The sequence below is a fragment of the Nostoc sp. genome (assembly GCF_036919575.1).
GTDB lineage: Bacteria > Cyanobacteriota > Cyanobacteriia > Cyanobacteriales > Nostocaceae > Nostoc.
This window is the reverse complement of sequence record NZ_JBALBY010000001.1, coordinates 56,554-114,224: the sequence shown is the minus strand read 5'-3', so window position 1 is coordinate 114,224 and position 57,671 is coordinate 56,554. Positions and strand designations below refer to the sequence as shown.

Here is a 57,671-nt window from a genome sequence, read left to right as displayed (position 1 = left end):
AGATGCCAAATATGATGGCTTAAAAGTTGAATCGCTGTTCTTAACGAATACAGACGATGACAACTTTGGACTGGTAATCACCGAACCTGGACAAACCAGCGAAGGACGCACTAATATTTATGGTGTTCGCCTCAAGAGTCAACCCACAGGAGAAGTGCGGGTAACATTAACCCCCAGTGACGATCAAATCCAATTCAATCAAAAAAGTGCGGGTAAGCCAATCACCCTCACCTTTAATGCGAAAACCTGGAATCTAGAACAATCGGTGCAAGTGTTGGCGGTTGATGATGCGGTGGTTGAATATTTCCACAGCAGTCAGATTAAAATCACAACAGAAAGTGGCAAGGTTCTTTATGGAGAACTCGACGATGCTACCAATGGCATTTCCAGTCAAGCGACAGATTTAGGAACTCTCAAGGAAACCCTAACCTTACGCGATTTAGCGATCGGCACATCAAAGGATCAAGATTGGTATCAATTCACTCTTCCCGACACAGGAACTGTTGCTGATTATGTCCAGATAAACTTTAATAATGCCGTGGGCGATCTTGATATGAAGCTCTACAAAGCTTCCGATCTCACCAACTATATTAGCAAATCATCTTCCGATACAAACAATAGCGAGAAACTTGATTTTAATGGTTTAGCCCCAGGTAAATATTACATCCAAGTTTATGGATTTAATGGGACAACTAATCCCAATTACACGCTCACATTGACCAATGAAGACTCGAAATACAACAATTTCACTGGTCTGACCAAAGATGTTTATATCGTAGATAACGACTTACCAACAGCTAAAATTATTGCCGGCCCCTCAGCTTCTGAACTATTCGGACAACCCAGTTACTTTAGCGTTTCTCTAAGTAATCCTGCCCCGCGCAATTCCCTCAGTCAAAATGGGATTGCAGTTAACTATCGTTTGGTGGGGGGAACTGCTAGTAATGGCAATGATTATCAACTGATTTCACCCACTGGCACTGTACTGATTGCCCCCGGAAATATTCAAAATAACCTGCTGATTGTTCCTATTGATGACAAGTTAGCGGAAGGACTTAATCTCAAAGTTACGGGCAGAACTGTAGGCGCAGCCAGCAATAACCAAACTCAGATGACTTTGACGGTTGAGACAACCCTAGCAGCATCGGCAATTCTCAATCAAGGCGCGAAATTAAAGTTCGCTAAAGGTGTAATTGGGGAAGTTATCAGTTCCGTTACGCTAAATCCGATCAGCACAGGTAGCAATATTTACCGCACTACTGTCTTGGTTAATCTCAATACCTTTGATGTCAATTCAGTGCAGGTTAACTCTCTGGCTAAAGTTGCAGAAGAAACCGTAACGGTGGAATTGCTGGCAGGCGATGGCTATACTCTTGATAACAATAACAAAATTGCGAACATAGCGATCGCAGATGATGATGTTCCTGGTGTACGAGTAGTAGAAGTAGGATATACTACCGTTGCTGGAGAAAGTGAAGCCGCACAATTTGAAGTTTCCCTGCTAAGTGAACCCACCCAAGATGTCAAAATCCGCTTAACTCCGGGTGCAGAAGTTGAGTTTGTTAATCCTGTTAACCCAACTACAGTTAAGGTTAAAAAGGAAGTTTACACACTCAATAGTTTCAGCAGTGACTTTCTTGATGTCAAACTCAATGGTTTAGTCCCCACTAACAAAGGCGATGCACTTACCTTCGATGTGCAGCTAAAAAAACAACCCTTTGAAATCGTCACTGTCACCCTAACTGATGGTTTTGAAACCGCCAGCCAAGCTACCACTCCCGTTACACTAACTTTTACCCCAGATAACTGGAATCAACCACAACAAAGCGTGGTGGTGTCCTATTTAGATCGCAACAGCATTGGTAACTATCAAATTAATGCCCAACTGAAGTTCGATCCTAAACAAACCGTCAAATTCGACATCAGTGATAATAGTGGCGATAAATATGCGATCGCCTCCAGTGAAGTTCTAGATATTAAGCTTCTGACTGCGACTCCTACAGAACAAGGTAACAATAATTTTGCCGTTAAACTCAACAACAAACCATTAGATAACGTCACTGTTACTTTGGCGGATGGTTTTGAAACCACAGGGAAACCCACCACCACAAAAAGCCTTACCTTTACGACTACAGATTGGAATACTGCCCAAAATGTCACTCTGGCTAACCTCGATAAAAACAGCAGTGATGACTATCAAATTAAAGTGGATGTCACAGGGAATGTTGTCACCAATACCCCCCTCAATTTGGGCATCACTCATAGCCAGATTGAAATTAACAAACAAACCACTGAACTAACCTTTAAACCTGAAGATTGGTACAAACTCCAACCCATTGCCGTTAAAGGTAGTGACGATAACTTCTCAGAACCAAATCTCTATCATGTCAGTAATATTGACTATCAAGTTACTAGCGTCGATAGCGGTTATAACAACTTCTTTGTTCCCCAACAAACTGTTTTTGTTGTTGATCGGATTCTCTCGCCTCAAGAAACCTCTTCTACCCTCAAAGAAGGCTTAGGCTTGCTGCAAGAGAGTCTTGGTAGTCTCACAGTGCCGATTTTAGGCGGATTAGATGATATTGCCCCCGATTTGATAGGTGAATTCTCTGGAAAACTTACCAGTGCGATCGCTAAAGAAGAAAACCTCACGGCAATTAGACTTAAAGAGATTATCGAAGGCATTCTCGGCACACTTGGGGCAAAATCTTTTGATGTGGAGGTAGAGGTAAATGAGGATGAAGTCACAGTCGATCTGGACTTAAGTAAAACTTACGATCTCTTCAAACTCTCTCTGGATGGCAATAATTTAGGACTTCCGGCTTTAGGTATTAGTCTGACCACCAAAGGGGAATTAGTTTCGACTTTTGACTATAACTTATCGCTCGGTTTTGGTTTAAGCAAAGACTTCGGCTTCTTTATTGATACCAAAAAAACAGGTTTTCATGCCGGGATTGATGTTGGCTTATCTCAAGACTTCACTGGACAAGGAAACCTCAGTTTTCTCCGTCTAGACTTTAACAACGATCCAAACAATCTTTCTAAACTCTCTTTCACAGTTGATGCCAAACTCAAAGATTTAGATAATCATCCAGGAATTCGATTCTTTGATGTTAATGGCAATGGCATACTTGATACTGCCCCCTTCTCCTTTGATTTGAATAAGAATGGCACGATTGAAACCACCGAACAAAATCTCAAAGAACCTTTTACCCAGATTAGTGCTGCGGGAACTTATACCGAACTGAAACCCCTTGCTAACGATCCACTTGATGTCAATAAAGATGGTAAGTTCAATCAAGCCAAATACCAGAAACAAGAAGGAATCTATCGTACTGCCACCAATGCAACAACTGGGGCAAATACCTATTACTTTGATGTCAACCGCAATGGCAAATTAGATAAAGATGCTACAGGCAAGGCTCTCGAACCATCTACTATAAATGCGAGTCTTTTTAATACCGAGTTTTTGTTGAAAAAGACTGCGCCAATGGCTGCGATCGGCACAGTGGCAGTTCCCGAATCTTACATCGACTTTAACAATAACAACATCCTAGATGTCGGGGAAAAAGTCAATAAGGCATGGGATAAAAACAATGACCTGAAACTGAATGCAGACATCAATGAAATTGGAGAAGGGAAATTTATTAATGATGTCAGTATTGCCTTCAGAGACACTAACAATAATAAGCAATACGATAGCGCCGAAAAGTATATCTATTCTGAGTTTAATCCCTTAGAAATAGATGATGAAGCCAAGAGTGAAGATGGCACTTATATCGATGTCGATCAAGATGGCATTTATGCCCCGGACACTTGGGATGTCAAAATCCTCACTGCTCAAAATAATGGTCAGCAAACTTATTTTCTAGATATCAATCGCAATGGAATTCTGGATAAATATGAACCTCAGTCCACCTCTAGTTTTGACACCTTAGAGATTCCTGGTAGTGATGAAACTGTTACCATTGTCGATCCGCTAAAACCTGAAGATAGGAAAAATGCACTCATCACCTTAAAGATTCTCGGTACTGGTGTGGATCGTTACATCGATCAAAATAATGATGGGGTTTATGTAGAAGCAAATGACACCTTAATCAATACGAAGGTTGATTTACCCGATGAAATCGCCAAGCGAGCCGGAATTAAGGCGAGCGATCCTTTAGTAAAGATTACCTTAAAAGATATTTTCCGCATTTCCGACATCGACACTAGCATTACTTTCTTGGATGTAGATGGGGATAAAAAGCTCGATATTGGCATTGCAGGAAACCCAGACATTTATAAATTTGAGCCTAAATTGTGGGTACAAGATAGCAAACGCTTTGTTGATCTAGATTTTAATGGGGAATTAACCCTGAATCAACAAAATTTTAATGGGCAATTGACTCTAAATAAACAGGATTTTAATGGGCAATTCATCCTGAATAAACAGGGCGCTCCCATCGAACCCTTTGCAGATGTTAGTAATGAATTCTTAGTAGAGGCACTTGAACCCGCAACTGGGTCAATTGTCAAGTTGCGTGATGATGGCGATCGCCTGACGATTGCAGAACTGAAAAACTTCAAAAATGACCCCAGTCTCAGCTTCAATGACCTGATTAAATACGAATTTGCGGGGAATGCCAATTTAGGACTCAACACTAAAACCAGTATCGAGGGTAATCCTGCATTCCCCTCTATTGCCTTTGATCTATCACTCAATCTGCCACTATACAACTATGGCAATCAAGAACAAGCGCAGAAACAGGGGCTATCTGTTGACTTCAACAATGTAGAACTAGACTTTGGTAGTTTCCTAACTAATTTTATCAGACCGATTATGGCGGCAACAGATAAAATTCTCGATCCAATTAAACCGATAGTTGAACTGTTGAATGCCGATACAAAATTACTCTCTTACCTCAAACTGGATAGTGTTTTCAATGCCGATGGGAAACCTGGAATTTCCCTGCTTGATATTGCCAAGACTTTAGCTCCTCTGAGTTCTGATCCTAAAACTAAGGAGAAAATTGACAAGGCAATTAAATTTGCCGATACCCTCACCCAAATCATCGAGATTGTTGATTCATTAAACAAATTACCAACAAATGAATCTATTATCCTAGATATGGGTAGCCACTCTCTCAGCGATTTCAAGGCAGCGAGTAGCCAACAAAAAGATGCTACAGCAGCCATCAAAGTTCCTGATACTGGCGCTGCAACTGTCACTGGCACGGGGACTACAGTCACTACAAAACAACCTACCACAAATCCAACGGCTCAAGCAGGTAAAACCACCCAATCTAGTATCCTTTCCAAGCTTCAAAAACTAGAAGGGTTGCAGTTTCCGATTCTGAGTAATCCTGTAACAATTCTGCGGTTGCTTTTGGGTGAAAAAGATGTGGATTTAGTCAAGTACGACATCCCTGATTTTGAGTTTGCCTTCGACATCAAATCAACAACTCTCATTGCCCCGCCCCTGCCTCTACTCGCAGTGGTGGAGGGAAATTTTACTGCCAAAACCGATCTTTCCGTTGGCTACGATACTCATGGATTGGAAGCTTGGGAAGATGAGGACTTTGCCCTAGACGAAATTTACAAAGTTTTCGATGGGTTTTATGTAGACGATTTAGGTGCAGACGGTAAAGAAAAGCCTGAATTGCTTGTAAACGGAAATATCAAAGCTGGACTAGCTGCTACTGCTTTGATTATTACAGCGACTGTGGAAGGAGGAATTGGCGGAAAAATCAGCCTCGATCTGGTGGATGAAGGCGAACTAAACGGCACCAGTGATGGCAAGATTCGCGGCTCAGAAATTATTTCTCGTCTCGATACGCCTTTAGAACTGTTTAATCTCAATGGGTTAATTGAAGCTTTCTTAGGGGCAAAAGTTGAGGTGGGGATAGGAGCTTTATCATCGACCGTATGGGAGACAAATTTTGCTAAATTTAAACTAGCTGAGTTTAATGTTGGGGCATCGGGTAATAGTTTCAGTAGCGATTTAAGTGGCAAAGCAGTAGATGGCTTTATTGCTGGCGGAACGGTCTTCCTAGATGCCAACCTCAACGGTGTTGCCGATGATGGAGAACCTGTCACTGTCACGAACCGTAACGGGCAGTTTAAGTTAGTCATTCCCAATGCTACGTTCGCACAATTCGACACCAACCAAGATGGCATAATCAACCTCAATGAGGGACGATTAGCAATGATTGGGGGGATTGATTCGGGTTCAGAATTGCCCTTTGAAGGGATTCTAACTGCTCCTGTGGGTTCATCAACCATTACTCCTTTTACCAGCTTAGTGGAACGCATTGGTCGTCAACTCGCTGCCAACTCCAATGGTAACGATCCCGCCCAAGCCGCGAAGGATTTGATCCTGCACAAATGGCATATCTCAGGGTTATCTTTATATCCAAAACTCCAAGCTTATGGTACTGAAACAGTTTTCATCATTAACCCTGATGGAAGTCAGTATGCCTATGAGGGTGATCGAGAAGAGCTTGACCCTACCACTACTTTGATCACAGATGATCGTGCTGAATTTGAATTGAGTTTATCTGCCCTACTTCATCCACCTGCTCTTGATATTAATCCTGATACAGGTGAGTATGAACAATTTGAATATCCCCAAAATCTTGATGAAGCATCGAAAACCTACCTGATTGGGGCGCAGGTACAACTTATCAGTGAGCAGCTTGCAGCTTTTACGGGTAAACCGATCAATCAAATTATTGATAAGATTGCCGATCACTTTATCCAAAATCAAGACGTTGATTTAACCAGCATTGGCTATATTGTCAACGATCTCGCGCCAGAATTATCAGATAATCTCAAATTTGCTGCCAAATTAGCAGTTGATGGTGCAGTTACTGCTCTTACCGAAACAGCCGTTGACTATGGTTTTCCTAGCAAAACTTACAACATTTACGACCAGATATTCCGCATTAATGGCAAGTTTGGAGCAGTTGCTCAAGGGTTACAGGATCTGCTCGGTCAAATTCGTCGCAATGAGTTACAGATCACCGTTGACGAATTTAACAACACTTTTACCACAAGAGCGTTGACAACGCAATTTAATAACAGTCCCTACAAAGCTGAAAATGTCTTTCCACCCTATACAGCCGACTTCAGCCGCACCATTACCGAAGATACGAACTATACCTTCGCTGTTGCTGACTTCCCCTTTACCAAAGGCGATACCGATGACACTCTAAAATCGATAATTATTGAAACTGAACCACTACTAGGGTTACTGAAACTCGGTAATCAGGAAATTACGGGAAATACTGAAGTTTCAGTAGAAGACATTGCCGCAGGTTTGCTCACTTATACGCCCTATGAGAATTTATTTGGTACGCCTTTCGATCGCTTTAGCTTCCGCGTCACCGATGGCAAATTCTTCTCAGACGAAATTCACAACGTTACCTTTGAAGTCACAGGGATAAATGATGCGCCAGTAGTCAGCAAAAATACAGGATTCGTCCTAGAAGTTGGCACTACTAAAACTATTAGCCGCGATATCCTCCGTGCTACCGACTCTGAAAGCCCCGATGGAAACCTGAAGTTTACGCTCAAGGCGTTACCCCAGTCTGGGCTGGTCAAATTGAATGGCGTAGATATTAACGTTGGGGATACATTCACTCAAGATGATATAGACAATGAAAAAGTGATCTATGTCCAAAATGGGACTCGCCTTGCTGCTGATAGCTTATCTTTAGAAGTTAGCGATCCAGAAGGGGCTAAGGTTGATACGCTCACGGTTGCGCTTACAGTACAAAATCCACCGACAATTACTGCCATCGACCCACAGATTACAAATGAAGATACTGCAACAGCGATCGCCTTTACTATCGGGGATGTTGAAACTGCGATCGCTAATCTGACAATTACCGTAACTTCTTCAAATCAGACTTTGTTACCTGATAATAATTTAATATTAAGTGGCATAGGTAGCGATCGCACTTTACTCGCCACACCCGCTGCGAATCTATCAGGAACTGCCATAATTACGTTGATAGTGAATGATGGCACAGATGCGAGTCAAACTCAATTTGAGATTACAGTCAATCCTATCAACGATGTACCTACTCTACAAAATCCGATCGCTGCTCAAATAGCAAAACAAGATACAGCTTTCAGCTTTACTTTTGATGCCAACACCTTCATTGATGTAGATCCAGGAGATAATCTTACTTACTCAGCCACGTTAAAAGATGGCAGTAATCTACCTAACTGGCTGAAATTTAATCCAGATACTCGCACATTTAGCGGTACACCAACTAATGCTGATGTCAGTATTCTCAATATAAAACTGATAGCAACCGATACATCAGCAAAAACAGTCAATGCTAATTTTGCCTTAAAGGTAGAAAACGTAAATGATGCCCCGACTCTACAAAATGCGATCGCCGATCAAATAGCCAAAGAAGACACAGTTTTCAGCTTTACTTTTGATACCAATACCTTCATTGATGTAGATGCAGGTGACAATCTTACTTACTCAGCTACCCTAAAAGATGGTAGTAATCTACCTAGTTGGCTGAAATTTAATGCAGTTACGCGCACCTTCAGAGGTACACCAACTAACGCAGATTTCGGAAATTTAACAATTGAGTTACGAGCTAAAGATAATAATGGTGTAAGTGCCACTGATACCTTTGCCTTAGCTGTCGAACACAATAACGGCACGCCGAGCTTCAAGCTTTCAAAAATTGCGGATGATATCTTCAAAATCTCTAATAACAGTGGCAAATCAAAACTTAAAGTCACGCTCACAGAAAGCAGTTCTAATCTTGTTAATGAACTGGGAGTGTTTACCGTTGACGATGCTCAAGGTAACATCAATGGTATTGCACCAGGAGCAGCAGGTTACACCCAAGCAGCTTTAGAGCGCAGTCAGGTAATTTTATCTGCGATCGCCAATCCTCCCAATGGGTTTAATGCCAACAATCTGTCACATCTGCTGGAATTAAACTCTAGTGATAACTTGAGGTTTTACTTGGTCAAAAATAGCTCAATTGATGCTGTACGCGCTGGAGTAACTCCACTCACAGAGATCCTATTTTCTGATCCTTTAACACAAAAGATTACAGATTTGGGTGCTGATCAGTTCTCCCTCGCTTGGAAGGATAGCTCTGGTAATAGCACTGCTGACTTCAAGGATATGGTGGTAAAGATTCAGCCCACAAATGACCCACTACCTCTGGGTACAAGTCTGCAAGGAAAACCCCAAGGAGAAGTGATTGATTTGCGCGGTGTGACAAGTCAGGTAAAAGCTAATTTTGTGGTCAACAGAGAAGCGGCTTTCAATAATTTCATCGGCTTCTATCAAGTGACTGATGAAAATGGTGGGATTGATACTAACGGAGATGGTAAAGCCGATATTCTCACCGGACAGGCAGGTTATACTGAAGCCGCAATTCGTGGGCGTGTTGCCGGAATTGATCTGACAGTTAACAACCAAGGTACGGCAACTTATACAGGAACTTTCCAACCTGGTTCCATCTTTGCACCATTTATTATTGCTAATGGTAGCCCTGATGCTTTACTTGATAGCAATCCCAATAACAATCCAGCAGTTTACTTCCCATTCTTAGGAGCTAATACTGATAAAGTCGATCACATTCGCTTGTTAGGGAATAACGTCTTTGGCTTTGAGGATTTAGCAAATGGTGGGGACGAAGATTTCAACGATGTGATTGTAGGAGTTACATTACAGTAGATTGCAGGTAAATGAGGTACAGTATAACAAGTATATCAAGAGTTTTTCCCCCTGCTCCCTGCTAAGAGCTCCCCTGCTTTGGACGGTGGATTGAGTTGATCCCGTAAGCGCAGCGCCACTCGGGAATGATACCGCTTAATTAAATAACGTTTTGCTACTTTGTCCCAGATGGGGTTAGCGACATCAAAGTAGGTAACGCGGTTGGGGGTTTTAGGGGGTGATTCCCGGTTTAGCTAGCACTCCCCTAATGTCGCTAACTGCTTGGGGCAGCATTTCCAGTTGTTCGGCTCGATATGCGATCGCAATTGGTGTCGGTTCGTTTCCCAGAATTAGCGCTGCTGCCTCCAATGCCTGGGTATTGTTCATGGCACTGGCTAAGTTTTTCAAAGCCATGCCCATTAAACGTAAGCATTCCTGGGCATTTTCTTTTGGCGGTTCCTGGGCCAGCGATCGCTACAGCTTGTTTTAGTTTCTCTGGTTCCTTGACTAAGCGAAGTAACGGACGAGCCTGACGCTCGTTTTTAATGTGTCCCCCCAATTCGCCAACCGTATCAATGACTGTCTTCGCCCCTAGCAGTTGGTTGATTCGTCGGTATCCACCCCAAGGGTATAATTCACGCTGGCAGTATTCTTCAAAGTTTTTATATCCAGCTTGTAGGTAAAGCTGCTGTTCTCGCATCAGGAGGATTTCATCTACCGCCTGCCACTCGAACCTATCGATGGCAGTGAAGGTTTCCTGGATGCTGGTATTAACAACACTGTAATCAAGCGCTATTGCTTGTTCTCTTTCTAGTGTCAGCATATCTCTTGCCCACTATGTATGGTAAATGCTTGAAAGTTGGGGTGTTGCAGTTTAACCAAAGTGAACCGAGGAGATACTGAAGGGTGTTTGCCCAAAAATGTGTCAGCATTGTAATAAGCTCACTTTAAGAGATACGTTCCACAAGCTTGCTTATTTGGTTGCAGTGTAAGGAAACGGGTGGGCAGGACAGACCCACCTGTGTGGCAAGGAGCAAACTTAAATTTTATCCAAATAAAACAACGAAAATTCATCGAATATACCAATGTCACCCATAGAGATACTACAAGAATTCAACTCGTGCTACCTGAAGATTCAGGCGATCGCCCAAAATGAAAACTGGCAGAAATTGATTGCAGACAAAAAGATTGACCCAGAAGCTGCAACACACTTGGGCGATACATTTACCTCTGGTGTCGGCAATCTAAATTTTTCAAGTATTCTTTCTCTTGCAGCTTTGAGTGCTTTCAAGTGACACCAAATTCATAATTTCACCATGCCGCTTTTTGTGACATTCCTTTAATAACAAGGGTTCTAGAGTTTGACTTCATCTTGCCGCTTTCTGTGACATCTTACACAGTAAGGCTTTTAGATGTCACGGCAGACCTTGCTGCTTTTTTGTGCCGCTTTGTGATCCGATGCGACTGTAAAATATAGATGACGTTTTAACCAAAAAAATACCTCAGTTGCGATCACCTCCGGTGGGCGGTTACGCCATCGCTAAACTCCTGGTAATTCCCCATTGTGTCTCTATTTAGATATGGTATTAATTAATGCTCATCTGTGCTGATACCCAAATTCCTTTTCCACGCTCCCTGGTTTATGCAACCTATCGGGATAAACTAGTTGAGCTAGTTCCCTATATGCCAAACGTGCGCCACATCACACTTTTATCCCGCAGTGAAGCTTTGGGTAATATTTCTAGTGTCAATGAATGGCACGGTGGCAGTGAAATTCCAGCAGCAGCAAGAGTTTTGCTCAGTGAAGAGATGCTCTCTTGGACAGAATATAATACTTGGAATCAGGCTGATTTTACACTTGAATGGCGTATTGAAACTCACGCTTTCACAGAAGCAGTCAAGTGTTCTGGCAAAAATCGCTTTCTGGAAGATGGCAATAATACAGTAATTGAAAGCCGTGGTGAACTAGTGATTGACCCAAAAAAAATTAAGGGAGTACCATTCTTTCTCACAAGTACAATTGCTCATGTAGTCGAAGATTTTTTAGCGAAAAATATACAACCAAACCTCCTAGCAATGAGCGCGGGAGTGCGCCAGTATCTAGAGCAAGCCTGATTCGATTGAAAAACAGCATATCAATCGAATGGCACACTCGTTCAATTGAAAGACCAGCGCTAGGCGGGGAGTAAACGTATTCAAAAAGCTAACTTCCGCATCACGCACCACCTGCTCTAATTCTTTGTCCAAGAACTCAGGCTGTCGTGTCCAATCTATTTCCCGATATGCTTGAGGAAAGAAAAACAGCATGAAGTCTTTAAAATACAGTTGTAGTATCTGTTGACACGGCGAATCATATTCGGTTTGGGGTCAGATTATCTAAATGTTCGCAGCTCATAAGGATTTGAATTACACGTTAATCAAAGTATAGATTAGTGCAGGGAAACACAGCTAATTTTGTCAGTTAAGCATTAAAGTTCATATCTAAATGGCACACTTGATCAGGTCAAATCCATTATTTTTAAGGCTTTTGGGTGCGAGGTGTAGTAAATGTTTAATGCGGAAAAGAATTGTGCTTTCTTATATTGTGACAACAGAGCTAGCAATATGAAGCCATTGTGGAGAACTGCCATAATTTTAACTGCGATCGCTGGAGCTATCATCAGCGCAGAATTGGTGCGGCAATGAGCAGGGTGTAGAGAAGGGGTGCTTAATAAAACAAGCTGTGTCTTAAGGGGGCTGCGATCGCTATGCATCCTCGCTTGAATGATAAGCGATGTCTACTTTTTGAGGCTGTGACGCTCTCCTCGCTTCCAGCCAAGATCATTGTCTAGCAAAAGCTAAGTCACTTTCAATTAATTTAGCACCTGTTAGGTTAGCCCCACTCAAATTGCATTCGTGGAAATTTGCCCCTCTTAGGTCTGCTAGTGCTAGATTGGCGCCTCTTAAATCTGCATCACTGAGGTTAACTTCACTTAAACATGCACTACTTAGGTTAGCCCCATGAAGTGAAGCTTGTTGCAGGTCTGCCCCCTTTAGGTTTGCCCTCATGAGGTATGCTTTACTCAGATCCGCTCCACTTAAATTAGCTTGACTTAGGTCTGCTGCTGTTAAATCAGCAAAACTTAGATTGGCTTGACTTAGGTCTGCCCAACTCAGCGAGGCATAACTTAGGTTAATTTCACTCAGTTTCACTGATGCAAGTACTGCACACCTCAAGTTAGCATTAACAAAATTTCTTTCTCCGATTGCATAACGGCGTAAAATTTCATCAGTTGTTACTCTGTCTAAAACAGCTTTTGAAGCGCCTTGATAACACCATGTAGCGCTCATAAGTTTGGCAGCAGTGTTAACAGCTATCTCATCACCGTCAGCGATGATCACACCATTGCAGCCATCCCACTGACCGTTAAGCATAAAAGCAATCTCACTAGCGGCAGCAATTGAGTCAAATAGTAAAACAGAGTCTTTGTGCCGTTTTAACCAGCTATTCCAAACAATCGATATAATATTTTTCATTTCTATAAGTTTTGGCACTTTAATACGATTACGGCTCTAACTTCCAGATATTAATCAACTCTACTTACTTTACCTCTGTCTTGAGTTAAATATTGAGGGTTAGTTTCACCAGTCACCAGCACAAAGAACTGGGCTGACTTTTTCAAGACTGCCTCTTTTGTATGCTACGAAAGTGACAGAGCGCTGCACAAAGACCTACAACACGCTTTGCAGCACCTTTAAAGCGCCCAGTCACATTCATAGTTACAATCGACTTAAGTAAAAATGTCTGCAAGAACTAAGTTCTAAGCAGCTGAGTCTGAGCGTTCTATTTGCTGCCGAATGGTATCAATAGAAGCACTAATACCAGCCAGTTTGGACTCTAAATCATCTCGCATCCAAATCAAGAATTTTAATTTCCGCTCTAAGCTAGCTTTGTGCGAAATGGGTTCGCTTCCATAACAGGCATTACCCCAAAAAGGAAACATATTTTACCTCTGTATTTAGCTTTTGTAACAGTGCAATATATTGCACTACTATATTCTGACTAAGAATAATCAGACTGGTGTGGGTAACAACCGACCATTATTGAACGGGTTTAACGAACGCTTGCTAAAAGTTGTCTCTTGAATTGGCAGAGGTATTTGACCATTACGATAAGAAGACTTGATTTTGGATGATTTTCCATGATAATCTACGTATGCCTCCTAAAATACTGTTTCTCGATAGCCTTATCGCATTTTAAATAGCATATTGTATTTTTTATAAAGTCATAGTTGGCAGAAGTAATTCCAAAACTGTCTTGAGAGAAAACTTATGGTCATTACACAAAGACGTTTTCTTGGACGTTCAGAACTAGAAGTATCGCCACTATCTTTTGGTGGCAACGTGTTTGGCTGGACTATTGATGAAAATAGTTCATTTGAGATTTTAGATCACTTTATTGAAGCTGGAGGTAATTTTATTGACACTGCTGATGTTTATTCCAAATGGGTTACTGGGAATCAGGGTGGAGAGTCGGAGATCATCTTAGGAAAGTGGCTCAAGCAGCGTGGCAACCGCGATCGAGTTGTGATTGCAACGAAGGTTGGCAACGATATGGGTGTTAAAGGCAAAGGGCTTTCTCGCAAATACATCCAACAAGCTGTTGAAGACTCGTTGCAGAGGTTACAAACTGATTATATCGATCTATATCAATCGCATATCGACGATGAAAACACTCCACTTGAAGAAACCCTTGAAACCTACGCAGAATTGATTCGTCAGGGAAAAGTACGTGCGATTGGTGCTTCAAACTATAGTGCAGAGCGTTTATTACAGGCATTAGAAATTAGCCGTCAGCATGGCTATCCTCGCTACGAAAGCCTTCAGCCCCGTTATAACTTGTATGACCGAGATGGTTATGAGCAGGATTTACAACAAATTTCCCAAGAACAGGAAATTGGTGTGATTAGCTATTCCTCTCTGTGCAGTGGCTTTCTCTCTGGTAAATATCGCTCAGAAGAAGATTTGTCTATTAGTCTCCGTGGTAATTCTGTAAAAAGATATTTAAACCCTCGTGGTTTGCGAATTCTAAAGGCAATTGATCAGGTGGCAAAGACTTATAATTCTACTCCCACCCAAGTTTCTCTGGCGTGGCTGATTGCTAATCCTACCATTACCTCCCCTATAGTTAGTGCAACAAAGGTTGAGCAACTCAACGATATCATCAAAGCTGTCGATCTTCATCTCGACCAAGATGCTATTGACCTTCTTAATCAAGCCAGTTCCTCAAACAGCTAGTACCGCTACCTTGTCAGTCAATAGTCAACAGTTATTCCCCCCATCCCCCCATATAAAGAGCTTTCCTTTTTGAAAAAGGGCGGCACATTCCGATGGTTGGCTTGGGCGAAGGGCTGGGGGGTGAGGGGGCGATGCCTGCCCCGTCTTGCTACGCATCCTTAACTTTTCCTCGCTTGAATGAGGGGCGATGCCTACGGCGGAACGAAAAGTGACTATCGCACATCAAATTACTTTGGTCGCCACTTTTCAAGCGTGCTGTCTCTAAACGGTTGGTGAATTCTGAGCAGCGTAGGCTAGCAAAAACCGCAGGTATCGCACTTTTCCTCTACAGGGTGGGGTGCGATGGCGTACCCGCCCACCGCAGGCATCGCATCGGTGGTTTTTGGAGTTTTCGTGAAAGCAGTAAAGTGGGTACAACAGCACCCCCACTGTCTGCTAAACTCTGCTTCTAGGAAACCTAGATATCCAAATATTGATAATGTCGTTAATTCCAAATACATTAGCAACCTTTGTGGCTCTTTTCCCAATTGCCAATCCAATAGGTGCAGTTCCGGTTTTTTACAGCTTAACAGCGATGGAAACATCATCTGGGCGTCATCGGCAGGCGATACAAACTGCCATAAATGTAGTCTTAGTTTTAGCTGTGTTTTTACTAGCTGGCAGGTGGATTCTAGAATTTTTTGGAATCTCATTAAATGTGCTACGGCTGGCAGGGGGATTACTTGTTGCTCATACAGCGTGGGAAATGGTTACAGCCCGTCAACGACTAACTCCATCAGAAAATGATGAGGCTATAGATAAAGAAGATATTTCTTTTACACCAATGGCAGTGCCATTAATTAGCGGGCCTGGAGCAATTGGGGTAGTAACGAGTTTATCGATTAGCTTTAAGCATTGGGTAGACTATCTTGAGTCTTTAGTGGGAATTGCTTTAATAGGTATAAGCCTTTATCTGTGCCTGGCCTTAGGAGAACCACTTATTAAGAAGTTAGGAAAAAATGGTGTGGGAGCCTTAAATCGAGTTTTTGGTTTTTTCATCCTAGCAATTGGTGTGCGTTTTATTGCCGATGGCTCTATTTCCTTGTTGAAAGAGGCGTTCCATATTCAAGTTAAATAATTTTTAACTTATAAAAAGTTCAGAATTTATCTAGTTGAATAAATGTGATGAAAAAAACGTAGGCTTCTTGAACCGTAGGCATCGCTCATCAGAACCCATATATATATAAAGTTTCCTCTCTACGAGACGCTACTCGCGTTCGTTAATCATTTGTCCGACTTTAAGTAAGTTGGTGGGAATAAACCAAATTATGTTACGGAACGTAAATAGGCTTAAAACCCTTACCAATGACAAAGAACAAAGGACAAATGACAGCCCACGTCAGTTAACTTTAATTGCGCCCACCTACTTATATCTACTTGACCTTCAAGAGTGAAATGTCGTTTGTTTAGTAAGTCCTTGGGTCTGCAATTGCTGTCTTTTTACAACTTGGAAAACAATATATTTAACCCTTCGCTCATCGTGGGATGAGTCAAAATACCATCGCGCAGAACGGTGTAGGGCATCTGAGCTTGCATCACCATCTGCACTGTTGAAATCACTTCACCTGCTTCATGACACAACAGGGAACACCCTAGAATACGACCTGTATCTGTATCTACGATCGCCTTTAGCAGTCCATCGGTTTGACCAAGTGTTTTCGCTCTAGGAACGGCTGACGCATCGATCTTCGCCACGCGGATAGCATACCCTTGTTGCTGTGCTTCAGTTTCAGTCAAACCCACATGAGCCAGTTCTGGATCGATGAACAAACAGGATGGCACTAAGCGATCGCCTGTACTGCGATCGCCCCCATCAATTAAATTAGCTTTGATAATGCGATAATCGTCGAGGGATATATGGGTGTATTGCGGCCCGCCGTTGATGTCACCTAACGCCCAAATTCCGGGTACATTTGTCTCCAAGCGATCGTTGACTTGAATAAATCCGCGTGTATCGGTTGCCACACCAGCAGCAGCTAAATTTAAGCTATCGGTGGTTGGCGCACGACCAACGGCGACGAGCAAATGCGACCCCTGGAGGCTGAGGGAGCGATCGGCAACTTGGATTTGCAGGATGGTTTCAGTACCAGTGCGATTCTCCAAAGGAGACGCTGCGCGAACGACCCTTAACACCTTCGCATTTAGCAAGAATTCAATCCCATCTTGTTCTAAAAGTCTTTGAACGGCGATCGCTATATCTGGATCTTGCTGTGACAGGATTTGCTCACTTTGCCCAATGACAGTAACGCGAGAGCCAAAGCGCCGAAACATCTGGGCAAACTCTAAACCAATATAGCCACTACCGAGAACGATCAGGTGTTCAGGCAAGTATTCTAGCTCCATAATCGACTCACTCGTTAAAAACTCAACTTCTGTGAGTCCGGGAATGGATGGAATTAACGGTCGTGTACCTGTATTAATAAATAACCGTTCGGCGGTAAGTAAGCGATTTTTCCCCTCAGTCGTCGTTACTGCGATCGTTTTGGGAGCAACAAACCTTGCTTCGCCAATGATCAAGTTGTTATCCAGAGCCGTTTCTAAATTGTGCAAATTCATTTCACGCGCAGATTGCACAACTGATCGCTTTCGTTGAATCACCTCTGCTAAATCAACGGTAGGTTCATTGGTCTTCACGCCATAAGCCGCGCTGTTCCGCACTGTATAGGCAACCTCTGCACTTGCTACCATTGTTTTGGTAGGAATGCAAGCAATGTTGATGCACCCGCCCCCAATCATGGTTAAGCTACGTTCTACCAGAGCGGTTTTTCGTCCCTTCGCAGCTAATGCAGGTGCCAGTGTTTTACCCGCTTTGCCACCACCGATAATAATGTCGTCGTAGTATTCAATGTTCACTTACATCTCCGAATGGCACTAAGTTATGATACAGCCCTTACCCTGACTGGTTAAGAGCCTCTAGGCTCTTAACCCACTCTGGGAGGCTCCGCCTCCTGTTTCTTGACCAGAGGCAGCAGCCCTCTGGGAATACATTCCCAGTCTTGAGACTCTTAACGAGGTTACACAAGCCTTTGGGCTTTACAAGCGTGCCATTCCTTACATCTCCTTTGATTGATCTGCTTGATGACGCTGCTTAAGACCTGCAACGAGTTCGGTCACTTGACGTTGAGCCTCTGCGCTCAGTGAGTCAAAGTCGTCTAAGAAGAATTGACGTTCTAGCGTTAACTTCCGGGTATTGAGTAACCCTTCGATCTGCCAACCTTCGTCGCGTTTCGTTACAACGTATAGCGGCAGCGAATCTCGTGACGGTGAAGTTTCGGTTTGTCCGGGCAGTATTACCCTGATAACTACGAGCATGAGCGCGAGTTGCGAGTTCACGAAGCGGACAAAATCCACCTCACCCTCCAGGCGTGTTCCTTTGACAACTGTGTCGAACAATTGCTGATGAAATGCAGCGATTTCTTTTCGACCCTTGAGATGCGTGCCCTCGAACGTGATGAAATCGGCGGTTTCGCTGAACGGGGCAGCGAAGCCTTCGCTGCTACCTCGATTCCAAGCATCAATCATCTGGCGATGGAAAGCACGGATTGCCGACTCGTCAGCAGTAGTGGTGGTTTGAGCTGTTTGTAAATTCATAGTTTTGAGTTTTCCTTTTAAGTGATAGACCAGTTTTCAAGCGGCATAGAGGGTGTTATCAAGCGAGCAGGCGCAACGATTCATTCCAGAGCCGATCGGCATTGTCTGGGTTCAGGGCGTAGGGGGCAACTCCGCTCATATAGCCGTTCCCGTTGGTGACGAGAGTGGCTTCATTGCAGTCCTCGAAATAGCGACCGCCAACGCCCTTTAGTAGCAAAGAGGTTGCCAACAAAACGGAAGTTGCCGCACCCTGCGCTATTGTCTTCTGCCGCTCAGGTGGGGTTCTAAGACCGCCCGTATGACGCTGGAGGTTGGTTGCGATCGCCCCGGGCATCAGGGCATTAGCGGTAATGCCATCCTTGAACCAGCGCGCAGTAGCACCCACAGCAAAGAGGATGCTTGCGGTCTTGGACTGTCCATACGCCAACCACGGATCATAAGGACGGAACATGAAGTGAATATCATCGAACACAATGGGCGACATCAGGTGCCCGCTAGAACTAACCGACACGATACGGGCGACACCCTCTGCGGCGAGAGCGTCGTGTAGTCCGAGCGCTAGCGCAAAGTGTCCGAGATAGTTAGTGGCAAATTGCATCTCCCAGTCTTCGGGTGTGCGCTGTTCGGGCAGTGCCATTACCCCTGCATTATTAACGAGGATGTGCAGCGGCTCACACCAGGCAGCAATGAACTTGGCAATTGAGTTGCGATCGCTTAAATCAAGCAAAGCAACATGAATATTCCGGTTCCCAGTAGTAGCCATAATGTCAGCCGCGACTTGCGCTCCAGCATCGGTATTACGCACAGCCAGTGTGACGATCGCTCCAGTTTGAGCCAGTGCCCGCGCCGTTTCTACGCCGATGCCCGATGCGGCTCCCGTAACGATCGCCCGCTTGCCGGAAAGATCAATTCCTTCTACGACCTCGGCGGCGGTGGAATGTCGTCCGAATGGTGTTGTAATCAGTGCCATTGTGTATTCCTTTACAGACGTCGAGTGTTCTGTTATCTACAATGGATAAATGGAGTCAAGAATGAATTCATTTAAAGAGCGATTGCTGAAATACTGTTAGTTATTTGATTTACAACACCCGATCTGCTGAATTTAACTGCGTACCAATGGTGTATCCACCAAATGTTCTGCCAGAAACCAAACTTGCGTCTCATTGGTTCGCAGGACTTAGCTTACTAACAAATCGTTAAATTGGGATTACTTCACAGCAGTGCTTGCTGCTTCAATCACTTTGGCAACCTCTTTTGGATGAGAGATAAAAGGAACATGACTGGAGTTAACTTCGGTTGTCTTAGCACCAATCCGTTTAGCCATAAATCGTTGAAGTTCAGGGTTGATGGCGCGATCGCTTTGAGTCACGAGAAACCAGGAAGGAATCGTTTTCCAGGCGATTTCATTCACTGATTGCTCAAAGGCTGCGCTGGCGATCGGCTTTTGGGTTGCTGCCATCACTCGCGCCTCAGCCTCCGATACGTCCTGGGCAAAAAATTCGTGAAACTTCCCGCGATCGATATAGAGAAAGTTTGCAGCATCAGATACAATCGCCGTACTAATCGGAGGTGCTGCGTACCTTTTATTCAAATCACTCGTCTTTTCACCGACATCTGGTGCGAAAGCATTAACATAAACCAGAGCTTTCACCTGTGGATTGCTAGCCGCCGCACCCGTAATCACATTTCCACCATAGGAATGTCCGACTACAACAACGGAACCTTTTTGATTGTCAATCACCCGCTTCGTCGTTGCCACATCATCAGCAAGCGAGGTGAGCGGAATCTGCACAGCAGTCACTCTGTAGCCATCCTGCTCCAACAATGGAATAACGTGTTGCCATGATGTACCGTCAGCATAAGCCCCATGAACGAGAACGATCGCAGGTTTAGAGTTGGACGCTTGAGGTAATTCCCTGGAGGTGGCTGATGTTGGATGCATTGATATTCCAACGACAACACTTAATGCAAATAACCATAGCAACAATTTTTGAACTTTTTTCCATGTAAAAACTATCATTGCGATCGCCTTTGTATTCTTGCTAAATTGCTCAAATCTCTGGTTCTTGTCATCCGTATAGAAATTATGAAATACTCCCCGCTGAAATACTTGTTGGGATAAGAATCAAAAACCTTAATCATTTGCAGCAACAATGGCTGCCATTATCTGCTCAACAGTCCAGCGATGCCTGGGTTGGGCTACGCCTACGCTATACCGAATTCCATTAATAAACAGTGCTGGAGTAGCCGTTACTCCACTGTATAATCCACTTTGAATATCTTCATTGATGCGATCGATGTAGACTTTTTTAGATATATCTTGCAGAAATTGGGAAATATCAAGTCCTAGATTATTGGCAGACTCCACCAAATAGCCATTTCCCAACTCTTGTTGATGGCTGAACAGCATTTCATGCATTGGCCAAAATTGACCTTGGACAGCAGCTGCTTCAGCCGCACGTTGATCATGAGAATGAATCTGTATCTGTGGAAAATGACGGAAGAGGAAGCACAAATAATTCTCCCCCAAAGAAACATTAAGCTGTCGCCCTATGACTTTAATCAGCCTGTAAACGTCCGCACTCTCTTGACATTGATAGTCCCCATACATCACAAGCACTACGATCGCATTCAGCACACCTTTTATGTGATCTTGTGTTGAAGGTGGGACGAATAACAAACTGCGGTCACAGTCAAAACTCACTGATACCTCCGACGGTTGTATGTTCAGCGCCAGCCTTGAGCATACAAGCTTATTTCTACTTTCTTTGTGTAAAGCAAACATTGATTGCAACTAAGTTGCAATCAATGTTTGCCTGAACTAAATATATGCAATTAACTCTAACTTGTCGTCCCCTAAAAGTTGAAACTTTTGCTCAATAGAGTGATTGATAAATCAGTCCATCTCAAAATCTAAGGTTGGCTCCAACTAAAGTTGGAATCCACATTTTAACTAAAGTACAACTTACTCATAACTTCTACCAAAGGCATTTGCAACACACGTTGCAGTTTAATTAGAGAAATCTCATCTTTGACCTGTGTGAGATATTTAGCGATCGCACCCTGCCATTTTTCCACATCTTCATCACCCGCCAGCTTGTTGCTACTACAGAATCGCCCGACTCAGTAAGATGTGAAAATTGGTGTGGGCCATGTGGTTTAAAGGTTTGTGGTGTTTCCGGTTCAATCAAATCATCTAATTTTATAAAGAGCATTTGGCACAACCGATACATCAAGATGCAGATTTATTATCACCAGGACATTCTTTATTCGCTGCCATTCTCGAACGGTTAGATTCCCAATTATGGGAAAAAGTATCCCAGCGAACGAGAGGCTCCGCCAACGGCACGCCGTTAGGCGATCGCTCCGGTGGGTTGAAAGGTAAGGCAGAGGTCTGCCATTATTAAAACGTGACACTTAATCTGTTAACAGTGACATTAATTTAGTGAAAAATGACATTAATCTGTTAACAGTGACAAATAATTAGTTAATGTACATTATTTGAAGGCGGCACCCGGATTCGAACCGGGGATGGAGGTTTTGCAGACCTCTGCCTTACCACTTGGCTATGCCGCCACTCCGGGATTCCCTAAACTACTTTAATGTTTCTAATGTATCTTAGTAGCGATAGGGCGCTAGTTAAACCATGATAGCATAGGATTCTGAGGTTGTGATAGTGGGTTAACTGGATGTTTCTGGTAGTCTTTAGGCGATCGCTAGAAAATTCTAATCACAAGTTGACTATATGCTACAAACAACTCTTAGCAGATTAAAGAGAGTTATGAGTTTTAATTCCTAACTCCTAACTCCTCACTTGTTACACCTTCACTTCATCGGCAAAATTGCCCCATCGGACAAAGTGAAATGGCCCAGCGATAGAACCCCACAGCCGTTCATCAGTGTCTAAATCCCTTCCCCGGTCGAGGCTGGAAAATTCTTTAGCGTCAATCTCAAATTCGTTATCTAAATAAGTATTTTTGCCGTCACGAACCACAATGCAGCCTTTACCAGGTTCAACCCTGCCTTTGAAGCTATTACCTGTCCACTCTACAACCATGTTGCAACCTGGCATTTTTTCTAATTGGTCAATGGATAAAACTTTTAAACGTTCGGGGTCACGAGATGCGCCGTAAAATTTTTGTTCTTCTTTAAGGGTGTAGTGTTCAATAAGAATGTGGTTTTCTGCCGGAATCAACTTCATTACCCGCATCCGGTAGGGTTGATTGAGCATAAAATCATAGGCTTGTTCGAGAAATAAACTTACCCCTGAGAATAATTCCAAAGGAAGGGGACGGATACACACGCGAATGTGAGCATAAAAAGGCGGATTTTCAAAAGCTTGTTCTTGATTGCTAAAGTCAGCTGCCATCCACCGGGCTAAGGTGGCAATATCAGTAGAATGAGTCACGTCACTTTGCTCCGAATTCAAAATTCAAAATTAACAATCCCCATAAATAAATTTAGTTGCTCTGTATGCTTTCGGTTTGGGGATTTCCAAGAAATAAATTACCCAAATAAACGAACCACTCCAGACACAGAGAAATGAGGAAGAGAGTTTTTTGGCCAGTTTTTTATTTAAAAGTCCCTTTGGCCATTACAAGATGATTAACCAGTTTTAACCGAGTACCGTGGGTTTAAATCCCCGGTTCAAAATCACGCAAGTTTTGGGTCGGGGTCTGTCTTGAGAAATCGCTCCACTTCGGGCTTTGCCCCAAGACCGCGTTTCTCGCTAAATCCCGGTCACAAAACTTAATTACGAATTACGAATTACGAATTACGAATTATTTAAAATCCCATTGCCTCGGCTACTGCGCCCAATTCTGCTGCAATACCCTGTTGAAATTGACTGTGATTGTGTTTAATGGCTGTATCTGGGTCTTTTAAACCATTGCCTGTGAGGACACAAACCACTGTCGCCCCTGTCGGAATTTGGTCTTTCACCTGCAACATTCCGGCTACAGAAGCGGCGCTAGCAGGTTCGCAGAAGATACCTTCTGATGCTGCCAAAAGTCGATAAGCGTCGAGAATTTCGGCATCGGTAACGGCGTGGAAATTTCCCTGACTCGCGGTTTGCGCTGCAACAGCTAACTCCCAACTAGCAGGATTACCAATGCGAATTGCTGTCGCTAGGGTTTCGGGATGCGCTACTCGCTGACCGTGTACTAAGGGGGCTGCACCTGCGGCTTGAAATCCCATCATTCGGGGTAAGCGATCGCACTTTTTTGCTTGATGATATTGACAAAAGCCCATCCAATATGCTGTGATATTCCCCGCATTGCCCACGGGGATACACAGCCAGTCTGGGGCATCACCCAGGACATCAACTATTTCAAAGGCTGCTGTTTTTTGCCCTTGTAATCGGTAGGGATTCACCGAATTCACCAAAGTTATGGGATAGCTTTCGGCCATCTCGCGGACAATTTCTAGCGCTTGGTCAAAATTACCTTTAATTGACAATACTTCTGCACCGTAGAGTAATGCTTGGGCTAATTTGCCCAGCGCCACATAACCTTCGGGAATCAGTACAAAGGCATTCATTCCCCCACGCCTAGCATAAGCGGCGGCTGAGGCTGAGGTGTTGCCCGTACTGGCACAAATTACTGCTTTTGCCCCTGCTTCCTTGGCTTTGGAAATTGCCATAGTCATCCCCCGGTCTTTGAAGCTGCCGGTGGGATTGAGTCCGTCGTATTTTACAAAAACCCGCACTTGTCTGCCAATGCGTTCGGCGATCGCTGGCACTGGTATTAGGGGTGTGTTACCCTCCAACAGAGTGACAATCGGTGTTTTTTCGCTGACGGGCAAGTATTCGCGGTATCCTTCTATCAGTCCAGGCCAGGGTTGGCGATGAGATTTAGCAGTAGACAGGCTCAAAGTCACGGGATTTAAAATTTCTTAATGTAAGGATTGGATATTTAGAAAGGGTGGATAGGGAAGCGCCGAATCAGGAAGAGGAAGAAATTGACATCCTCACCGGCGTAAACGCACGGTGATTCCATAGAGTTGCCTCTACGATTTACTGGATCACAGAGTGCGCTTACTACCAGCTAGCCCTTCGGCAATCCCTAAAACCAAACATTCGTACTATTAATACAAAATGTTGAGCAATAGCTTAGTTGATATCAGAGACGCTTCTCTCCTCAGTCTTTCACCCAATTTCTTGAGCCTGTTTCCATGTGCCCCACGGTACAGTTTAAACCTAAATAATTGGTTCTCTAAATACATGGTGTTTGAAGCTTTTACCTGTAGAAACATTTCTCTACAGAACCCCATAACTTCAGTTTTCATGGTGCAGTTGCATCAGTTAGATGCTGGGTTTTTTAAGTGGTTGAATACCCTCGCCACTATAATTAAGATACGATTTAATCAGGTATGCGTCAATGTCCAAACCATAGATATATATTACATTTCGCGTTACTCAAGTAGGAGAAAGATTTACTTATTGAGTATTGCGAACAGCAATCGCCAAACCAAACCGAGGTATAAAGACAACTTATTCGTGGACAACGCAAGAAAAGTTAGAAGTACTAGTCCTTCAAAATAAAACTAAAGCCGTCGCTCGTTGAACGAGGCTTTAAACCCACTTTCTCGGTAAATTTTTCTTTGCCAGTTCCCAGTTAAGAGTCCCTTAATTCCAAACGTATATAAAACTCGTATTTGATTTTTGAAAAAAATCAGTACACCCCGAAAAGGGTTCTTCCCCACTCCCCACTCCCTGTCTACGCAAATAATTTCAAAAATCAAAGCAGACTGCTATATATGTAATTTATTGCGTAAATTCCCCAAAAACGGCGATAATAATTCATACAACCATAATTGAGAGGCTATCAATCAAGGATTGCTAAGTACCGTCGAGTGGAACGAAGCTTTGCACACTTGGGGCGATGTATTCTCTGGAACACAGTCAGAATGATCACCGTCTCTTATGATTAAACCTGGAATCCATTAGAGTAATTGATTGAAAATATCCAATATTATCATAAAGCTTAAAAGAGCATTATTATAATATTTCTAATGGTGTGAGTTAAATTGTGGATTTAATTAGCGATGCCTACTTGTATATCTAGTGTTTCCGATCGCGACTCCCAGACTAGCTGGGCCAGTAAGTTAACCAAGTCTTATTATCAAGACGACCAGCAAGCTAAATTTATGCATTTACAAGCAGAGGTAGACTCCCTGTTGCAGCAGTTGGAAAACCTGAAGCACCAACGTCTAGCCGACGCTAACCAAAAAGATTGAAGAAGAATGCAGAATCCAGAATTCAGAATTCAGCAATCTTTCAACAGAATACCCGACTGAATTCTGACGACTGGCGCCAATATTGCTGTTCGAGAAGTCAGTCTTGGAGAAAGCGATGTCTACGACGGGCTACGCCTACGCTTTTCCCCTCTCTAATCTAAATTTTAGTCAGGGGCTAAATTTTGCTAAGGGGCCTGCTATTCAAAGCGCTGATTTTTCTCTGACCAGCGCCTCAAACTGTAGTTATGAGAATTTTCTACAAGTAAAGCTAAAGATTGCCCGCCTGAAAGCTTGGCGATCGCAGAGAGTCTTTGTAAGTAATTTCCTGTAAAATCAGTGTAAATTACTTTATTACTATCAGACAAAATTATCGTCCGTTCACGGCGTTGCTCTGTGTTTTCCGCCGGAATTCCAGGTGTAGACTGATTCAAGGATGCTATTTCTGCTGCTGAGATAGTCAGTATTATTTCTGGTTGAGCGTTATTTGTTAAATCAATCACTTGAACCGGCCAATCACCCAACTTTTCTTGCATCTGTTCAAAGCTAGGAATCGCACCAGCCGGAACTTCACCAGATTGCTGTAAAGATTGCCACACACTCGATAAAATTACCTTGACCCCTTGGGGATTTTGTTGATAGACTTCTTGTAAACTGATTGGAGATGGTTGCACCCATTCCAGCGCTGCATTTGTCAAGGCTAAAGGTTTGGGTTGGAGAACATTGTTTAGATTCTCTGGAGTTTTTGGGGCAGCAACTAATAGGCGCAAAACTTTACCCCGTAGTTGCACCGCTTTGATAGCGGCTATAGTAATTTGTTGTTCTCCATTTGGCAACCAGACTATAATCTGGATTTCCGGGTCAGAAGTGATTCCCAAAGTTTCCCAGAAAAATTTGGCGGCATCAGTTTTGGGTGCGTTGAAATTCTCAAAGGGGGAATTTAGCCAGCGTTTCCCGTCATTAAAAGCACTTACTTCCACCTGATACCAAACTTGGTTATTTGTGAGTTTCAAATCTGCTGAGGAATTTGGTTGCAGCCATTCCGTGTTGGTAACTTGAGTAATTGGTTGCACTGTACCAACAATTTGACTAGAGTGAGTAGAGGATATTTGCGACTTTGTACCCTGATTATTGAGTTTTGCTAACAGACCTTGAATATAGGCAAGATTTTCTTTTGTAATTTCTGGTTGCGCCTTTAACCAGGAATTAGCATCTGCTTCTCCTCGCTGAACTGCTAAAATCAAAGCAAACCAAGCTTGCACCTCTAGTCTATTTGGGTTCACCCGCAACGCCGCCACTGTGCGATTCCACAACCGTTTTTCATCAGCTTTGAGTAGGGTAGCAATTTCTTGGGCATTATGTGGCGACGCTTGAAATACCTGTAAAGCTTTCTCCCAGCGACCATCAATCAAATCTGCCAGCACTTCTTGATTAGGACTTGCCCAAATCTTCTCGGCTTGGGTTTTAGTAAGTTGGGAATGCAAGCGAATCAAATCCATTTGCGCTTGCGCCGCCTCTGGCAAAACTCCTTTGCGCTGCTTCTTGATGAATTTCAACCATTCAAAGGCTGGTGTCCACAGTCCACTACGGGCAATTGATAGGGCGTTTTGGTAGGCAGAATCCTTGAGGGCTGGTGAGTTGAGGCTAATCGCCTCCAATTGAATTGGTTTGAGGAATAACTTCAGAGGCTTGACTTGGTAAACCAGTAAGTGCGGTTCTAAACCGATAGTTTGATCAACAACTAACTCTTTTGTACCATCACCAGTTACCTGCTGCCATTTGGGTAATTCTCCATTAGGACTAGTCCAAGACAACATTTGTAGTAAATTAGTGCGTTCTGGATTGTAGTATACGACGTGACCGTAAGCGAACGCACCAGTTCCTTGTTGGCGTTGACCCCGCAAATTAAACCAAACTCCTGGTAATGGAGTCCCGCCTTCAAAGCGTTGCACTTCAGTTAAAGGTAGGGGAATGCTAATATCCTGGGGTTCTGATGTTCCATCAAGCAAGGGAGAAATCACAAAGGATTCTTCTGGCCCAGTTACAGGTAATTGAGTCGCTAGATAGTAGTAATTTTCTGACTGAGATTTAAACTCTAACTCTTCTGAGCGCTGGTAAACCCTGAGTTCCACAAGTTCTTCACAATCAGATTGACAATTAGCACGCTGTTGAAAAACTGGCAGTAAAAATGAGTTTTCCGCATTTTGATATAAAGGTAGAGTTTCCCCAAATATTTGGTTTTTTTTACTCAAATCGAGTTGAATTTGTTTGAGAGTTTGGGGGCGTTCGTGACCAAGGGGAATTTGTGCCCATGCAGGTAAAATTTTATTTAGCCAGCTTACCTGATCTGGATTGAAGATGAAGAGAACGCTAATCCAGGCAAAAGCCATAATTAGACTAGCACTAGTCAACAGAATTGCCATCGCTAGCATTGACGACAACCAACTTCCCCGTTTTAGCTTTTTCTGGGGTTTTTTAGCGAGGCGTTTGATCACACCAGCATGAGGTTGATTTCGTTTAGAGGCTTTTGGCCTCAGCTTGCGTGAGCGATTTGCCATATTAATTTCCAATCAATCCAATAAGACTTATTAGGCATTGGGCATTGGGCATGAATTCTTCCTAATAAACAATTCCCAACTCCTAACTCCTAACTCCTAACTCCCCACTCCCCACTCCCCACTCCCCTGTTATACTCGTCCTTTCAGAAGTTGCCCAGAAGCATTAAGTCTAAATTTTGGACAAAATCCGTAAATATCCCCATGTGAACGCTAGCTGATCGCGAATACACTCTACTCACTTAAGTATGTGAGCCGAGTGTAAAAAGTTGAAAGGTAGACTTATTAGCCGCAGTCATTGCAAAACCAGGATATTGGCATGGTTACTAATTGCCGGAGTAAATGGAGTTGCACAAAAAGCACTAGCACAAGAGTACATAAATACAGTAACTACTCAGGAGTCAGGAGTTAAGAGCGATAATATTATTCCTTCATCTCCCTCATCCCCCTCATCTCCCTCATCTCCCTCATCTCCCTCATCTCCCTCATCCCCCTCATCTCCCTCATCTCCCTCATCTCCCCTCTCCCCAGAAAATCCGATGGCGCAAGTTACATCGGTTTCTCAACTCAAGGACGTACAACCCAACGATTGGGCATTCCAAGCCTTGCAGTCTTTGGTAGAACGCTATGGTTGTATAGCTGGCTATCCAGATAGTAGCTATCGCGGTAATCGCGCCTTAACTCGGTATGAATTTGCTGCGGGTGTGAATGCTTGTTTAGATAGAGTCAACGAATTAATCACTACAGCTACCAGCGATTTAGCCACCCGCGAAGATTTAGCAATAATCCAAAAATTGCAGTCAGAATTTGCCCCGGAATTAGCAACTTTGGGGAGTCGTGTCGATAGTTTAGAAGCCAGAACCGCCGAAATCAAAGCTAACCAATTCTCAACAACAACCAAACTCAATGGATTACTGATAGTTGGCATTCAAGGACGGACTAACAATCGTGGTGATGTTAATCCTAGAGATGGACAAAAAGATACAGATGATGCAGGGACAAATATTAATGTTATATCCCTAGCGCAACTATATTTAACTAGTCAAATCACCCCTCGTAGTTACTTGTTTGCAGGTCTTTTAGATGGTAATGGAACAACTTCGCCGAGATTTACCAATAGTGTTTCCCGAAATGATGTTTTCCTTGGCTACGAATTTCCTACAGATAACTTGATTATAAGTGACCTGAATTTTCATTGGCTGGTGACAGATAAATTAGCAATAATGGTGGGAACAGAAGGCGTAAGTATGTCATCTGCTTTCCGAGGCCCCAATCGGGTAGAAAGTGCTGCAACAGGGCCGTTGTCTTATTTTGCCCAAAGAAACCCAATTTTAAATATGGGATATGGTCACGGCGGTATAGCTATTGATTGGCAATTTGCTAAACGCGCTAGTTTGCAGGCAATTTATACTAGTTATCAACCAGGAAATCCCGGTAAAGGTAGCGGTTTATTTGATGGAACCACCACTACAGGCGTGCAATTGCTGCTGACACCAACTGATACATTCGATTTAAGTTTGTATTACGTTAACAATTACTCCTCAAATGGTTGTTTAATAACCTTTGTTGGTGATGAATGCTTAACTACAGTTAATACCACTACCGGAAAATCAGCACCTCTGCAAACTAACGCCGTGGGTGCGACTGTAACTTGGCAAATTTCACCCCGCATTAGCGCCGGTGCATGGGGTGGTTATACTAAATCTTACATTCCTGGGCGATCGGGAAATGTAGAAACTACAAATTATATGGTGTTTCTAAATTTCCCTGATTTATTTGCTAGAGGAAATTTGGGGGGAATTTATGTCGGCCAACCTCCTAAAATCACTAGTAGCGACTTACCTGTAGGGAATAATGTCCCTGATTTTATCAATACAGGTTTAGGACGTGCAGGTGGACAACCAGGGACAACCACTCAAATTGAGGCATTTTATCGTTTCCAGCTAACAGATAACATCAGCATTACACCAGGAATAATTCATATTTTGGAGCCTGGTAATACACCAGATAGTGACTCAGTTACCATCGGCCTTCTGCGGAGTACTTTTACTTTTTAATTCTGCTTGCAGATAAATATTATAGAACTTAAATAATTAGCAGTAAAAAAGACGGGGGTTAGCCCGTCCTTTGTATAAAAAGTAAAAACATCTTGGTAATTTCTGCAATATATCAAAATACTCTCATAACAATCTGCCAAATTGCCAAATGCTTATCAATCAAATAGTGAATAATTTTGGCACTTGCCAATTCCCAGCAAATACTGATTATTGCAACTTTTCTGGGTAATACTAGAGAAAAAATTACTGGCAACGAAGTTCATTATGAACCTAAGTATAGTTGATGATAAATTGCTGATAGAATTTACGTTTAAAGAGCAGCTGCTAGCTGTTCGCTTGAATAAACTTTGGCAAATATCACTAGCCCATATTGAACAAGTTACCACAGCCGAACCCCAAAGTAATTGGCGAGAATTGCGTTCCCCTGGTAGCTTTATTCCTGGAGTGATTAAGGCTGGAACTTATTACACTAACCGGGGTAAAGAATTTTGGTATGTGAATCGAGAGACAAATTATTTAACTATTCAATTGCGAGATGAATCCTACAAGCGGATTATCTTAACTATTGATAACAATGAATCTTGGCAAGAAAGACTTGCTCAGATAATTGCTGCATAAGGGACTGACAAATGAAAAAATACTCAACTACTTATTGTGGGGTGGGCCGAAAAGCCATTGGTGTCAACTTACAGCTATTTTCAGGTAAATAGACCACGCGGGTAGGGGGCACAGCAATGCTCATTGGTGTCAACTTAACGTGAAAGCCTTTTAAAACCTCGTTTCCAGCCTCTGGCTGGAAATGCACTTCATCGCGGCTCTGCCGCAAGTCTTGAGGCGGAGCCTCTCGGAATGCATTCCCAGTCGGAGACTGGGAACGAGGCAATCTTGCAAAGGTTTGTCTAGTCAGGATTCTACTTTATTTGCTGTTCTCTGTATTAACCACCGGCGACAGCTGGGACAATACTTACTTCATCGCCATCTTTAAGAGTTGTGTTTATACCATCTAAATGGCGGATATCTTCGCTATCTACGTAAAAATTTACAAACCGACGTAGCTTGCCTTGTTCATCGCACAACCGGGATTTAATACCAGGAAAGCTTTGTTCTAAGGAGTCCAACAATTCACCAATGGTGCTACCGTTGGATTCTAGAGTCGCTTGATTATTAGTAAAACTTTGAAGAGTCGTAGGAACTAAAACTTTTACAGCCATAAAAGTAGAAATTTAGGAGTGAAGAGTGGGGATGTGCATTTGTCCAAAGTCCAATACAAATGACAAAGGACAAATGACCAAGGACAAATAACTAAACGAGGACTTGTTGCCATTCCAAGCGTTCGAGAGTACGCGATCGCTCTAGAGCACGTTCAAAACTATCGAGTTTGGCATCAATTGTCAAGGGTTCGCCAACATAACCTTGGATTGCTTCTTGGGTTTTCAGACCATTGCCAGTGATGTAAATCACGGTAGTTTCATCTGGATCAATTTTGCCCGCTTCTACCAGTTTTTTCAGCACGGCAACGGTTGTACCACCAGCTGTTTCTGTGAAGATACCTTCGGTTTCTGCCAGCAGTTTGATGCCATCAATAATTTCTGCATCATTGACTGATTCAATGTTACCACCAGTCTTCTGAGCTAACTCTACAGCATAAATGCCGTCTGCTGGATTGCCGATCGCTAGCGATTTCGCAATTGTATTCGGTTTCACTGGCTTAATAAAGTCGCGTCCTTCTTTGAAGGCTTGGGCGATGGGTGAACAACCTTCAGCTTGAGCGCCACTGAAACGAACACTCTTGCTTTCAACTAAACCAACTTCGATAAATTCTTGGAACCCTTTATAAATTTTGGTAAATAGTGAACCCGAAGCCAAAGGAGCAACGATATGGTCAGGTAGTTCCCAGCCTAGTTGTTCCGCAACTTCAAAGCCTAGCGTCTTTGAACCTTCAGAGTAATAAGGACGCAGATTAATATTGACAAAACCCCAGCCGTATGTATTAGCAACTTCCGAACAGAGACGATTTACTTGATCGTAGTTGCCCTTGACGGCCATTAGGGTAGGACTATAAATCAAGCTACCGATAATTTTACCAGCTTCTAAATCTGCGGGGATGAACACACAGCAGTCTAAACCGGCGTGAGCTGCGATCGCAGCTGTAGAATTTGCTAAGTTACCAGTGCTAGCGCAAGAAACAGTCGTGAAACCCAACTCCCGCGCCCTGGAGAGGGCAACTGACACTACCCGATCCTTAAAACTAAGGGTGGGCATATTAACGGCATCATTTTTTATATAAAGTTTATTTAGACCCAGGCGACGGGCAAGACGGTGAGAACGAACCAAGGGAGTCATACCCGTTCCCACATCTATAACATTGTCAGTTGCGACAGGCAAAAAGGGACGGTAGCGCCAAATTGAATTTGGCCCAGCTTGGATTGTTTCACGAGTCACAGTTAGACGTAGGGCGTTGTAGTCATACTTGACTTCTAATGGCCCAAAGCATAACTCACAAACATTAGTGGCTTTGAGTTCATATTCTGCACCACATTCCTTACATTTCAAGGCTTGAAAGTAGGCAGTGCTGGCTTTGGTTTGGGTTGTGATTGCCTGAGTCATAAACTAGCTTTAATAAGTTTGTCTGTCGCTGTTCCCTGAATACTAACACGAGCAAAAATACCCGTCAAACATACCCGACAAATTTTGTCGGGTATGTTTGGTATTGAGAGAAATGATTATTGTAAAACTTTGACATCAGTAATCCCAGTATCTAGTACAGTACTTACGCAAAAAGGCAGTGAAAGCCTTGATTTAACGTAGGGGCAATTCATAAAAAACTCCACCCACTCAAGAGAATTGAGTTTTTGGGCATGGGGAATGGGGCATAGGGGAGGCAGTGCGGTCTTGGGGTTTCCCCAAGTGGAGCAACTGCCGTCATGGGGAAGAAGTTACCTGTTTGGCCTGTTTGGCCTATGCCCCAAGGGTTGGGGCGGCTATCCCTCTACAGACACCTGGGGATGGAGTTTCCTGCCGCTTTCAATGAATTGCCCCTACATTTCTTACTTGATGCATAAGTCCTAGTCTCTTATTTCTCAACAAATTCTTTCACCACTGCGATCGCATCAGCAGGAATCTGCCTAACTAGACGAAATGGAAATGCCGGGGTCGAAGCAAACTGGGCATAATCTGAGGTCAGAAAGATCGCGTAGTTTTTAGCTTCTGGAGTCATCTGTGCAGCAAAAGCCAAAGCTATAGCTTTAACGTACTTGCGAACATCTGCTGCTTGTTCACCCACAACTTCACCGCCACTAATCGGTGTATTTGGTTGTCCTGCCTGATCCAGAGTGGTACTGGGGTCTTTTACACTCAGATGAGTACCCCCAACTATACCAACTAGCCATTTTTGGGATGGGATTTTTTCAAATCCGACAATCTGTTCAGTTAAAGCTGGGGTGGTTTTATCTGCGGAACTTGCTAACACTAGGGTAGGAATTTGCACCTTAGTTAACCCAGTTTCGCCAAACATTAGAGAAGTTGTCGGATTGAGAGCGATCGCCTGTTTTATTCTGCTATCCCGTAGTTGATAGCTATTTTCTGGTAGTTCTTGAGCGATGCACTGCATAACTTCACCCTCGCTAAAGCTAGTTAAGTTCTTTTTACAGCGTTGTTTGAGTCGTTCTAGTTGTAACTCGGCTCCAGCAATTTCTAAAGCTGTACCAGCACCAAAAGAATGTCCAATAACCATCGCGTTCGTGGTTGCAAGTTTCCCTTGCAGTGGATTATTAGGCGTTTGGTTGAGCTTTTCTAATTCGTCGAGGACAAAACTAATATCTTGAGGGCGATCCAAAAACTCATGAGGCTTCATAACTCTGGTTTTGCCTTGTAATGCTGAGTTAGTATTTGCCTGATTACTACCGGGATGTTCTAAAGCTGCTACTACATAACCGTGTGATGCTAAATGTTCTGCTAGGTAACGCAAGTCCGTGCGGACTGATGCAAAGCCGTGAGAAAGGACAATTACGGGTTTGTCGAGAGTTGCAGCAGTTGACCAATAAATATCAACTGGAATTTGGCGATCGCGCTTTTGGTCATTCAGGCTTAATTTGAGTATTTTTACTTGAGCGTTTCCTGGTTGGCTGGGATCAAAAGGGAAAGCAATTTGCGGTGTTCTGGGGTCGATTTGGGGAGCGATCGCTAGCATAAATTGCTGGGTACGCCAAAAAGCTGTATTCAAACTCTCTGCAACTATAAAAGCCTGTGGCAAATCAATTTCTAAGCGTTTACTCGGATAAGCGGCGATAAAACTCAATATAGAAAGACCCTGCGGTGCAGTAGAGCCTAATACCAATCCTGCTCTCAGTGCTTGTACCCCAGCTTTGTCCTTTCGGGCTAAGGCCGTAGCGAAGTCATTGAGAATGCTTGTACCAATTTGAGTATTAACTAACTTATTAACGGTGACAACATTTATCGGTACATTCATGCCCAGCGCCCCTAAGAGAAAGCGGCGTTGTTCTTCAGATAATCCTTTAGTGTAAGACTTCAAACTCCCAGACAATTCCCCAGTTTTTGCAGTATTTTGCAACTCAGTAAAAGAGATAGATTCTGTAAATAAACCCAAACGTACAACAACTGTCTCAGCTGCGATCGCCGAAGTATTTGCCCCAAACTGTGTAAGTGCAATCGCGCTAAAGATACCCGCAACTGTCTTAAGACTTCCCCAACTTCTTCCCATAACTTTTATACCAACTGCTACTTACGGGAATATAACTAATATTTGTGTATTTGACTACCGATTAATTGCGTAGAAATCAAAGGAGATTTTTTCCTGAACTTGATGGCGATGTCTACGACGGGCTATTCGGCGTCGCTCTGATTTGTTCAAAACACCTGCTGATGGGAACAAAGCATAACAAAAACAACGAATTGTAGGATTCATCACAGCTAAAAAATTGAGCATCAATCAGTGTTAACAGCCACAAAAGCCTGATGGTTTCTCAGCTAGGTTTAATACTGTAACGGAGCTACTAAAACAGGGTAAGCGATGCCTGCGGCGGTAAACTACGCATCTACAATCTGCACTTTTTGTAGGCTGATATCTTGACGGCAATTTTTTTTGACAGGAAAGTTTAACCGACTGTTTAACGTTTTGTCTTTGGCCTTTAGAACGTATTGCAAAGGCGTTGCAGGTGGATCATTTGGGGTCTGAATCCGCGACTGATTGATTCTGACTCCTGAATTCTGACTCCTGAATTCTGAATTCTTCTATTACTCATCAAATTTTACCAGCCGCTTCAACAATTTTTCTTGGCTTTATGCGTCGCAGACTCCGCTATATTTTAATTTTGCTGCTCTCCCTGAGTATTATTACACTGTGGTGGCCTGTGAATGATTCTGATTGCAATTTCGAGACTTTTCTCGCATCAAAAACTCCAAAATTCCAAGTACATGCTACTAAGGTTATTGTTGAGCCGTGGCGTGGTCGTCACCATGTATATGGAATTTTTATGATTCCTGATGAATACAAACAAGCTCCATTTTTTGTGTTAACAGTTCAAGGTGCTGGTAGTTATTGTTCAAAACAATTTGGTTATAAACAAAACTTTGATGATATCTTTGCTGAACCAGGAACTTATCTGGTAAAGAAGCCTATTAGAACTCGAAAAACTCTGCGGCTCATTCTCCAAGGTTTGTACTTTCAGGTCAATGAGAAAAATAATTGGACGTTGACTTTCCCGGAATCAAAAGTTAGTCACGTCGCTTCGCTCCGAATTCAAAATTCAAAATTCAAAATTAATGATCCCCATAAATAAATACAGCATTGCTCATGCGTGTCAACTTAAGCCAAAACCCTTTTCAAACCTCGTTTCCAGCATCTTGCTGGAAATGCTGCTCGTTGCGGCTCTGCCGCAAGTCTTGAGGCGGAGCCTCTCGGAATGCATTCCCAGTCAGAGACTGGGAACGAGATAATCTGCTAAAAGCTGGTTCTAGGCTGGTTTTTGCCTTAAGTTGACACCAATGAGCATTGCTGTGCCCCTACAACAGATGTGGTTCAAATACATGATTTCTGCTGTAAGAAAAAGCGAATTGCGAATTGGTTTAAGACCCATAAGCCCAATCGCGTACCACAACAATTTTGAACTGACGTTCTTGGGGCAAAATGTAATCTAGTGAACCGTAGCGTTGCAAAGCCCACTCCCGCAAGTCTTGAATCGCACGAGCAAATATCTGATCGGGAATATTCCAAGCTGCACTTTGGATTTTGTTTTTTTGGTTTTCTAGCAATTTACCCACAGTATCTTCAACTCGCCATTGAGCAGCGATTTCGGTAGACAAAGTAGCACCTTGTGCTTGCAACTCTGTTAACACCTCTTCTTCAGTCGCACCGTAGCGCGGTAAAGGATGATTGTAGCCATCCAATATAGCTCTCCAACGCTCAGTAAATTCCCATCTCTGTGAATTGACATCCTCATCAGCGCTAACAGAGGTAGCCTGACCGTGAGTGTAGAGCAAAATACCACCAGGTTTGAGAACGCGACGGATTTCTGCTAAAGCTTGCTTCCAAGCAGAAATCAAGTGAAACACATGAACCGTTAGAGCCACATCGAAGGAATTATCATCAAACGGTAAAGCAGTAGCATCTCCTTTGATTGCTGTTAATCGGTGGGACACACCCTCTAATTTTTGGTGCAGTTCAGCCAACATCTTTTCTGAAACATCTACACCAGTGTATGAATAACCTCTTCTAGCAATTGGAACAGCAATTCTACCAGTGCCGATACCCGTTTCATAGAATTTAGTCTCTGCTGTTGGTGAAACTAGATTGAGGATAAAGTCCGTCACTTGCTCAGAAACCCCTGGTGGAAATCCTCTTGTCGCATCGTAAATATCAGACACTCGATCAAAAGAAATTGTGCTAGTCATATCGGTTCTTAATGTATGGAAAAGTGATTCGTAGTACAGCTACCCAAAAGCAAGCTACGTAATTAGAATTTTCAAAAATTTAGAATTACTTGTGCCAACTATGGCTAATTCAAATGAAAAATGCAGTATGTTATTAAAACTACTATAAACGTATCGGTAAACCGTAGTTTATAATTCAAATCTAGAGTATCATGGAAAATCATCCCAAATCAAGTTGTATTCAATTCCAATGGCATGATAAAACAGGAGTCAGAATTCACCAATTCTGAATTCTGAATTGGTGAATACTCTACCCATAAAGGGATAGAGTTTAGGACTTACGCACTGTACAAATTCATCGTAATGTGCGTTAACAAAAATAGGTTGTTTCAAGCTTTTCTGAATTATCCTTTGATCGTAAATAGACGATGCTGTAGGGGAAAAGCCATGTTCATTGGTGTCAACTTAAGCTCAAATGCTTATTCCACAGGCGTTTTACCCCCCTTAATCCCCCCGATGTATTGGGGGGAAAAAGAAAATCCAGTTCCCTCCCCAATACATACGGGGAGGGTTAGGGTGGGGTAACGCGGATCGTGATGAGAAGCCAAAGAATTGAATATCACGTTTTGACAAGGGTTTCACGTTAAGTTGACACGCATGAGCATGGCTTTTCCCCTACGAAAGATGTGGGTTCTCACCTGATACATATTTGGTATTTCTTGTCAATGCGTAAGTCCTAGAGTTTTAATGAAGCGTTTAAGCATCAGCTTGGTGGTTGAGTTTCTAAAACCTCGCTTTTCTCTAACAAGGCAGTAGTAGTATTGACTACTATCTGTGCTGCTCCTGTGAAAAACGATCGCTCGATAGTCGCTGGAACATCGCTAGGTTTATGATAGTGCGGAGTACGTAAATTTGCGGTATCTGTCACCAGCACAGCACCCACGCCATGATACCAAAATGGTGCATGGTCGCTGCGTAGGGTGTCTGGTGTCAGTAAACCTTTAAAAGGAATTGGTACTGTTAGGGTTGGCGGCAGATTTGATTCTTGTTTATTCAGGGCGGTTGAAGGGAGCATCTGAAATGCATTCAGTAAAGGCAAATGTTCTGTATCACCGACTACCGCCAAAAAGTCGCCCTTGTCGCTAGGTGGCGTAACAGGCAATCCGGTAGGGTATTTTTGACACCCAGCAGTGTAACAGGCATAACCTACCATATCCATAACGATCGCTCCGCCCAAGTTTTGCAAGCGTGTTGTCTTACTAACGAAAGCCCGACTACCCAAAAGTCCTGCTTCCTCTTTGTCAAAAAAAGCTAGCTGTAACGTCCGTGGTGTGGGATGGGAACCGAGCAACCGCGCTACTTCCAGCACTACAGCTACACCACTGGCGTTATCATCGGCACCAGGAGATAAGGCAACAGTATCGTAATGCGCTCCGACGAGAATTGCTTTAGTTGCTTTGTTAGTTCCTGGGCGTTCGGCAAAAATATTTACACCGTCAGAGAACTTTTCCAATTTGGGCTTCCAGCCTAATTTTCTCAGTTCAGTTGTGATATAAGTACGAGTTAGCGATCGCTCTGTTGTTGTGTAGCGCTGAAAATTTAACTTTTGGATATGGTTTAACAGCTTGTCTGTAGACACTTGCGGGGCAATGTTAACTTTTTTTAACTCTGCCTGTGGTTCGGGTGTTTCCACTGGAATGCTCTGAACAATTGCTGGTGAGGAACCCTGTTCAAAAAACGTGCTACCCTGACTACCCACCACCGCAACTGCCACCAGCACCAACAGCATTAGCCAAATCCATTTTCTCATCTTCTTGCCAAAATTTTGACTGAATCGATGCTCTAGATGATTATCGGCTCAAGTTCACGATTATGCCATTGCCGTTGATACCATTCAGCAACCAAAGGACGGACAATAAACTTAGGATAGCGATCGCCCTACAGCCCTTCGGGCATCCTACGGCAGGCGTTGGCAAAGCCATCGGCTTTAACATCAATAGTCTAGTCAGGATTTCTTAGCTTTTGATAAATTGGGTTTGTAAGAATTGGTCGTAACCCATGACAGAACAAAAGCCCTTAGTTATTACCAAAGAAATTGAAATATTCCCGATTTACCCACGTTTGCCCATTCTCACGAGTCTTCAAGCAAATTGGCATGGTTTCTCTTTAGGATATATGTGTCAGCCAGCTTTTGCATTTCCTGAAGTTTCCACTCCCCGGTGGCACTCTCTGACTATTTTTACTCATGGCACACGAGTAATTTATGCTGAACGGAAAATGGATGGACGCAAATCTCATGATGCTGTAGTTGGAGGTGATATGGTGATCACTCCCGTTAACATTGGACATCAGGCTGCTTGGGATGCTGAAGGAGACTTTATCTTACTGGGTATTGAACCACAGATTGTCGCCCATGCAATTGACGAATCGGTGGATGTAGAACAGGTTCAACTTCTACCGCACTTTGCTACACCCGATCCTTTAGTCTATCAAATAGGGCTAGCACTCAAAGGCGTTCTGGAAAAAGATGCTTTCGGTAGTCGTCTTTATGCAGAGACAATGGTTAATGCCTTATCTGTGCATTTATTACAATACTACTCAACGCGAAAACCGATATTAAAAGAATATACAAATGGTTTACCACGACGGCAATTACAGCTAGTTATTGACTACATTCACGCACATATTCAGGAAAATTTGAGTTTAGCAGAATTGGCGGCGTTGTTGCCAATGAGTCCTCATTATTTTTCCCAGCTATTTAAACAATCTACAGGAATGGCTCCCCATAAATATGTAATTCACTGTCGGGTAGAACGTGCCAAGGAATTATTGCTGAAAGGAGAAATGGCGATCGCAGAAATTGCTCACTTAGTTGGTTTTGCTAACCAAAGCCATTTGAATTTTCATTGTAAGCGTCTATTAGGTGTAAGCCCGAAAACTATTCGCCAAAGATAGGAATAATCTGCAAAAAATCGGATGAATTTGCAATACTATAGCCTCGAAATTCCCTACACTTCTTAAAAACGCCATCTTTCAAATATTAGGGATTAGGGAAACTTTTTATTTATGGGCAGAATTGAAACTAAAACCGAGCCAATGGTGATTAACTTTGGTCCCCATCACCCATCCATGCACGGTTGCTTTCGGATTGTTGTCACCTTGGATGGAGAAGATGTGCTGGACTGTGAGCCTGTCATCGGCTACCTGCACCGAGGTATGGAGAAGATTGCCGAGAACCGTACCAATATTATGTATGTCCCCTATGTGAGTCGATGGGACTACTATGGCGGGATGTTTAACGAAGCTGTCACAGTGAATGCTGTCGAGAAACTAGCAAATATTTCCATCCCCAAACGTGCTAGCTATATCCGGGCAATCATGCTGGAGTTAGCCCGAATTGTCAACCATCTGCTATGGTTAGGCCCCTTTTTAGGAGACACTGGCGCACAAACTCCGATTTTTTATACTTTGCGCGATCGCGAAATGATTCTCGACTTGTTTGAAGCTGTTACAGGCTACCGGATGGTCAACAATAATTATTTTCGCATCGGAGGTGTTGCTGCTGACCTTCCTTTTGGCTGGGTGGATAAATGCGAAGACTTTTGTAAGTACTTTTTACCGACCGTTGATGAGTATGAAAAACTGATTACTAATAACCCAATTTTTCGCCGCCGAGTTGAAGGTGTGGGAGTTCTAAGTCGGGAAGAAGCTATTAATTGGGGTATTTCTGGCCCAATGTTACGGGCTTCTGGGGTGAAGTGGGATTTACGAAAGGTTGACCACTACGAATGTTACGACGATTTTAACTGGGAAGTACAGTGGGATACAGCAGGAGATTGTTTTGCCAGATATCTCGTCAGAATTGGCGAGATCCGTGAGTCAGTCAAGATTATTCACCAAGCACTTAAAGGATTACCTGGTGGTGCTTATGAAAATTTAGCAGCTCAACGCCTGGTAGCAAGTGCGAAATCTGAGTGGAACGGATTTGATTACCAGTTCATTGCCAAAAAAGTTGCACCCACATTTAAAATTCCTCAAGGCGAAAACTATGTCCGTGTAGAGTCAGGAAGAGGAGAATTAGGCATCTACATTATCGGAGATAATCATATCTTTCCCTGGCGCTGGAAAATTCGGCCAGCTGATTTCAATAATTTACAAGTTTTACCTCAGTTAATTCGAGGTCAAAAAGTAGCAGATATTTTCGTTATTTTGGGAAGTATTGATGTTGTCATGGGATCAGTAGACCGTTAAACGAAGTCGGAAGTCGGAAGTCGGAAGTCGGAAGTCGGAAGCGATGCCCTTTACTTAAACCCCCAAACTTGGGGACTTCCAAATAAAAAAATACTCAACTACTTCTTGTGGGGTGGGCATCTTGCCCGCCCATATAGAAAGGCGGGCAAGATGCCCACCCCACATGATTGGGTAATTTATTTGTTCTCAGTCCCTTGGTTAAATAATTAACGGTTCAAGTTCACGATTATGCCATTGGCGTTGATACCATTCGGCAACCAACGGACGGACAATAAATTTAGGCTGTCGATCGCCTTTAACATCAATACGTAAACCTGAATAAGGTCGTCGTTTCTGAAAACCTTGACCGTTGCGACCAATGAAGAGATGCGATCGCGCCACTAATCTATTCTCTTCGATCAAATCTGCTCCCTCAATCCTCTGGCGTCGCAAACTAAACCCGCTACCGCCACAAACAATCCAGTGGATATGCGAATCAGCGTGTCCGGTATCCATTGTTTCCAGGTGTTCTAAGCAGTGCGCGTGACCGTTTAAGACCAAATCGACCAAAGGACGCCCCTGAGTTAGAGAACCTATTTCTTTAGCTACTGCATCGAACACACCACGGAGGCGATCGCGAATGATCAGAGTTTGGGCTTGTTGCCACTTTGTCGCTTCCGTTACATAGGGAGGATGATGGAAATAAATCACCCTTCCTCGAACTTCAGAATTATTCCAAGATTCAATTAATCTTTGCTTAAGCCACTCCAGTTGTTCAATATCAGTCAGCAGTGTTTTATTAGTGGCTAGTTGCTTATCAATATCAACAATAATTTCTTCAATTTGTGATAGCTTGGCGTGGAAGTCGTCTAATTGATCGGCTTCGCTGGGGTTTTCGGGACGAAGCTTGGCTGAGGTTTCAATAATTTCCAGCTTTTCTTGCTCTAAATCTTCACGACGTTTTTCTAAGATTTTGCGATCGGCATCACCTTCTTTTGTTTTAGGTAGCGGTGGTGGATCGTTAAATGTATTAGAATCCAAGGCAAAGAAATCAATCCCGCCATAGCGAAAAGTGTAGTAGCGATTGGGAAGACGGGTGAAATGCCCAGGTTGATATGAAAGACAACGACCTGTATCTGTCTTGGCTGTGTAGTATTTATCTAAATGATCATTTAACTCTCCGGGAAGCTGAAACGCCTTCAGATAGTCCAGAAATGCCCGTGCGTAGGCATCACCAGTTCCCGAACCATGTAAGCCCACATCTAAATCTAACCGCGATCGCAACAGGCGACGAATGGGTAATGTTGTTAAAGATGCCAAGCTCAATAAAATCGGCAAGTTATAGTAATCGTGATTTCCCGGTACTGGTAAAATGGGCAGCTTAAAAATCATCTGGTCAAAGGCAATCTGTTTGGGATGTTCTCCGCCCAAGATGAACTCTCGGTAAGGCTCGATGAAGTTCTGCTGGTAGTATTCACTCGACCCCACTAAATAGATCACATCCCCCGTGTGTAGCATAAAACGGCATTCATTGTGATGAGGCAGCATGAGTTCAGCCACCTGTCGTTGGGGATTGTGACCCCGGTGCCTCCCTGAACCACTATCACCGACAACTAAAAATGAGAACTCAGAATTGTCTGTTTGACCATCCTCCAACACCAGCCGAGTTTGGTCGATGTCCCGTTCCACAATTAACGGATCTTGCCACCGGACTCGCTGATTCATTTTACGAATTTTGTTAGCGATCGCTGGATCAGATACAAGTTTCAATACAAGCTACTCCTGAATCTTCAATTAAAAGACAGCAAGGTTACAGCAAGTCTTTCCCCTCTGCCCCATGCCCCATGCCCCATGCCCCATCCCCTCATTCTGTGTCTTTCATCTCAATAGTCAAATTAGGAAGTCCCTCTAGTTTTTCCGTAGGCTCAACTTCTTCTACTAATGGCACAAAAATTCTCAAACCTGCTGGTACACACTTAATTTCTATTGGTGTTGTGCCTACTATTTCACCATCTAGAACAACCTTTTGCGGTGGGTTAGCCGTAATTTTAAATTGTTTGGCTCGCAGAAAGCCAATATCATCTCGTTCTACGGCGTTACCTGTAGAAGCCGTTTGAAATAGATGAAATGTCGCTGCGATCGCTCCTGCCTTATTAGCTGGAGCTACAATCGTCAAATCTAGTAACCCATCATCATAAATCAGACCTGCTGGCCCCTGAGCTAAAACCGAAGTGGGAGGCGCGGCATTTGCGACTGTTACTGCACAGGCACTAGTTTTAATTATTTTGTCTTCAGTTTCAATTTCAACATCAAAAATTTTTAAGTTTCTGAGTTGCTGGATTCCTGCCAAAACGTAGGCCATCATCCCAAAGCGATTTTTTGCATCCCGGTCTGCCAATTCTACAGTTTCAGCTTCAAAGCCAATACCTGCTAAGAGTACCATTGGGCGATCGTTGCAATAGGCTACGTCTACATGGCGGGTTCCTCCTTGTAAAATTGTCTGACATGCAGCTGCGATCGTGTCAGGAATTCCTAAAGCTGTGGCAAAAGCGTTTGCTGTTCCTCTAGAAATGATCCCAAATGGAATCTCAGTACCCACTACAGCCGCCGCCGCCGCCGAGAGAGTGCCATCTCCCCCCGAAGCAATGATTGCATCTACCCCCCTCGCTACGGCTGCATAGGCTAGTTGGTCAGCGTCGATTTCTTCAGTTGTCAGATAAATATCTAGGTCAATATCTGGCTCTAATATTCCCCGAATTTGTGCCAGTTCTAGGTCTGGATCACCCTGACCAGCAACTGGATTGAAAATGAGGCAGGCGGAACGATTCATAAAATATAAAAGCTAAACTTAGATCACTAAAATACCAAATTATTTATAGCATTCTTGTGAAATTTCGACTTTCTTCTGGCGACTGGTTTACCTTTTGCCAGAAGCATAAAAGTCTTCTGCGTCGGAACATCCCAATGCTGACGCATATTTTGGTATCTTTTGTCCATACTTAAACAATAAAAATTTTGCCATGCGTCAATTATTACTAGTTTTGGCAAGTATGCTAACTCTCAGCAGTTTAGATACCCCCACCATAACAATAGCAGGCACAACGTCTGATTTAGGCGAGATGCGCTTAGTTCAAAAGCTCAACTGCAATAATTCTCAAACTCAAGGAGCAATTAATGAATGCACGAAGTTATCTTATCAGAATGCAGATAAAAAACTGAATCGAGTTTATCAACAATTGCTATCTACCTTAGAAAGCTCTAGCAAACAGAAATTGATTGCTGCACAGGTAACATGGATTAAGTTTCGAGATACAAATTGTGAGTTTGAAAGAAGCAGATATGAGGGAGGAAGTATTACTCCTACCATTTATTTTGGTTGTCTGGAAAATACTACAAAACTGCGTACCCAACAATTACAGGAATATCTCAAATCCGACCCTTAAAATAATTCGTATCCTTCTCTTCCTTCTCTTCCTTTGCGTCCTTTGCGTCCTTTGCGGTTCGTTAAAAAAATTGACTTAGACAGAGAGTTAAGCCTTAACCCAAGCGTATTGTTCTATAACCTAGAAGCAAGGAAAGGGAAAGTGATTCAAAATTCTCCCCTTCCCTTTCTTAACCAATTCCGTGGGTTTAAGTCCCCAGATGCTACGCACAGTCGCTATCACAAAACTGTACTTCCGACTTCCGACTTCCGACTTCCGACTTGTTTAATAGCTACTTTCTTTCTGGATGCGCTGCATCCTCTGGTGAAGGAGTACCCATCTGGTTAATTATGGCAATCATCTGATACAAGCGCCCCAAGTCGCGTTGATTGAAGTACAAAGTGAGGCGGGGTAGTCCAAGAGTTTCATCTTGTGCTTCTTGAGGTAATGCCTGACTTTTTTCAATCCGTCCTTGAATAATAATCTTGCTGAAATCAACATTGAGTTGCTCTACCAGAGCCTCTGATATATCTGTCTTCAGGCGGATGACTAATTTATCGCCTACATATCTACAGGAGTGATAAACCTGGTAAAAACGGGTGATAGCGTCGCAAGCCACATCCAAGTTGTCTGTCACCGTGTAAAGGCTGGGGTCTTCAGGACTGACAAGACCATTTTGCACGAGTTGCTTATCAATATATTCGCTCCAAGAGCGCCAGTAATCACCACCAGGGCGATCGATTAAAACTAGAGGTACTGGGCCAAATTTACCGTTTTGGGTTAATGTCATACATTCAAAAGCTTCATCTTGAGTGCCAAAGCCTCCCGGAAACAAGGCTACAGCATCACTTTCTTTGAGGAGAAACAACTTGCGGGTAAAGAAATATTTGAAGTGAATTAGCTTGGGATCACCCTCTATAAAAGGGTTTGCTTGCTGTTCAAAGGGTAACTGAATGTTTAATCCAAAAGAATTTTCTCGCCCAGCACCTTCGTGACCCGCCTGCATGATTCCACCGCCGCCGCCGGTCATCACCATAAATCCTAATTCAGAAACAGCGCGAGCAAACTCAAGCGCCATTTGGTATTCTGGTGTATCTGTAGCTAGACGAGCAGAACCGAAGATGGTGACTTTGCGAACGTGTCGGTAATCATAAAAAAGCTGAAAACCGCGCTCCATATCTGCTAATGCAGCCGACAAGATTTTCCAATCGAGACGCTCAATTTCGGTATCAGCTAGACGAACAATAGTAGCAAGTGCTTGTTGAATAAATTGCCGATTTTTTAATGTCGGTAAACGAGCGATCAATTCAGCGATATCCGCCTGTAAAGACTCTAATGTGTCAAACGACGCAGATGAGGTCATGAGAACTGCTGCAACAATGGCATTATATTTTACGTGAACGACTCACACTCTAGCAAGCAGGATATAGCCCTCTGATGTAGAGTTAGCATTCTCAGAACTGTTCAGTGTCAACTTACAGCACTTTGCAAGTAAATGAAGTACACCCTTCCATTGCTTGGGGCTACGGTAAATTACCCCCCTTAATCCCCCCGATATATTGGGGGGAAACAGCAAATCTAGTTCCCTCCCCTTTATAAGGGGAGGGTTAGGGTGGGGTACTTTTGTACCTCACCAACTCGCAATCTGCTGTAAGTCTTGGGGAATAGAATTTGCTGAGGGGTTAACAGACAGACAAGCGGTATGCAGTCAGGAGTCGGATTGATTGGAAATACCATTGAGACTAGAAATCAGTGATAGCGGTTTTGATTACTCAGTATTAAAGTCTCATACAATTCGCTACTACACAAAGCTTAGTCCACGGAGGTGGACTAAGAGAAAATCAACGGTTTTTAACGCACAGAGGCGGTCACTGAGCTTGTCGAAGTGTGGGTTTTGTATTTCGACTCCGCTCAATACAAGTCTGTATAGCCGCGATTTACAATCGCCAGGGCTAGTATTAATTGAGACTCCTCAACTTATTTTCGAGCGCGAACAAAGAATTTTGTAGTATCTTCCCAAATACCTTGATCAGTTGCTAGTTTCTCAATTTCTGCTTTGTATTCAACTTGCAACTGATTTAATTGTTCTGGTGATAATGTTGACAATAGAGGATTACCTTTAAAATTTATATTAATTGCTGTGTCAGATAATCTGTTATCCCTAAGAGGGCGATAACGTCCTGATGGCTCAATCTTAATTTCAATATCTCTAAAACCCGCCTGATTAAGCAAATTACGACATTTTTCTGGAGTTCCAAGTGGTTCAAGGATATATGGTAGCGATACGCCGAAAACTTTAGCGCAGATCCTCTGCTGAAGAGATGCCATATAAGCTGTTTCTGGAGGACAGGTAAATGCCACAAACCCTCCAGTTTTCAAGATGCGATACCACTTTTGCAAAATAGCAAGGATATCAGGAAAAAGTACAATTGCCTCACAGCAAAAGACAACATCAAAACTACTATCACTAAAGTGGAAATATTCTGCATCTGCCTCAATTAACTCGATGTTTTGTAATTTTGCTGCTGCAATCTTAAGTCTTGCTTGATCCAACATTCCAGGGGTCATATCAATCCCAATCACATAGCCCTCTGAACCAACTTTTTCAGCTGCGGGTATCGCTACTAAACCTGTTCCAGTCGCCACGTCAAGAATTTTCTGTCCCGAATGTAGCGTTACAAATTCAAGTAGAATCTTGGCTTCTAGAGGATGGCGAGTACCTTCCTCATGGTCATAAGTAGTTCTACTACCATAAAATTCTCTTAGTTGCTGCTTATAACTATCCCGATCAGTCATAACCAAATGTCAAATTTTCTACACTTTATAATAACTCTTGTTGTGATGTTGAGTTGCTCGCTGCTGAATCCAACCCTGACAGCACAAGCCGCGACTTCTGCGATGTCTACGACGGGCTACGCCTACGCTGTTTACGAACAACGGATAATCCACAGTCCAGATGGTATCGGCAAATATTATATGGGGCGAGAAATTGCCAAAGTTATGGGATATACGGGCGCTGGCTGGCTAGAACGTCCCAGCCGAGAGGGAGAGGAACAGCCAAGTAAAATAGTCAACGCCCTGAATCTGAAACCTAAGGATGTAGTGGCGGATATTGGCGCTGGTACAGGTTATTTAAGCTTTCGCATCGCGCCGCTATTAACAGCAGGTAAGGTGTTGGCTGTAGATGTTCAGCCAGAAATGTTAGAAATTATTGAGTTGTTCAAAAAAGAGAAAAATATTACCAATGTTAAGCCTGTTTTAGCAACCCTTACTAACCCCAACTTACCATCTGAAAGTATCGATTTGGCGTTGATGGTCGATGCTTATCATGAACTTGAGTATCCCCAAGAAGTGATGCAAGGAATTGTGAAAGGACTTAAACCAGGTGGTAGGGTCGTGCTAGTTGAGTATCGGGGTGAAAATCCCTTTATTATGATTAAACGTCTGCACAAAATGACTCAAAAGCAAGTCCGTAAAGAAATGCAAGCTGTTGGTTTGGTTTGGCGTGAAACTAAAAACTTGTTACCTCGACAGCATTTAATGGTGTTTCAGAAACCTGATTCTAGCGATTTATTAACAAAATGAGGCTTGGGTGGTTAATCTGTGGAAAAAGAATTAAATAACATACAATTTATGTCCCTGGCTTACCTCACCCTCAATCCCTCTCCTTATAAAGGAGAGGGAAGCTAGATACAGGATGAAGTTTTACATTTTATTTAATGCACGTTCCTAAGCCATAATAAAGTAAGACTCTTTGCCAGAGGAGAAAATCATGGTCAACCTATCACTCAAGCAGCGAATTCCTCCTTTAGAGAATGGCGATCGCCTCACTCGCTACGAATTTGAACGACGCTATCAAGCAATGCCCCGTCATCAAAAAGCTGAATTAATTGAAGGCGTTGTATACTTGGCATCCCCGTTACGCTTTGAAAGTCATGCTGAACCACATGGTCATCTAATAGGTTGGTTGTGGACTTACAAATTGCCACCCCTGGTGTAAGATTGGGAATTGAGCCAACAGTCCGCTTAGATCGAGACAATGAACCGCAACCAGATGGAGTGCTATTAATAACGCCAACATCTCAAGGACAATCTCGTTTGAGCGATGATGATTACATCGAAGGTGCGCCAGAACTGGTAATAGAGATAGCAGCTAGTAGTGTTGCTATTGATTTACATGACAAGAAAAAAGTCTATGGTCGTAATGGGGTAAAAGAATACATTATTTGGCAAATATTTGAAAACAAATTAGATTGGTTTCGCCTGGAACAAGGAGAATATGTGTCTTTAGAAGTGGACGCAAGTGGAATTATCAAAAGTGAAGTATTTCATGGTTTGTGGTTGTCAATGTTAGATTTACTTGCTGGCAATATGCAGCAAGTATTGGCTGTGTTGCAGTTGGGATTAAATTCACCAGAACATCAAATATTTGTGCAGCAGTTGTCTAGTCAGAATTCAGGAGTCAGAATTCAGGAGTCAGAATTCAGGAGTCAGAATAGTTAAAGAATCAGGAAAACATTTGATGAATATTTGGGCATCAGTCTATTTTTTTGGGAATGAGACTGGCGCTTTTGGTTGCACTATCCCAAACAATCCAGCTAAGAGAATTATCTAAATCATCGGGGCTATTTGAAACTTTGAAATATAGCTTTTCTGCACCTTTCCTTTCAATGGCAAAGTCGGCATTTTGAGCATAAACGACTATAAAACCTTTGTCTCGCAAACAATACATTGCCCAAGCTTTCAATGATTGCTTGTATGGTTCGTGGGGAATTGATGGTTTTACGATCGCATCTTCGATTACTTGAAATATTTGCATGAGTTTCCCGCTCATAGTAGATTAACTAGCCTCTGGATCGCAACGAATTTCAATCATAAAGCCATCTGGATCGTAAAAATACACCCCTCTACCAGTAGGACGAGTGACTGGGCCGTATGCGATCGCTATTTTATTTTCTCTGATCACTGTCACCGCGCGATCGAATAACTGCGGATCGATATCAAAGGCGAGATGGTACGCTCTAGTGAAAGTCTTTTCCGGGTCTGGATTTGGTGGTGATAATTCTGGTTCCCCAAATAAATCCAAAATTGTCCCGTCCGGGGTGATGAAGTTGGCTACTTTCCCAGATGCGACAAGTTCCAGCAGAGTTGCGGGTACTTCGTCGCCGGTGAGTTCATGCAAACCCAGGATTGTTCCATAAAAGTAGCGGGAAGCTTGCATATCCTGGACGTTGAGGGCAATATGATGCACTTTACGCAGATTTCCGGGCGCAAGGACACTGTTTACAGATTGGGTGCTAGATAGCATAGTAAAACAAAATTTCCCTACAGAGATAGAAGCTCAAGTTCTTTCTTAAAGTTTATTATGAATAATAAACACTTCCCATGCCATTTGATTATTCTTTAGACTTTAAAAATATCGATTTTCGACAACATCCTGAACTCTATCGTGTTGGCAAGGGTGAGCAGGGTGTACTTTTGGTAGAACCATACAAATCAGAAATTCTTCCCTATTGGCGGTTCAAAACTCCTGAGATTGCTAGAGAGTCAAGTGAGAAAATTTACGAGATGTTTCTTGTTTATCTAGAACAAGATGATTTTGTCGGCGCGGATATGGCACGGAAGTTTATCCAAATGGGTTATACTCGCTCTCGCCGCTATGCTAATCATAAAAGCGGCAGGAAATATAAACGAAATTCGGAAACTTCAAGCTCTAAAAAAGAGATTCTTCCCTACGAAGTAGACCCAGTTAAAGCGGAATCAGCAGCAATATTTAAAGCCAAGTGGGTACAAGCAAAGACAAATGAGAAATATCAAGAGCTTTTAGCCAAGTATAAACAGATATATGAGCTAGAGTAAGACACTATTAACTTTCAACTGAGCGACTTTCGGAGGGTGCGTTATGCGGATGAACCTCTGAGCTTCGTGAATGAACCTCTGAGCTTCGTGAATAAACCTCTGAGCTTCGTGAATGAACCTCTGAGCTTTGTGAATGAACCTCTGAGCTTCGTGAATGAACCTCTGAGCTTTGTGAATGAACCTTGGGAACTCATTGCAGAAACTCATGACATTGTGACTAATTAATTAAGAGTAACGCGATCGCATCTCCCCTTCACCAAGCCGACAAAAATCATTCTGTGCAACAATAGCTGTAGCTTAGTCGGAGTAAAAACTATGGACTGGCAACAGTACATTCAGACCCAAAAATTCTGCTGGGTAAACCGACTGTGAAAGGAACTCGTTTATCTGTAGAGTTCTTATTAGGTTTGTTTGCTGCGGGATGGACAGAACAACAAGTGCTAGAAAACTATCCTACTCTTACTTTAGAAGCACTAAGAGCGGTGTTCGCTTTTACGGCAGAGTGTATGCGTGAAGAATCTTTGTACACCCTACCGCTTTTGTCTGAGGCGGGATGATGCGGTTTCTAGCAAATGAAATTTTTCCTCTGATGACCGTTAGATATTTGCGCTCTGCTGGTTACGATGTAGCCTATGGAAGTGAAGACGCACCAGGTGCAGAAGATTCTAAACTTACAGCTATTTTCAGGTAAATAGACCACGCGGTAGGGGCACAGCATTGCTGTGCCCCTACAACAGATGTGGTTCAAATACATGATTTCTGCTTTAATTACGAATTACGAATTACGAATTACGAATTATTTAATATCCTTGCATCTGGCCTGATCCCGCCATCTAAACTTGACTAGCATCAAACAACCACCCATCCCCGACTATCTCCTCTAGGCGTTGATTGAGTCGGGGGAGGAAATATTCTGGATCGTTCAGCCGTTGCTGAGTAAACCAAGTATTAAACTTTTCTTCTGTTTCAATTCCTTGGGTATCCGCCGCCCCTGATATCATCTCGAAACTACGCTCTTGGAGTTCTTCTAACTGCGGCTCACCTTCACCTCGGTAGTTGCAAATGAATATTGCCGTTGCTCCTAGCAAAGCTTCTAATTCATCACCTTGAGGCACTTTATTATATAAAACATTGATTAACTCAATAGTATCTGCTAAGGGAGCTTGAATCTTCAGTGTCAGCCAGATTGCTTGAGCTAGGTAAACCAAACTGTTGCTTTCATCTGCTACACCTAAGTTACTCAGAACTGTCACCAAATTAATGTATGCAGGTATTTGGGCCAATGCGTCAGCAGCTTGCAAATTGTAATCTAACTGCCTAGCTTTATCTCCAGTTTCACCCGCCCAGTAAGACTGATTTACTAGCGTCGCGGCTTTCTCTAGATCATCGTTGATATCGTCTTCGATTTGCAAAGATTCTTCATAGAAAGCGATCGCTTCTAGTATGTCCCCTTGTTCGGCTTTTAACCCTGCTATTTCGTGTAGCGTTGAGGCTTTCCCTAAGACATCGTTGATATCTTCTTCAATTTGCAAACACTGTTTATAAAAAGCGATCGCACCTACTATATCTCCTTGTTGGACTTTTAACCCTGCCATTTCGTGTAGCGTCGCGGCTTGTTCTTGCAACTTCTCTTCAGGGCAAAGGTCTAAAGCTTGCTGAAAATGGACAACAGCCTCTTGCAAAAAACCCAAAACCTCTTCGACACGGGCAATGGTTCCCAAGATGCGGTAGTCTGGAAAAACTGCCAAGATTTGCTCACATAAATCAAAAGCTTCCACAAAGCGGGAATTGTTCACCCAACTGCTTGCAATCCTATCCCCAACACTCACAGCAATTTCTTGCTCTCTTGCCAGCAGTCCCAAACGGACAATTTCCAGTCCTTCTGCTTCTGTACGTTGGTTAGAGTCCTGCCACCAAACTTGATAGACTTTCCTCGCCGCTTGTTGTTGGGTTGCTTGCCACTCTGACTCACTCAACACTGATTCTAGCAATGGTTCTAAAATTGTCGTCACTCGGTAATTAGCAGGCTGGGTAGGGTTAGCGGTGGCAGACTCGACTAGGCCAAGGCTGAGGGGAGCATCCCAAATGTGCAAAATGCCCTCCCTCAAGCACACGCTACGCGAACAGTCTGGAAGTTTGGTGGGGCGAAAACAAAGTCTGCCTAGCTTTTTCCTGACGGAAACGCGGCTCTTAGCTCGCTTTTCCAAAGGGGTATGGCTTCTGCGAAGCAATACGGAGACTAGGATTAGTCCGCGCACAGATAAGTCTGAGGGACGGGAACCGACGTGAGCGTAGTCCAACGCAGGCATCAGAACTTCTCCGATGGTGTCCGCGCCAGGGACGGAGCGGACTTGGTTTGTGTAGTGGCGAATTCTATTCGCCAGGTATTTGTGCAAAATTGGGATACTTGCAAGGCTGACAAGCTTGGGTAAGTCTGGCCTAACTCCCCCCTCTCCTACAAGGAATGGGGCAGATTGTAGCCCCTCTTTTTGTCGGAGGACGGTTGGGGAGAGGTTCTGCATGAACACACTAATTATCTCCTCTGTCACAGGCAGATGAAACACACTCAACTGGGCGAGAAACTTTTGTTCATCCGGTTGCAAGGCATCCAGCAGAGTTTGTGCCAAAATATTTTCACGAAACTTCGGCTCAGTCTTCTCCAGCCGATTCAGTAGTTCATCGGTCGCCAGTGCTGGTTGCCCAATCACCTGCAACAGCCATTTCAGCAAACCAGGGTTGCCATTGGCAATGTTAATAATCCTCTGAGTTTTTAACGGTTGCCTAACTTCTTTATCTAAGGAAAAGCAGATTTTATCAATATTATTGCTGCTCATCTCTGCCAAAGATTCCCAGTGCAGGCGGTGGGGTGGCAAGGTGTCTAACTTCAAATAGCGACAGGTGACAATCAGCCGACTTGCTGCCCCGGTTTCTACCAATGCGGCACAAATCGAAGAGAAAGTTTCGTAAGCTTCCGCCGTCATTCGCAATGAGCCATCTTGAATATTCGGGTTGGGGATGTTTTGCTCAAAGTCATCCAGCACCAGCAGCAAGGGTTGGTTGTGGATTTTTTCAATTGCTTTAAAAAAGTTTTGCAACCGCCCTTTGAGAGTCACCTTTGGTTCGTTCAAAAGTGCGGGTATATCTGCAAACTGCTCATACTTATGGGAAAGTTGATTCAGCAAACCCCACTCATCCAGAAGGCCAATCAACACGACTCGCGCAAAATTAGGACGCTGCGCCTGCACTCTGGTACATAACTGCGCCGCCAAGCTACTTTTACCTAGTCCGTCCATCCCGGCAATAAACACACCGATTTGGTTGCTGTTTTCCCGCAATGCCACCAGACACCGTTGCAAATGTCGCCTGCGTCCGACAAATTCTAACCGACTGGCAACTTTGATTTGATTATTCTCATCCAGAAATTCTGGTTCTGGCGCTCTGAACTTCAGCCTTTCACGATTTCTTGTTTTCAGTGGTGTCACCAGTTCTGCGATCGCGTGCCTATCCCGATAAATCCGCAACAGATGCCAGTCGGTGCATTCCTGGTCAATCATCTCCTGCTGCGCCGCTTTGATTGCTGCTTCAACAGTTGCCCCCGTCGCCAAAGCTCCATAGAGTGCCTGTGCCGCGACAATACCCGTGCGGGGAAACACTGGACGCGCCCAGCCTAAAACTATACCTGCCCCTGCCTTCACCAATGCCTGCGTGATCGCGGGTATTGTACCCTTGTTAGAAACCTGTCCCGGATGACAACCAGAGAGAAAAGTTACACGGGGCCAGCGATCGCCAAAAGCTCTACTTAAGTCATTGACGGTAGCAAGTTGCAAATTCCCCACCTCATCCTCAGCGATCAAGCAAGGAGTATTGTCTGGTAAGAGAGTACCTCGTGGCAGCAAATAGCCGTAATCTTTTTTGGTATAAATTATCGCGTGTCCGGTGAGGTGAAAGACATCAAAATAATCGTCTGGGTAGGATTGCACCAAATTAACTAACTCTGCAACTGAGCCAGTTTCCTCGATAATCAACGCCAAAGGCTGCTCCTTCGTTGCTTGCAAAATGTTCGCTTCTTCCTGCTCAAACCCTAGTGGTGGAACTTTAGGATCTTCAGGTGAAGTCGCCATGAACAGCAACCGTAATGGGCGATTTTGCACACCAATCACTTGAGGTTGACGCTGCTTTCCAGAACGCACTGGCAAGACTGAAATATCCCGACGTTCGATTAAAAACCCTGCACCATCATGTAGTAATTCCCAAGGCAAATGTGCCAATCCCAATGCTACTCTTTCTGTTTCTGGGTTCAACCCCTGTGCTTCGCTGGCTTGAATCAAATCCAGATAAATTGTTTGCTCATCTGCTTCATTTAGCGACCTTCTCAGCCATCCCTCATTACCATCCAGCCATTGATAAAGTTGTCGTCCCAACTGGGTGAGGTCGGGTAAGGCTACTGTTTGTTGAGTATAGTAATTTTGCTCACACAAATCAATCAGCGCTGCCAACTCTGCTTTATTCAAGTGACGTGAAACATCGTTAAAGCGCAGTTCAAAAGTTTCCTGTTGACTGAGGGCGAAGGTGAGGTTTAGAGGCATAGCCTATAGGGGTAGTTTCGACAATAACCTTGACCGTATTATCACTCAATTATTAAAAGCTTACACTGTTGCGAAAGGCTTACCCTATTCCTAAAGGCTTAGTTATTATCGCCGATATTCGTCGCCACAATCACCGATTAGCTGATATAAGTCCCGTGATTGCCGAGATACTGCATTGATGCGATCGCGATCGTCAGCATCTAAACTAAAACTAAATACTTTGGCATTATCTTCTATATGTTCAGATACACCAAGCCTTGCACCAACTATCACACCTCCCACAGTTGCCTGATCTAAGATGTAACGCACTGCCACGTTAGAAATACTTACTCCATGCTTATTAGCAATTTCCTTCAGGATCGCCAGCAACTCTTGAAATAATTGCCAACCACCCCAACCATCGATCATATTTTTATATTTTTTCAAACTAGCTGTAACTAGATCAAATCCTCGCGGTTCCGGTTTCCCCAAATAGTTTTCTGATAACAAACCGCCGCATAGTGTCCCGTAAGTAAAAAGTTTTATCTCATGCTGTTGACAAAACTTCACCATATTCACTTCGGGACGGCGGTCAACAAGGGAAAATTGCACTTGGTTAGAAACAATTTTGATGCCTGCTTCGGTAATAATCTTCAAGTGTTCCGTGTCAAAATTAGTTAAACCTAGATGCTTAATTTTGCCCTCAGTCTGAAGTTCTGCCAGATATTTCAGCGCATCCAGGTAATTTTTATCCTGATATTCCCACCAATGGAATTGGATTAAATCTAACGATTGCACATTCATTCTTCTCAGGGAAATATCAATATTTTCCTCGACGAGTTTTTTCGTCATTTTACCTGGACGAGGCACCCATTTTGTAAAAGCTTGCACCTGAGATAAAGCATCTTTGCCACGAGTATCAATTAGTTCGCAGCGAAACTCGCCAATAAAATCTTCTGCAGGGCCATAATGGTCTGCTAAATCCCAAGTGGTAAAGCCTGCATCTAAATATTTGAACATACTCTCAATGGCGGCTTGGGGATTTATCTGTCCGTGTGCGCCGGAGACTTGCCACATCCCATTTAAAATGCGGCAGATGTTTAAATCGGGAGTGAATTGGAGACGGCTAGCTGCGGGTAAGTTCATTTTCAAGTTTAGGAGTTGGGAGTGGGGAGTGGGGAGTGGGGAGAGACGCGATTAATCGCGTCTGTACAGGAGTTAGGAGAGTAGTTTTTCACTCAACCTCTTCCGATTTTGACATACTAGTTGCAGGCAGAAGTGTCCGAACCAATACTACAGGGATTCAAAGTCAGTTGTAAATCCAGCAAAATTTGCACAATCTTCTTGAAAAGCTTCTGCATCGCTAACATCCTCAATTTTATAGGACATGATGCGGATACCATCTGGCATTTTTTTGGAACCAATCAATTCACCTTGATATTTCTCTGCGATCGCTTTAAATTCAGTACCATAAAGCTTCCAGGCATCGCCTGAACAAGTAATATTTACTCGCCACATATTTCACTCCCAATGACTACCACTAAATCTTGATCATCTCATAAAACAGAAGTCAGAATACAGAATTCAGAATTCAGAATACACTACTCATAAAGGGATAGAGTTTTAAGGCGAGAATATTTTAATTTTTTTCGCCCACCAGTGGCGAGGTTTTAAGCAATATTCATCACCCACTCGTACAGAATCCATACTGAATTCTGACTCCTGAGTTCTGAATTATTCTCATAAATGGGCAACATATTACACATCACCTCTTTGGGGCTATAATTTTCTATCTAAAGGAAGTGCCTAGCCCAATTAGACTACGCCATAATGTGGGTATAGGAACGCGTCTAGAAAATTTTATCCCAATTAGTTAAATCCCCAGAGTTAAAAATGCCTAACAATATCAAAGAACAAATTCAAGCAGACCTGCAACAAGCGAAAGAAACCGGACAATTAAGAACTGATCGGATTCGAGAAATTGTGAAATCGGCAGTTTCTCAAGTAGCTTCTGAGTTTAAACAAGGCTCTGGTGAACTTCGTAGCCTTGTTAGAGATGCTGTTTCTGCTGTAATTGAAAACTTCCAAGAAAAAGGTGGCGAACTCAAAGATGAAGTGACAGCTTCTATTGAAGGAGCGCTGGAAGGAATTAATAGTCAAAGACACGAAAACATTGCTAAAACTCAGATAGATATCAAGCGACTACAAGCTCAACTAGATGGTGAAGAAGAACAACTCCAACAAGAAGTTGATGTGATTTTGGCAGAGATTGA

At 43.2% G+C, this 57,671-nt stretch carries 48 protein-coding genes, 1 tRNA gene and 1 pseudogene (2 of these 50 only partly in view); 21 read left to right on the top strand and 29 right to left on the bottom strand.

Annotation, left to right across the window (positions count from 1 at the left end; translation table 11 throughout):
• Positions 1-9,703: the 3' portion of a LamG-like jellyroll fold domain-containing protein gene (locus tag V7K27_RS00545; RefSeq protein ID WP_334943288.1), read on the top strand. 7,292 nt of this gene lie to the left of the window's left edge; only the last 9,703 of its 16,995 coding nucleotides appear in the window; its start codon lies beyond the left edge, outside the window; the stop codon is at positions 9,701-9,703.
• Positions 9,704-9,956: 253 nt separating this feature from the next.
• Here the strand turns inward: V7K27_RS00545 and V7K27_RS00540 are convergent, their stop codons facing one another.
• Entirely contained in the window at positions 9,957-10,505 is a 549-nt protein-coding gene (locus V7K27_RS00540) for a hypothetical protein (protein WP_442947572.1), read from the bottom strand.
• A 262-nt stretch (positions 10,506-10,767) separates the two neighbouring features.
• Between V7K27_RS00540 and V7K27_RS00535 the strand changes: the two genes are divergently transcribed.
• The 3 genes from V7K27_RS00535 to V7K27_RS00525 all read left to right on the top strand — a co-directional run bounded on the left by V7K27_RS00535 (position 10,768) and on the right by V7K27_RS00525 (position 12,367).
• Positions 10,768-10,977, top strand: a complete 210-nt coding sequence (locus tag V7K27_RS00535) for a hypothetical protein (protein WP_334943286.1) — start codon at positions 10,768-10,770, stop codon at positions 10,975-10,977.
• A gap of 298 nt (positions 10,978-11,275) precedes the next feature.
• Positions 11,276-11,797, top strand: a complete 522-nt coding sequence (locus tag V7K27_RS00530; RefSeq protein WP_334943284.1) for a hypothetical protein — start codon at positions 11,276-11,278, stop codon at positions 11,795-11,797.
• 432 nt (positions 11,798-12,229) lie between these two features.
• Positions 12,230-12,367 (top strand): hypothetical protein, encoded by a 138-nt coding sequence (locus tag V7K27_RS00525; RefSeq protein WP_334943282.1) that lies wholly within the window; start codon positions 12,230-12,232, stop codon positions 12,365-12,367.
• A gap of 135 nt (positions 12,368-12,502) precedes the next feature.
• On the opposite strand, the gene V7K27_RS00520 is transcribed toward V7K27_RS00525, so the two are convergent.
• Complete coding sequence (locus V7K27_RS00520; protein WP_334943280.1) at positions 12,503-13,198, bottom strand: pentapeptide repeat-containing protein; 696 nt, start codon at positions 13,196-13,198, stop codon at positions 12,503-12,505.
• A 284-nt stretch (positions 13,199-13,482) separates the two neighbouring features.
• Positions 13,483-13,665 carry a hypothetical protein gene (locus tag V7K27_RS00515; RefSeq protein ID WP_334943278.1) on the bottom strand — a complete coding sequence of 61 codons (183 nt, stop codon included), beginning with the start codon at positions 13,663-13,665 and terminating at the stop codon, positions 13,483-13,485.
• A gap of 328 nt (positions 13,666-13,993) precedes the next feature.
• Between V7K27_RS00515 and V7K27_RS00510 the strand changes: the two genes are divergently transcribed.
• From V7K27_RS00510 to V7K27_RS00500, 3 genes are all read left to right on the top strand, one after another.
• Positions 13,994-14,959, top strand: coding sequence for an aldo/keto reductase (locus V7K27_RS00510; protein ID WP_334943276.1), 966 nt, complete (start codon positions 13,994-13,996; stop codon positions 14,957-14,959).
• Between the two features lie 272 nt (positions 14,960-15,231).
• Positions 15,232-15,411 (top strand): hypothetical protein, encoded by a 180-nt coding sequence (locus V7K27_RS00505; RefSeq protein ID WP_334943274.1) that lies wholly within the window; start codon positions 15,232-15,234, stop codon positions 15,409-15,411.
• A 26-nt stretch (positions 15,412-15,437) separates the two neighbouring features.
• The gene (locus V7K27_RS00500; protein ID WP_334943272.1) at positions 15,438-16,076 is read left to right on the top strand and encodes a MarC family protein; all 639 of its coding nucleotides are present in this window, start codon (positions 15,438-15,440) and stop codon (positions 16,074-16,076) included.
• A 362-nt stretch (positions 16,077-16,438) separates the two neighbouring features.
• Here V7K27_RS00500 and V7K27_RS00495 read toward each other — a convergent pair whose 3' ends face one another.
• The 6 genes from V7K27_RS00495 to V7K27_RS00470 all read right to left on the bottom strand — a co-directional run bounded on the left by V7K27_RS00495 (position 16,439) and on the right by V7K27_RS00470 (position 21,667).
• The gene (locus V7K27_RS00495; protein ID WP_334943270.1) at positions 16,439-17,851 is read right to left on the bottom strand and encodes a mercuric reductase; all 1,413 of its coding nucleotides are present in this window, start codon (positions 17,849-17,851) and stop codon (positions 16,439-16,441) included.
• A gap of 198 nt (positions 17,852-18,049) precedes the next feature.
• Positions 18,050-18,589, bottom strand: a complete 540-nt coding sequence (locus V7K27_RS00490) for an SgcJ/EcaC family oxidoreductase (protein ID WP_334943269.1) — start codon at positions 18,587-18,589, stop codon at positions 18,050-18,052.
• A gap of 58 nt (positions 18,590-18,647) precedes the next feature.
• Entirely contained in the window at positions 18,648-19,559 is a 912-nt protein-coding gene (locus tag V7K27_RS00485) for an SDR family NAD(P)-dependent oxidoreductase (RefSeq protein WP_334943267.1), read from the bottom strand.
• A 237-nt stretch (positions 19,560-19,796) separates the two neighbouring features.
• The gene (locus V7K27_RS00480) at positions 19,797-20,609 is read right to left on the bottom strand and encodes an alpha/beta fold hydrolase (RefSeq protein ID WP_334943265.1); all 813 of its coding nucleotides are present in this window, start codon (positions 20,607-20,609) and stop codon (positions 19,797-19,799) included.
• 114 nt (positions 20,610-20,723) lie between these two features.
• Complete coding sequence (locus V7K27_RS00475) at positions 20,724-21,293, bottom strand: DsbA family protein (protein WP_334943263.1); 570 nt, start codon at positions 21,291-21,293, stop codon at positions 20,724-20,726.
• A gap of 245 nt (positions 21,294-21,538) precedes the next feature.
• Positions 21,539-21,667, bottom strand: a complete 129-nt coding sequence (locus V7K27_RS00470) for a hypothetical protein (RefSeq protein ID WP_334943261.1) — start codon at positions 21,665-21,667, stop codon at positions 21,539-21,541.
• 137 nt (positions 21,668-21,804) lie between these two features.
• On the opposite strand from V7K27_RS00470, the gene V7K27_RS00465 reads away from it, so the two are divergent.
• Entirely contained in the window at positions 21,805-21,996 is a 192-nt protein-coding gene (locus tag V7K27_RS00465; protein ID WP_334943260.1) for a hypothetical protein, read from the top strand.
• A 98-nt stretch (positions 21,997-22,094) separates the two neighbouring features.
• On the opposite strand, the gene V7K27_RS00460 is transcribed toward V7K27_RS00465, so the two are convergent.
• The 3 genes from V7K27_RS00460 to thrC (V7K27_RS00450) all read right to left on the bottom strand — a co-directional run bounded on the left by V7K27_RS00460 (position 22,095) and on the right by thrC (V7K27_RS00450) (position 24,466).
• A tRNA-Cys gene (locus tag V7K27_RS00460) sits at positions 22,095-22,165 on the bottom strand.
• A 241-nt stretch (positions 22,166-22,406) separates the two neighbouring features.
• Positions 22,407-22,997 (bottom strand): chromophore lyase CpcT/CpeT, encoded by a 591-nt coding sequence (locus V7K27_RS00455; RefSeq protein ID WP_334943258.1) that lies wholly within the window; start codon positions 22,995-22,997, stop codon positions 22,407-22,409.
• Between the two features lie 377 nt (positions 22,998-23,374).
• On the bottom strand, positions 23,375-24,466 hold the full coding sequence (thrC, locus tag V7K27_RS00450; protein WP_334943256.1) for a threonine synthase: 1,092 nt from the start codon (positions 24,464-24,466) through the stop codon (positions 23,375-23,377).
• A gap of 1,167 nt (positions 24,467-25,633) precedes the next feature.
• Here thrC (V7K27_RS00450) and V7K27_RS00445 point away from each other — a divergent pair.
• Positions 25,634-25,825, top strand: a complete 192-nt coding sequence (locus V7K27_RS00445) for a hypothetical protein (RefSeq protein ID WP_334943254.1) — start codon at positions 25,634-25,636, stop codon at positions 25,823-25,825.
• Positions 25,826-26,022: 197 nt separating this feature from the next.
• On the opposite strand, the gene V7K27_RS00440 is transcribed toward V7K27_RS00445, so the two are convergent.
• Positions 26,023-28,380: a hypothetical protein gene (locus V7K27_RS00440; protein ID WP_334943252.1), complete on the bottom strand. Its 2,358-nt coding sequence runs from the start codon at positions 28,378-28,380 to the stop codon at positions 26,023-26,025.
• 308 nt (positions 28,381-28,688) lie between these two features.
• Here V7K27_RS00440 and V7K27_RS00435 point away from each other — a divergent pair, with 308 nt between their 5' ends.
• Both V7K27_RS00435 and V7K27_RS00430 read left to right on the top strand, forming a co-directional pair.
• Positions 28,689-30,434 (top strand): iron uptake porin, encoded by a 1,746-nt coding sequence (locus tag V7K27_RS00435; RefSeq protein ID WP_334943293.1) that lies wholly within the window; start codon positions 28,689-28,691, stop codon positions 30,432-30,434.
• 264 nt (positions 30,435-30,698) lie between these two features.
• The gene (locus V7K27_RS00430; protein WP_334943250.1) at positions 30,699-31,052 is read left to right on the top strand and encodes a hypothetical protein; all 354 of its coding nucleotides are present in this window, start codon (positions 30,699-30,701) and stop codon (positions 31,050-31,052) included.
• A 31-nt stretch (positions 31,053-31,083) separates the two neighbouring features.
• On the opposite strand, the gene V7K27_RS00425 is transcribed toward V7K27_RS00430, so the two are convergent.
• The 5 genes from V7K27_RS00425 to V7K27_RS00405 form a co-directional block, all read right to left on the bottom strand.
• Positions 31,084-31,317, bottom strand: coding sequence for a hypothetical protein (locus tag V7K27_RS00425; RefSeq protein WP_334943248.1), 234 nt, complete (start codon positions 31,315-31,317; stop codon positions 31,084-31,086).
• Positions 31,318-31,369: 52 nt separating this feature from the next.
• A complete protein-coding gene (locus V7K27_RS00420; RefSeq protein WP_334943246.1) occupies positions 31,370-31,645 on the bottom strand; it encodes a ubiquitin-like small modifier protein 1 in 276 nt (91 codons plus the stop codon).
• A 91-nt stretch (positions 31,646-31,736) separates the two neighbouring features.
• Positions 31,737-33,041, bottom strand: coding sequence for a threonine synthase (thrC, locus tag V7K27_RS00415; RefSeq protein ID WP_334943244.1), 1,305 nt, complete (start codon positions 33,039-33,041; stop codon positions 31,737-31,739).
• 466 nt (positions 33,042-33,507) lie between these two features.
• Positions 33,508-35,154 (bottom strand): alpha/beta hydrolase, encoded by a 1,647-nt coding sequence (locus tag V7K27_RS00410; protein WP_334943242.1) that lies wholly within the window; start codon positions 35,152-35,154, stop codon positions 33,508-33,510.
• A 54-nt stretch (positions 35,155-35,208) separates the two neighbouring features.
• Positions 35,209-35,379: a hypothetical protein gene (locus V7K27_RS00405; RefSeq protein WP_334943240.1), complete on the bottom strand. Its 171-nt coding sequence runs from the start codon at positions 35,377-35,379 to the stop codon at positions 35,209-35,211.
• 355 nt (positions 35,380-35,734) lie between these two features.
• On the opposite strand from V7K27_RS00405, the gene V7K27_RS00400 reads away from it, so the two are divergent.
• Positions 35,735-36,232, top strand: coding sequence for a hypothetical protein (locus V7K27_RS00400; protein ID WP_334943238.1), 498 nt, complete (start codon positions 35,735-35,737; stop codon positions 36,230-36,232).
• 286 nt (positions 36,233-36,518) lie between these two features.
• Here V7K27_RS00400 and V7K27_RS00395 read toward each other — a convergent pair whose 3' ends face one another.
• Positions 36,519-37,343 carry a class I SAM-dependent methyltransferase gene (locus V7K27_RS00395; RefSeq protein ID WP_334943236.1) on the bottom strand — a complete coding sequence of 275 codons (825 nt, stop codon included), beginning with the start codon at positions 37,341-37,343 and terminating at the stop codon, positions 36,519-36,521.
• A gap of 742 nt (positions 37,344-38,085) precedes the next feature.
• On the bottom strand, positions 38,086-39,132 hold the full coding sequence (locus V7K27_RS00390) for a M28 family peptidase (RefSeq protein ID WP_334943234.1): 1,047 nt from the start codon (positions 39,130-39,132) through the stop codon (positions 38,086-38,088).
• 62 nt (positions 39,133-39,194) lie between these two features.
• On the opposite strand from V7K27_RS00390, the gene V7K27_RS00385 reads away from it, so the two are divergent.
• The 3 genes from V7K27_RS00385 (at position 39,195) to V7K27_RS00375 (ending at position 41,573) form a co-directional block, all read left to right on the top strand.
• Complete coding sequence (locus tag V7K27_RS00385; RefSeq protein ID WP_334943232.1) at positions 39,195-39,341, top strand: hypothetical protein; 147 nt, start codon at positions 39,195-39,197, stop codon at positions 39,339-39,341.
• Positions 39,342-39,380: 39 nt separating this feature from the next.
• Positions 39,381-40,277 (top strand): AraC family transcriptional regulator, encoded by an 897-nt coding sequence (locus V7K27_RS00380; RefSeq protein WP_334943230.1) that lies wholly within the window; start codon positions 39,381-39,383, stop codon positions 40,275-40,277.
• 111 nt (positions 40,278-40,388) lie between these two features.
• Entirely contained in the window at positions 40,389-41,573 is a 1,185-nt protein-coding gene (locus V7K27_RS00375; protein ID WP_334943228.1) for an NAD(P)H-quinone oxidoreductase subunit H, read from the top strand.
• 198 nt (positions 41,574-41,771) lie between these two features.
• On the opposite strand, the gene V7K27_RS00370 is transcribed toward V7K27_RS00375, so the two are convergent.
• Both V7K27_RS00370 and V7K27_RS00365 read right to left on the bottom strand, forming a co-directional pair.
• The gene (locus V7K27_RS00370) at positions 41,772-43,322 is read right to left on the bottom strand and encodes a metallophosphoesterase family protein (protein WP_334943226.1); all 1,551 of its coding nucleotides are present in this window, start codon (positions 43,320-43,322) and stop codon (positions 41,772-41,774) included.
• 94 nt (positions 43,323-43,416) lie between these two features.
• A complete protein-coding gene (locus V7K27_RS00365) occupies positions 43,417-44,382 on the bottom strand; it encodes a YegS/Rv2252/BmrU family lipid kinase (protein WP_334943224.1) in 966 nt (321 codons plus the stop codon).
• Between the two features lie 190 nt (positions 44,383-44,572).
• On the opposite strand from V7K27_RS00365, the gene V7K27_RS00360 reads away from it, so the two are divergent.
• Positions 44,573-44,995, top strand: coding sequence for a lysozyme inhibitor LprI family protein (locus V7K27_RS00360; protein WP_334943222.1), 423 nt, complete (start codon positions 44,573-44,575; stop codon positions 44,993-44,995).
• Between the two features lie 271 nt (positions 44,996-45,266).
• On the opposite strand, the gene V7K27_RS00355 is transcribed toward V7K27_RS00360, so the two are convergent.
• Both V7K27_RS00355 and V7K27_RS00350 read right to left on the bottom strand, forming a co-directional pair.
• Complete coding sequence (locus V7K27_RS00355) at positions 45,267-46,337, bottom strand: LOG family protein (RefSeq protein ID WP_334943220.1); 1,071 nt, start codon at positions 46,335-46,337, stop codon at positions 45,267-45,269.
• A gap of 614 nt (positions 46,338-46,951) precedes the next feature.
• Positions 46,952-47,770 (bottom strand): class I SAM-dependent methyltransferase, encoded by an 819-nt coding sequence (locus V7K27_RS00350; protein ID WP_334943218.1) that lies wholly within the window; start codon positions 47,768-47,770, stop codon positions 46,952-46,954.
• A gap of 45 nt (positions 47,771-47,815) precedes the next feature.
• On the opposite strand from V7K27_RS00350, the gene V7K27_RS00345 reads away from it, so the two are divergent.
• Positions 47,816-48,559 (top strand): class I SAM-dependent methyltransferase, encoded by a 744-nt coding sequence (locus tag V7K27_RS00345; protein ID WP_442947571.1) that lies wholly within the window; start codon positions 47,816-47,818, stop codon positions 48,557-48,559.
• A gap of 187 nt (positions 48,560-48,746) precedes the next feature.
• Positions 48,747-49,477 (top strand): annotated as a pseudogene (locus tag V7K27_RS00340) (Uma2 family endonuclease).
• A 34-nt stretch (positions 49,478-49,511) separates the two neighbouring features.
• Here the strand turns inward: V7K27_RS00340 and V7K27_RS00335 are convergent.
• Positions 49,512-49,793 (bottom strand): hypothetical protein, encoded by a 282-nt coding sequence (locus V7K27_RS00335; RefSeq protein ID WP_334943214.1) that lies wholly within the window; start codon positions 49,791-49,793, stop codon positions 49,512-49,514.
• A 21-nt stretch (positions 49,794-49,814) separates the two neighbouring features.
• Complete coding sequence (locus V7K27_RS00330) at positions 49,815-50,282, bottom strand: VOC family protein (protein WP_334943212.1); 468 nt, start codon at positions 50,280-50,282, stop codon at positions 49,815-49,817.
• Positions 50,283-50,359: 77 nt separating this feature from the next.
• Here V7K27_RS00330 and V7K27_RS00325 point away from each other — a divergent pair, with 77 nt between their 5' ends.
• Together V7K27_RS00325 and V7K27_RS00320 are read left to right on the top strand one after the other, a co-directional pair.
• A complete protein-coding gene (locus V7K27_RS00325) occupies positions 50,360-50,833 on the top strand; it encodes a DUF4385 domain-containing protein (protein WP_334943210.1) in 474 nt (157 codons plus the stop codon).
• A gap of 320 nt (positions 50,834-51,153) precedes the next feature.
• A complete protein-coding gene (locus V7K27_RS00320) occupies positions 51,154-51,390 on the top strand; it encodes a DUF433 domain-containing protein (RefSeq protein ID WP_442947573.1) in 237 nt (78 codons plus the stop codon).
• 276 nt (positions 51,391-51,666) lie between these two features.
• On the opposite strand, the gene V7K27_RS00315 is transcribed toward V7K27_RS00320, so the two are convergent.
• The 3 genes from V7K27_RS00315 to V7K27_RS00305 form a co-directional block, all read right to left on the bottom strand.
• A complete protein-coding gene (locus tag V7K27_RS00315; RefSeq protein WP_334943206.1) occupies positions 51,667-55,419 on the bottom strand; it encodes a CHAT domain-containing protein in 3,753 nt (1,250 codons plus the stop codon).
• A gap of 105 nt (positions 55,420-55,524) precedes the next feature.
• On the bottom strand, positions 55,525-56,544 hold the full coding sequence (locus V7K27_RS00310; RefSeq protein WP_334943204.1) for an aldo/keto reductase: 1,020 nt from the start codon (positions 56,542-56,544) through the stop codon (positions 55,525-55,527).
• Between the two features lie 147 nt (positions 56,545-56,691).
• Positions 56,692-56,916, bottom strand: a complete 225-nt coding sequence (locus tag V7K27_RS00305) for a hypothetical protein (protein WP_334943202.1) — start codon at positions 56,914-56,916, stop codon at positions 56,692-56,694.
• Positions 56,917-57,291: 375 nt separating this feature from the next.
• Between V7K27_RS00305 and V7K27_RS00300 the strand changes: the two genes are divergently transcribed.
• Positions 57,292-57,671, top strand: the 5' portion of a protein-coding gene (locus tag V7K27_RS00300) for a histidine kinase (protein WP_334943201.1). 421 nt of this gene lie beyond the right edge of the window; only the first 380 of its 801 coding nucleotides appear in the window; the start codon lies at positions 57,292-57,294; its stop codon lies beyond the right edge, outside the window.

What these genes read in the sequence shown, in the direction of transcription:
- V7K27_RS00515 (WP_334943278.1), bottom strand. Translation starts at nt 13,665, where the DNA reads ATGTTTCCTTTTTGGGGTAATGCCTGTTATGGAAGCGAACCCATTTCG.
- V7K27_RS00335 (WP_334943214.1), bottom strand. Translation starts at nt 49,793, where the DNA reads ATGCAAATATTTCAAGTAATCGAAGATGCGATCGTAAAACCATCAATT.
- V7K27_RS00350 (WP_334943218.1), bottom strand. Translation starts at nt 47,770, where the DNA reads ATGACTGATCGGGATAGTTATAAGCAGCAACTAAGAGAATTTTATGGT.
- V7K27_RS00480 (WP_334943265.1), bottom strand. Translation starts at nt 20,609, where the DNA reads ATGATAGTTTTTACATGGAAAAAAGTTCAAAAATTGTTGCTATGGTTA.
- V7K27_RS00310 (WP_334943204.1), bottom strand. Translation starts at nt 56,544, where the DNA reads ATGAACTTACCCGCAGCTAGCCGTCTCCAATTCACTCCCGATTTAAAC.
- V7K27_RS00440 (WP_334943252.1), bottom strand. Translation starts at nt 28,380, where the DNA reads ATGGCAAATCGCTCACGCAAGCTGAGGCCAAAAGCCTCTAAACGAAAT.
- V7K27_RS00525 (WP_334943282.1), top strand. Translation starts at nt 12,230, where the DNA reads ATGTTTAATGCGGAAAAGAATTGTGCTTTCTTATATTGTGACAACAGA.
- V7K27_RS00420 (WP_334943246.1), bottom strand. Translation starts at nt 31,645, where the DNA reads ATGGCTGTAAAAGTTTTAGTTCCTACGACTCTTCAAAGTTTTACTAAT.
- V7K27_RS00510 (WP_334943276.1), top strand. Translation starts at nt 13,994, where the DNA reads ATGGTCATTACACAAAGACGTTTTCTTGGACGTTCAGAACTAGAAGTA.
- V7K27_RS00355 (WP_334943220.1), bottom strand. Translation starts at nt 46,337, where the DNA reads ATGACCTCATCTGCGTCGTTTGACACATTAGAGTCTTTACAGGCGGAT.
- V7K27_RS00445 (WP_334943254.1), top strand. Translation starts at nt 25,634, where the DNA reads ATGCCTACTTGTATATCTAGTGTTTCCGATCGCGACTCCCAGACTAGC.
- V7K27_RS00485 (WP_334943267.1), bottom strand. Translation starts at nt 19,559, where the DNA reads ATGGCACTGATTACAACACCATTCGGACGACATTCCACCGCCGCCGAG.
- V7K27_RS00305 (WP_334943202.1), bottom strand. Translation starts at nt 56,916, where the DNA reads ATGTGGCGAGTAAATATTACTTGTTCAGGCGATGCCTGGAAGCTTTAT.
- V7K27_RS00390 (WP_334943234.1), bottom strand. Translation starts at nt 39,132, where the DNA reads ATGAGAAAATGGATTTGGCTAATGCTGTTGGTGCTGGTGGCAGTTGCG.
- V7K27_RS00380 (WP_334943230.1), top strand. Translation starts at nt 39,381, where the DNA reads ATGACAGAACAAAAGCCCTTAGTTATTACCAAAGAAATTGAAATATTC.
- V7K27_RS00405 (WP_334943240.1), bottom strand. Translation starts at nt 35,379, where the DNA reads ATGCTCAATTTTTTAGCTGTGATGAATCCTACAATTCGTTGTTTTTGT.
- V7K27_RS00330 (WP_334943212.1), bottom strand. Translation starts at nt 50,282, where the DNA reads ATGCTATCTAGCACCCAATCTGTAAACAGTGTCCTTGCGCCCGGAAAT.
- V7K27_RS00365 (WP_334943224.1), bottom strand. Translation starts at nt 44,382, where the DNA reads ATGAATCGTTCCGCCTGCCTCATTTTCAATCCAGTTGCTGGTCAGGGT.
- V7K27_RS00325 (WP_334943210.1), top strand. Translation starts at nt 50,360, where the DNA reads ATGCCATTTGATTATTCTTTAGACTTTAAAAATATCGATTTTCGACAA.
- V7K27_RS00315 (WP_334943206.1), bottom strand. Translation starts at nt 55,419, where the DNA reads ATGCCTCTAAACCTCACCTTCGCCCTCAGTCAACAGGAAACTTTTGAA.
- V7K27_RS00540 (WP_442947572.1), bottom strand. Translation starts at nt 10,505, where the DNA reads ATGCTGACACTAGAAAGAGAACAAGCAATAGCGCTTGATTACAGTGTT.
- V7K27_RS00345 (WP_442947571.1), top strand. Translation starts at nt 47,816, where the DNA reads ATGTTGAGTTGCTCGCTGCTGAATCCAACCCTGACAGCACAAGCCGCG.
- V7K27_RS00395 (WP_334943236.1), bottom strand. Translation starts at nt 37,343, where the DNA reads ATGACTAGCACAATTTCTTTTGATCGAGTGTCTGATATTTACGATGCG.
- V7K27_RS00520 (WP_334943280.1), bottom strand. Translation starts at nt 13,198, where the DNA reads ATGAAAAATATTATATCGATTGTTTGGAATAGCTGGTTAAAACGGCAC.
- V7K27_RS00410 (WP_334943242.1), bottom strand. Translation starts at nt 35,154, where the DNA reads ATGGGAAGAAGTTGGGGAAGTCTTAAGACAGTTGCGGGTATCTTTAGC.
- V7K27_RS00430 (WP_334943250.1), top strand. Translation starts at nt 30,699, where the DNA reads ATGAACCTAAGTATAGTTGATGATAAATTGCTGATAGAATTTACGTTT.
- V7K27_RS00385 (WP_334943232.1), top strand. Translation starts at nt 39,195, where the DNA reads ATGCCATTGCCGTTGATACCATTCAGCAACCAAAGGACGGACAATAAA.
- V7K27_RS00360 (WP_334943222.1), top strand. Translation starts at nt 44,573, where the DNA reads ATGCGTCAATTATTACTAGTTTTGGCAAGTATGCTAACTCTCAGCAGT.
- V7K27_RS00490 (WP_334943269.1), bottom strand. Translation starts at nt 18,589, where the DNA reads ATGAATTTACAAACAGCTCAAACCACCACTACTGCTGACGAGTCGGCA.
- V7K27_RS00400 (WP_334943238.1), top strand. Translation starts at nt 35,735, where the DNA reads ATGCGTCGCAGACTCCGCTATATTTTAATTTTGCTGCTCTCCCTGAGT.
- thrC (WP_334943244.1), bottom strand. Translation starts at nt 33,041, where the DNA reads ATGACTCAGGCAATCACAACCCAAACCAAAGCCAGCACTGCCTACTTT.
- V7K27_RS00535 (WP_334943286.1), top strand. Translation starts at nt 10,768, where the DNA reads ATGTCACCCATAGAGATACTACAAGAATTCAACTCGTGCTACCTGAAG.
- V7K27_RS00375 (WP_334943228.1), top strand. Translation starts at nt 40,389, where the DNA reads ATGGGCAGAATTGAAACTAAAACCGAGCCAATGGTGATTAACTTTGGT.
- V7K27_RS00500 (WP_334943272.1), top strand. Translation starts at nt 15,438, where the DNA reads ATGTCGTTAATTCCAAATACATTAGCAACCTTTGTGGCTCTTTTCCCA.
- V7K27_RS00530 (WP_334943284.1), top strand. Translation starts at nt 11,276, where the DNA reads ATGCTCATCTGTGCTGATACCCAAATTCCTTTTCCACGCTCCCTGGTT.